The sequence below is a fragment of the Caballeronia catudaia genome, assembly GCF_001544755.2.
GTDB lineage: Bacteria > Pseudomonadota > Gammaproteobacteria > Burkholderiales > Burkholderiaceae > Caballeronia > Caballeronia catudaia.
Map to the genome: position 1 here is coordinate 115,343 of NZ_FCOF02000015.1, position 51,346 is coordinate 166,688.

A 51,346-nucleotide genomic window follows, 5' to 3' on the forward strand; every position below is an offset into this window, starting at 1 on the left:
GGTTGATCTTGCGATTCAGGATCGCGCCGTCCGGACCCGAACGCACCGCGACCTGCATGCCGGGGCGGATGCGGCCACGCGCGACACGGCCCACGCCGATACGGCCGACATACGAGTTGTAGTCGAGCGACGTGATCTGCAATTGCAGCGGACCGTCCGGATCGGCCGGGCGCACGGGAACGTGCTCCAGAATGGCTTCGAACAGCGGGCGCATCGTGCCTTCGCGCACGTCCGGATCGAGGCCGGCGAAACCGTTCAGACCCGATGCATACACGATCGGGAAATCGAGCTGCTCTTCAGTTGCGCCCAGCTTGTCGAAGAGATCGAAAGTCTGGTTGATCACCCAGTCGATGCGCGCGCCCGGACGGTCCACCTTGTTGACGACGACGATCGGCTTGAGGCCGAGCGCGAGGGCCTTCTTCGTGACGAAGCGCGTTTGCGGCATCGGGCCTTCGACGGCGTCGACGAGCAGCAGCACGGAATCGACCATCGACAGCACGCGTTCCACTTCGCCGCCGAAGTCCGCGTGTCCCGGTGTATCGACGATATTGATGTGCGTGCCTTCGTACTCGACGGCGCAGTTCTTCGCCAGGATCGTGATGCCGCGTTCCTTTTCGATGTCGTTCGAGTCCATGACCCGCTCGGCGACCTGTTGGTTTTCCCGGAACGTGCCCGACTGGCGGAGCAACTGGTCGACGAGCGTGGTCTTGCCGTGGTCGACGTGGGCAATGATGGCGATATTGCGGAGGGCGCGAGTCATAGAAAGATGTCTTGGTTGTGCGCCGTCGGAGCGAGTCTCGTCTGAGACTCCGTGGCTCGGCAAGCCCCTCTCGAAACCATCATGCAAGCATGACAAAAACGGGCCCGGCGCGGTGAGAACCGTAAATTATAGCACGCACGGATGACGTTTCCTTGCAATAGGACTCAACCCGTAAATCGGGCCAGCTTGGAGCGTGCCTGGCGGGCAAGAACGCGGGCCGATTGTTAAGCATATTCAGAAAAATTATTGCCGCGTCCGATACACTCCGCCTATAATGCTGCCTAGTCAACTATTGCACCCGCACCGTTATTTCAATGAGCGACGCCCCGAAATCCACGGCGATCGGCGATTACGTATTGGCCGAAAGCGTCGGCTATCTGATCGGCCGGGTACGCTCGACCATGTGGAACATGGTCACGCAACACACGTCCTCCGAGCTGGGCATCACGGGCACGCAGGCGAGCATCGTGTTCATGCTGGCAGTCGGCAAGTGCTGGACGGCCGCCGATATCGCCCGCGAATACGGCATCGACGCAAGCGCGGTCACGCGCCTGATCGACCGGTTGGAAAAGCGCGGACTGCTCTCGCGCGTGCGCAGCGAAGAAGATCGGCGCGTCGTGCGCCTCGAGCTCACCCATGAGGGCCAGGCGACTGCCGAAAGGATTCCCGCCATTTTCGCCCGCGTGCTCGATCATCTGCTGACGGGCTTCACGCCAGAGGAAGTGGGCTTCCTGAAAAGCATGATGAGACGAATTCTCGCGAACTCGTGCGACCCATCGGTGGCGTCGCTGGTTAGCAGCAACGATAAGCCGGGTATGTGATTGCGGCGTCAAGCAAATTGCCGGTCCAAAGCCTACAAAATCATTGCAACGTCCACTTTTAATTCTCATCTCGAGAGACGAGATATGAAATTCCTCTCCCTGTCCGTGCAACGCTCGCCGAGCCGTGCGAAAAGCGCCGCGGCCGCGGTCATCGCGGCGTTCGTGATGGCGGGCTGCGCGAACTATTCGGGCATTTCGAGCGACAAGCAGATCGCGTCGACGGACAATTTCGAGTCCACGCAAAGCGTGCCCGCGCAAGGCGGTCAGTGGCCGACGCTCGACTGGGCCAGGCAGTTCGGCGACCCGCAACTGCCGCAACTGATCGACGAAGCGCTCGCGGACAATCCGAGCATCGCGCAGGCGCAGGCGCGCATCGCGAAGGCGTCGTCGTATATCGAGAGTTCGCGCTCCGCGCTCTATCCCAAAGTCACCGGTTCGTATTCGTGGACGCGCGAGCTGTATTCCGCCAACGCCCTCTTCCCGCCGCCCTATGGCGGCACCTGGTACAGCGAGAACAACGCGCTCGTGAGCGCGTCGTGGGAACTCGATCTCTGGGGCAAGAACCGTTCGCGCCTGAACATGGCGGTATCGCAGCAAAAGGCCGCCGAGGCCGACATGCAGCAAGCGCGCGTCACGCTCGCGGCATCGGTGGCGCGCACCTATAACCAGCTCGCGCTGCTCTACGCGCTGCGCGATGTCGCGTCGCGCGAGATCGCGAACCGGCAGGACGTGGGACGCATCACGAACGGGCGCGTCGCGGCCGGCCTCGACACCACCGTCGAGCGCCAGACGGCGGCAGGCAATGTCGCGACGAGCCAGACCAATCTGTCGGAGCTCGACGGCCAGATCGAAACCGTCCGCTACCAGCTCGCGGCGCTGCTCGGCAAGGGCCCGGACCGCGGCCTGCAGATCGGCAAGCCCGTGATCGATCCGAAAGTCAACGTGACGCTCCCCGACAACGTGCCTGCCGACCTCGTCGCGCGCCGCCCCGATATCGTCGCCGCGCGCTGGCAGGTCGAGGCCGCGACGCACAACATCAAGGAAGCGAAGGCCGAGTTCTTCCCGGACATCAACCTCGCCGCCGCCTTCGGCTTCGATGCCTTCGGCTGGAGCCGCTTCCTGCAAGCGAGCAGCCGGCAGATGCAGATCGGGCCGGCGGTGCACCTGCCGATCTTCGATGCCGGTGCGTTGCGCGCACAGTTGAAGGGCCGTTACGCCGATTTCGAGGGCGATGTCGCGAACTACAACCAGACGCTCATCAGCGCGCTGAACGACGTCGCAACCAACATTTCCGCGATCCGCTCGCTGGACAGGCAGACGGCGGACGCCCAGCGCGCACTCACGGCGGCGACGAGCGCATACCAGCTCGCGGTGATTCGCTACAAGGCCGGCCTCTCGCCGCAGTTGCAGGTGCTCAACGCCGACGAAAACCGTCTCGCCAACGAGCAGACCGTGACAAATCTGCGCTTGAGGCGCACCGATCTGCAGATAGCGCTAATCAAAGCGCTGGGCGGCGGCTTCGACGCCACGAGCGCGAATCTCGCGATCGACGGCAGCGGACAGAGCCAGGCGGCGAATCCCACGCCGTCGCAGTGAGCCGCACACAAGAACACGCATCAAGACCAATACGGAATATTCGGAGTCTTTCATGAGCGACCCTCAACAAACCGCAGCCGCCGCGCCTGCGCCGAAGCAGAGCAATGGCAAACGCCGCCGGCTGATGACGCTGATCGTGCTCGTCATCCTCATCGCCGGCATCGCATACGGGCTGTACTACTTCCTCATCGCGCGCTTTCACGAATCCACCGACGATGCCTACGTGAACGGCAACGTCGTTCAGATCACGCCGCAGGTCGTCGGCACGGTGATTTCCGTGAACGCGGACGACACGCAGACGGTGAAGATCGGCGATCCGCTCGTCACGCTGGATCCGGCCGATTCGAAGGTCGCGCTCGACTCCGCCGAGGCGAATCTCGCGCAGGCCGTGCGCCAGGTCCGCACGTTCTTCGTGAACAACAACCAGTACGAAGCGCAGATCGCATTGCGCCGCTCGGACTTGTCGCGTGCGCAGGACGATCTGAAGCGCCGCATGCAGGTCGCGCAGACGGGCGCCGTATCGCAGGAAGAAATCTCGCATGCGCGTGACGCGGTGCGCGGCGCGCAGGCCGCGCTCGACGCCGCCGAGCAGGAACTCGCGTCGAACCGCTCGCTCACCGCCAACACGACGATCGCCGATCACCCGAACGTGCTCGCCGCGGCCGCGAAGGTGCGCGACTCGTACATCAACTATGCGCGCAACACGCTGCCGGCGCCGGTGACGGGCTATGTCGCGAAGCGCTCGGTGCAGGTCGGCCAGCGCGTGTCGCCGGGCAATCCGTTGATGGCGATCGTGCCGCTCAACGCCGTTTGGGTCGACGCGAACTTCAAGGAAGTGCAGTTGAAGCACATGCGCATCGGCCAGCCGGTCGAGCTCACGGCCGACCTGTACGGCTCGGGCGTCGTGTTCCACGGCAAGGTGATCGGCTTCTCCGCCGGCACGGGCTCCGCGTTCTCGCTCCTGCCCGCGCAGAACGCGACGGGCAACTGGATCAAGGTCGTGCAGCGCCTGCCGGTGCGTATCGAGCTCGATCCGAAGGAACTGCAGGCGCATCCGCTGCGCATCGGGCTTTCGATGAACGTCGACGTGACGATCAAGAATGAGGAAGGCGGACAGCTCGGCAACGCGCAGAACACGGTCTATCAGACCAATGTGTTCGACAACTACGGCGCGCAGGCCGATCAGGAAATCGCGCGCATCATTCAGCAGAACGCAGGCACGGGCGCGGGAACGGCGGCGCAGAGCACGTCGTCGGCCACGCGCGGCAAGACGGCGAAGTCCGCATCGGCCGTCAAGCTGATGTAAGCGGATTCGCCCCATGTCTGCGCAAAACGTCGTTCATCCGCCGCTTTCGGGCGGCAAACTCGTCATCGGGACGATCGCCGTGTCGCTCGCGGTGTTCATGAACGTGCTCGACACGTCGATCGCGAACGTCTCGATTCCGTCGATCTCGGGCGATCTCGGCGTGTCGTCCGATCAGGGCACGTGGGTCATCACGTCGTTCGCCGTTGCCAACGCGATCTCGGTGCCGCTCACCGGCTGGCTCACGCAACGCATCGGGCAAGTGAAGCTGTTTCTCGGCTCGATCATCCTGTTCGTGATTGCGTCGTGGCTCTGCGGTCTCGCGCCGACGCTGCCGTTCCTGCTCGCCGCGCGCGTGCTTCAGGGCGCGGTCGCCGGCCCGATGATTCCGCTGTCGCAGACGCTGCTGCTCGCGAGCTATCCGCGCGAAAAGGCGCCGATGGCTTTATCGATGTGGTCGATGACCACGCTGATTGCGCCCGTCGCCGGTCCGGTTCTGGGCGGCTGGATCTCCGACAACATTTCGTGGCCGTGGATCTTCTACGTGAACATCCCGGTGGGCTTCGCGGCGGCAATCGCCACGTTCGCGATCTTCCGCGACCGCGACTCGGCGATCCGCAAGGCTCCGATCGACACCGTGGGTCTCGGGCTGCTCGTGGTCTGGGTCGGCTCGCTGCAGATCATGCTCGACAAGGGCAAGGACCTCGACTGGTTCAACTCGACGACGATCGTCGTGCTCGCGCTGATCGCGGTGATCTCGTTCGCATTCTTCATCGTGTGGGAGCTGACGGCGGAGCATCCGGTCGTCGACCTTTCGCTCTTCGAGCTGCGCAATTTCACTGGCGGGACGATCGCGCTGTCGATCGGCTACGGGCTGTACTTCGGCAATCTCGTGCTGCTGCCACTGTGGCTGCAGACCGATATCGGCTATACGGCGACGAACGCCGGTCTCGTGATGGCGCCGGTCGGCCTCTTCGCGATCCTGCTTTCGCCGATCACCGGCAAGTTCCTGCCGCGCACCGATCCGCGCTATATCGCGACGGCCGCGTTCCTCGTTTTCGCGCTGTGCTTCTGGATGCGCTCGCGCTATACGACCGGCGTGGATACGTGGGCGCTCACGGTGCCGACGCTGATTCAGGGCATCGGCATGGCGGGCTTCTTCATTCCGCTCGTGTCGATCACGCTGTCGGGCTTGCCGGGGCATCGCATTCCGGCGGCGTCGGGGCTGTCGAACTTCGTGCGGATCATGTGCGGCGGCATCGGCACGTCGATTTTCTCGACGGCTTGGGAGCATCGGTCGATCGTGCATCACGCGCAATTGATCGAAGGCGCGAATGCCTACAACCCGGTGTTTGCGAATTCGATGCAGCAAATGGGCGCACTCGGCTTCTCTCAGGAGCAGGCTCGAGGCTTGTTCAACAGCATGGCCACGCAGCAGGCCGCGCAACTCGGCGTGAACGACATGTTCTATATTTCGGCGGGGATTCTCGTCGCGCTGATCGCGCTGATCTGGATCACGCGGCCCGAGCGTTCAGGCGGCGATTCGGCGGCGGCGGCATCGGCGGCGCACTGATCCCGGCCGCGCTCGATGGTGACGAAGGCCCGGATTTCAATCCGGGCCTCTCTCATTGTGCTGTGACAATCAGACGTTCCGGCGCGAGCACGCCCTCGCCTGCTTTGGCGACGCCCAGCAACCGGCGGCCTTCCTGCGCATAGACGCGCACGCGACCGTCTTCGAGACGCGTTTTCACGACATCCGCGAGCCGCAGACGCTGGCCGTGCAGAAAGCGTTGGGCCGCTTCGTCGTTCAGTTCGACGGCTGGAAATGTCGACAGAAGCGCGTCGACCGGTTGCAGACGCGCGTCGCGTTCGCTGTCGCTCAGGCTCGCCAGCGCGTCCAGCGTGACCGCGTGCTCGAGCGTCAACGCGCCGACACCCGTGCGGCGCAACGCTGTCAAATGCGCGCCGCATCCGAGCGCTTCGCCGATATCTTCCGCGAGCGTGCGCACATACGTGCCCTTGCTGCACGTCACGCGAAACGTCACGAGCGGCAACGCGCACGCGACCAGTCGCAATGCGTGGATCGTCACCGGCCGCCCTTCGCGTTCCACCGTTTGCCCCGCGCGCGCGTATTCGTAGAGCGGCTTGCCGTCGCGTTTCAGCGCGGAGTACATCGGCGGGATTTGAACGATGTTGCCGGGAAATTTCGTCATCGCATCGGCAACCGCGGCTTCATCGCACGTCACGTCGCGCGTGTCGAGCGCCTCGCCTTCGGCGTCGCCGGTCGTCGTGCGGATGCCGAGTCGCATCGTCGCTTCATACGTCTTGTCGGCTTCGAGCAAATCCTGCGAGAACTTGGTCGCTTCGCCGAAGCACAGCGGCAACAAGCCCGTCGCGAGCGGGTCGAGCGTGCCGGTGTGGCCCGCCTTCTTCGCGAGATAAAGCCGCTTCGCCTTGATCAAGGCATCGTTGCTCGACCAGCCCAGCGGCTTGTCTAGCAGCAACACGCCGTCGAGCGCGCGACGTGGAATCTTCGGGCCGCCTTTCACTTACGCGCCTTCTTCGTCATCTTTGGCGCGCGTCGCATTGGCTTCGTCGATCAGGCGCGACATCTCGACGGCCTTCTCGATCGTCTGGTCGTAGTGGAAATGCAGCGTCGGCACCGTGTGGATGTGCAGGCGCTTGAACAGCAGATTGTGCAAATGACCCGCCGCGTGATTCAGCCCTTCCTGCGTCTGCTTCGGGTCGCCGGTGAGCGTGGTGAAATAAACCTTCGCGTGCGCATAATCGGGCGTCAGTTCGACGCTTTGAATCGTCACGAGGCCGATGCGCGGATCTTTCACCTCACGCATCAGCTCCGAGAGATCGCGCTGGATCTGATCCGCAATCTGCACGTTGCGGTTCGCGGATGTCTTTCTTTTTGCCATGATTTCGTTCCGTTTTCTGAGCCGCCGCCGCTTCAAATGAAAAGGGCGGAGCGAGCCGCCAGGCTCACCCCGCCCTTTTATCAGCGGCTAGCGCATTACAGCGTGCGCGCCACTTCCGTCACTTCGAAGACTTCGAACTGATCGCCTTCGACGATGTCGCTGAAGTTCTTGATCGACATACCGCACTCGAAGCCCTGACGCACTTCCTTGACGTCGTCCTTGAAGCGCTTGAGCGAATCGAGCTCGCCGGTATGGATCACGACGTTGTTGCGGATCACGCGCACCGACGAAGAACGCTTGACGAAGCCGTCCGTGACCATACAACCCGCGATCAGGCCGACCTTCGGCACGCGGATCACCTGGCGCACCTCGACCATGCCCGTCACCGTCTCGCGCTTCTCCGGCGCAAGCATGCCGGACATCGCCGCCTTCACCTCATCCACTGCGTCATAGATGATGTTGTAGTAGCGGATGTCGATGCCGTTCGACTCGGCCACCTTGCGCGCCTGTGCATCCGCACGCGTGTTGAAGCCGATAATGACCGCCTTCGACGCCGTCGCCAGGTTGACGTCCGATTCGCTGATCGCGCCGACCGCGCTGTGCACGATCTGCACGCGCACTTCGTTGGTCGAGAGCTTTTGCAGCGATTGAACCAGCGCTTCCTGCGAGCCCTGCACGTCCGCCTTGACGATGAGCGGCAGGTTCTGCACTTCGCCTTCGCCCATTTGCTCGAGCATGTTTTCGAGCTTCGCGGCCTGCTGCTTCGCGAGCTTGACGTCGCGGAACTTGCCCTGACGGAACAACGCGATCTCGCGCGCCTTGCGCTCGTCCGGCAGCACGATGACTTCCTCGCCCGCGGCCGGCACTTCCGACAGACCCTGGATTTCCACCGGGATCGACGGACCCGCCGACTTGGTCGACTTGCCGGTTTCGTCGAGCATGGCGCGCACGCGGCCATAAGCGCTGCCCGCCAGCACGACATCGCCGCGGTTCAGCGTGCCCGACTGCACCAGAATGGTCGCGACCGGGCCCTTGCCCTTGTCGAGCTTGGCTTCGATGACGAGACCCTTCGCAGCCGCTTCGACCGGCGCGGTCAGTTCCATCACTTCGGCTTGCAGCGACACGTTTTCCAGCAGATCGTCGATGCCCTTGCCGGTTTTCGCCGACACTTCGAGGAACGGCGAATCGCCGCCGTACTCTTCCGGCACCACGCCTTCCGCGACGAGTTCCTGCTTCACGCGGTCGGGGTTGGCGTCCGGCTTGTCGATCTTGTTGATCGCAACGACGATCGGCACGCCGCCCGCCTTCGCGTGAGCAATCGCTTCCTTCGTCTGGGGCATCACGCCGTCATCGGCTGCAACGACCAGAATGACGATGTCGGTTGCCTTCGCACCGCGCGCACGCATCGCCGTAAAGGCTTCGTGACCCGGGGTGTCGAGGAAGGTGATGACGCCGCGCGGCGTTTCGACGTGGTAAGCGCCGATATGCTGCGTGATGCCGCCCGCTTCGCCCGCCGCCACTTTCGCGCGACGAATGTAGTCGAGCAGCGAGGTCTTGCCGTGGTCGACGTGACCCATCACCGTAACGACCGGCGGACGCGGCAGCTTTTCGGCCGTGTCTTCCGTCGCTTCGCCTTCGATCAGCAGCGCTTCCGGATCGTCCAGCTTTGCCGCGACCGCGCGATGGCCCAGTTCTTCGACGACGATCATCGCCGTTTCCTGATCCAGCACCTGATTGATCGTGACCATCTGGCCGAGCTTCATCATCACCTTGATGACTTCCGAAGCCTTCACCGACATCTTGTGCGCGAGGTCCGCCACCGAAATGGTTTCCGGCACGTGGATTTCACGGATGATCGGCTCGGTCGGCGCCTGGAACGACGTCTGTTCCTGATGCTTGCCGCGTCCCTTCGGACCGCCGCGCCAGCCGCGATCGACGCCGCCGCTGCTGTCGCCGCGCGTCTTGATGCCGCGGCGCTTTGATGCGTCGTCCTGCGACCAGCCGCCCTTGCCGCCAGCCTTTTTCTTGTCGGCTGCGCCTGCGGGCGCCGTCGTCGACGGTGCTGCGGTGCCGCCGGCTGCCGGCTTCTTCGCGGCAGCGGGACGTGCAGCCTGCGCGCCTTCCGGCTTTGCGGGCTTGTGCAGCGTGCCCTTCGCTTCGGCGGCCTTCGCCGCTTCCGCCGGCTTCGCGGCGGGCGCGGGTTCCGGCGCCTTCACCTGCGCCTTGCGCGGCGTGTTCATCATTTCGCGGATCGCGCGCGCTTCGGCCTCGGCCGCTGCACGGCGCTTCGCGATGGCTTCCTGTTCGAGACGCGCCTTTTCGGCCGCGGCCTTCGCGACTTCTTCCGCCTTCTTGGCGGCTTCGCGCTGCGCGGCTCGCTCGCTCGCGGCCTTTTCTTCCGCTGCCTTCTCGGCGGCCAGGCGTTGCGCTTCCTCGGCTTGCTTGTCCGCCTGCTTGTCGGCCTGCTTGTCCGCCGGCTTCGCTTCCGCCGCCGGCTGGACGCGCGTCTCGTGACGCGCGGCCTGCGCCGCACGCGAGATTTCCGCTGCCTGAGCCGCCGCCGCCGCACGGCGCGCCGCCTCTTCTTCCTGCTTGCGACGCTCGGCTTCCGCCGCTTCCTCGCGGGCGCGGCGCTCGGCTTCCTCGAGTTCGAGCTTCGCCTGACGCTCCTTCAGCTCGCGCTCTTCACGCTCGAGCTGCTCGGCAGCGTGACGCGCTTCTTCCTCGCGGCGCTGGAGTTCGGCCTCGTCGACTTCCGGCTCTTCGATGTGATTCGCCGCAGCCGCTTCGGGCTGCTCGACGCCGGTTTCGTCGCGCTTCACGAAAACACGCTTTTTGCGCACCTCGACCTGAATGGTGCGAGCTTTACCCGTTGCGTCGGATTGCTTGATTTCCGACGTATGCCGGCGGGTCAAAGTGATCTTGCGCTTGTCGGCGTCGGTGGAACCGTGCGACTTGCGCAAATGATCGAGCAGACGCGCCTTGTCCGTCTCGGACAGGTCGTCATTCGCGCTCGCTTTCTGGACGCCAGCCGCCTGCAACTGCTCGAGCAGGACGCCCGCAGGCATTTTGAGTTCCGCGGCAAATTGGGCTACGTTGTTACTCGCCATTCATTCCTCTTGATGCAAGGACATACCCTTGCGGTTAGATCGGGGTCACGCGGCCAGACAGGCCGCCAAATTTCAGTGCGCCATGGTCATTTCTCACTGGAACCAGTGTTCACGTGCTTTCATGATCAACGCCTTAGCGGCATCCTCTTCCATACCGGTCATGTCGACCAGTTCATCTACAGCCAGCTCCGCGAGGTCGTCGCGGGTCTGAATCTGGTGCTCCGCGAGCTTGGCCAGCAGCTCGGTGTCCATGCCGTCGAGACTCTTCAGATCGAGCGCGACGCCTTCGACTTTCTCTTCGTTGGCGATGGCCATCGTGAGCAGCGCGTCACGCGAGCGATTGCGCAGCTCGTGCACGGTGTCTTCGTCGAAGGCTTCGATTTCGAGCATTTCGTTGAGCGGCACGTAGGCGATTTCTTCGAGGCTCGTGAAGCCTTCGTCGATCAGGATGTCGGCGACTTCCTCATCCACGTCCAGACGCGCCATGAACAGCTCGCGCAACTTGCCGCGCTCTTCGTTCTGCTTCAACGCCGATTCGTCCGGCGTCATGATATTGATTTGCCAGCCCGTGAGCTCGCTGGCGAGCCTGACGTTCTGGCCGGCGCGGCCGATGGCGACCGCGAGTTCGTTTTCGTCCACGACGACGTCCATCGCGTGCTTTTCTTCATCGACGACGATCGACTGGACGGCTGCCGGCGCGAGGGCGCCGATCACGAACTGCGCGGGATCTTCCGACCATAGCACGATGTCGACGTTCTCGCCACCGAGCTCGTTGCGCACGGCCTGCACGCGCGAACCGCGGATACCGACGCAAGTGCCGATCGGGTCGATGCGCTTGTCGTAGGCGATCACCCCGATTTTCGCACGCACGCCGGGGTCGCGCGCGGCTGCCTTGATCTCCAGCAGGCCTTGCTCGATTTCCGGCACTTCGAGCTCGAACAGCTTCATCAGGAACTCGGGCGCGGTGCGCGACAGCTCGATCTGCGGGCCGCGCGCGGTGCGGTCGACCTTCGCGATGTACGCGCGCACGCGGTCGCCCACGCGCAGGTTTTCCTTCGGAATCAACTGGTCGCGGCGCAGCAGCGCTTCCACGCGTCCCGATTCGACGATGAAGTTGCCTTTGTCCAGGCGCTTCACCGAGCCGGTCATGATCTTTTCGCCGCGCTCGAGGAAGTCGTTCAGGATCTGCTCGCGCTCGGCGTCGCGCACCTTCTGCAGGATGACCTGCTTCGCCGCCTGTGCACCGATACGGCCGAATTCGATCGACGGAATCGGCTCTTCGATGAATTCGTCGATTTCTACGTCAGGCTTTTGCTCTTTCGCTTCGAACAGCAGGATTTCCTGGTCGGGCTCCTGCAGGCCGGCCTCGTCCGGCACCACGCGCCAGCGACGGAAGGTTTCATGCTCGCCGCTCTCACGGTCGATCGCGACGCGAATATCCACGTCTTCCTCGAAGAGCTTCTTCGTGGCGGAAGCAAGCGCAGCTTCGAGGGCTGCGTACACGACGTCCTTGTTGACGTTCTTTTCGCGTGCCAGCGCATCCGCCAGCATCAGTACTTCGCGACTCATTGTTTGCGGCTCCTAAAGTCAACCTTGGGGACGAGACGTGCCTTGTCGAGGTCCGCGAGCGTGAAATCCAGCATGGCGGCGCCGTCCTTCCCTTCAAATTCCAATTCGATCTTGTCGCCTTCGGGGGCGTGCAGGATGCCGCGGAACGATTTGCGTCCGTCCAGCGGCTTTTTCAATGTAATGGCGACCTCGCTGCCCGCGAAGCGCTCGAAATCCGCGAGCTTCTTGAGCGGGCGGTCGAGCCCCGGCGACGATACCTCGAGCCGGTCGTAGTCGATGTTCTCGACTTCGAGCAAGTATTGGAGCTGGCGCGTGACCTTCTCGCAGTCTTCGATGGCGATACCGGCCGGCTGGTCGATATAGACACGCAACATGCCGCCTCCCGAACGCTCGAGATCGACAAGCTCGTAGCCCAGGCCCGAGACCGTGGTTTCTATCAATTCCGTCAGTTGCACAGTAACTCCAAGGTGTTCGCGCGCTCCACGCCGAAACACCTGCGGGCGAGCGCCTTCATGCGGGCGCGCACCCCCGCTCCCGAGATGCCGAACCGAATAGCCAAAAAAAAATGGGCGCAACGCCCATCTTCTTCAACCGAGGTCGCACCCGGGCAGCGAAAAAAACTACGTGCCCAGCGACTTCATGATTTTAGCCATTTTTCAGGATAAACGCAAACGCAAAGCGCGCTTTCGGCCCTATTGAGGCCCGTTTCGCGCCGATTCCGCTTCGGCGATCCCAAAAAGCGAAGCGCCGCACATCGCCCGAAACCGCTGCACGGCGCCTCTTTTTCACTTCTTTGCGATTCCCGCGCTCAGCGGCCACGCGAGCGATTGCGCGGGCCGCGGCCGGCGCGCGCCTTCGCTTGTCCCGCGCCCTGCTGGGCACCGCCTTGCCGAGTGCCGCGCTGCGCGTTGCCGCCAGTCGCGCGCTTGCCCGCGCCGCCCACGCCCTGCGGTGCGCCTTGCGGGCGCGCGCCGCGCGGAGCCGGACGGGCGCCACTCGCACGATTGCCGTTCGGCTCGTTGCCGACACGATTGCCGTTCGGTTCGCGTCCGCCGCGGCGGCCCATGCCGCCGGCATTGCCCGCGCCCGCGTTGCCGCCGAATCCGCCCGTGCCGCCAAGGCCGAACCCGCCGGATGCAGCACCGCCCGGCTGACCGCGCCGCCCGCCGCGTCCCGGCGTCTGCTGCTGCGTCATGCGCGAATGCGAGCTCAGCACCGGCTCGCGCGTGATGAAGCCCATCGACGTCTGCATCGGATCGGGTTGCACGCGCGGCGCAGAACTGCGTCCGCCCTTCTCGGCCGTCGGCACCTTCAGCCCGACCGACGCCAGCAGGCTGCGCACCTGATTGTCCTCGAGCTCTTCCCAGCGGCCGCGCTTCAGCCCGCGCGGCAGCGCGATAGGACCGTGGCGCGTACGGATCAGGCGGCTGACCATGAGGCCCGCCGCTTCGAACATGCGGCGCACTTCGCGATTGCGGCCTTCCGCCAGCGCGACGTGATACCAGTGATTCGTGCCCTCGCCGCCGCCGTCCTGGATTCGCAGGAAATTCGCTGGACCGTCGTCGAGCTCGACGCCCTTCAGCAGCTTTTGCTTCATCGCTTCCGACAACTGGCCGACCACGCGCACCGCGTACTCACGCTCGACGCTGTAGCGCGGATGCATGAAGCGGTTCGCCAGGTCGCCCGACGTCGTGAGCAGCAGCAGGCCTTCGGTGTTGAAGTCGAGTCGACCGACCGCGAGCCACTTGGCCGTTTTCATCGACGGCAGCTTGTCGAACACGGAAGGACGGCCTTCCGGGTCGGCGTGGCTGACGATTTCGCCCGTCGGCTTGTGATACAGCAGGATGCGCGGCGGCTTGCTCGCGAGCTTGCGTTTGAGCGGCTTCCCGTTGATGCGCACCTGATCGGTCGGCATGATGCGCTGGCCGATGTGCGCGGGCTCGCCATTCACCGACACGCGCCCGGCGATGATCAGTTCTTCCATGTCGCGGCGCGAGCCCATGCCCGCATCGGCGAGCACCTTGTGCAGCTTCGGCGCGTCTTCGTCCGGTTCCAGCACGCGCTTTTGCTGAGGCGCGTTGCGGCCGCGTCGCAACATCGGTGCGCGCACGCCGCCCGAGCCGTTGTCGGCATCGAAGGCCGGCGAGGTCACGTAGGCGAACACGTCGTCGACGGCAGCAGCGGCCGCGCTCTCGACCGTCGCGGGCCCCGCGTCGTTGCGCTTGCCGCGCTTTTGCTGCGGCGGGTTCTTGCGCTGGCCGCCTTCGCGCGGTGCGGATGCGGGCGCCTGCGCAAGCGCTTCGCCCGCAACATCGACGCTGGCTTCGGCGGCCTCGGCGCGCGCATTCTTGCGGCCACGCGGATTCGCTCCTTCGCTTTTGCGCGGCTTGCCGTTCGGATCCCTGCGCGGCGTACGCACCTGCGCGGCGACGACGCCATCGGGCGGCGTCTCGTTCACCGCGCCCGGCGTGTCCGGCGCGTCCTCGGCGCCCTTGGTCTTCGCGACAGCGCGTCGCCGTGCGATCAGGCTGCGCGGCCCGCGGCGCAGTCCGCGACGCGGACGGTCATCGCCCTCGCCGCCGCCTTCCTCGGTGCTGTCGGTACGCGTGCGTTCGCCGGCATCGGCCGACTCAGGTGCGTCCGCGGCGTGCACGGGGCGCGCGGATTCAGGCGAATCGCTGTCGTGGGAATGTATCAAAACAACCTCAAATGTCGAATCGCGCGCCCGTCGCGGGCGCGTCTAAAAATCCGCTGATTGCACCGGCTGGTCGTCTCGAAATGATCTTTTTGGAGAGCCGGGTTGCGAAATCAGGGGCCATGCAAACCGAGTCAGGCGCGGCGCGCCTTCGGTTCTTCGGAGTCGTCGTCCAGTTCGTCGTCGTTCGATGGACTCGTGTCTTCCTGCTCTTGACGCGGCATCGACATGGGCGCGGCGTGCGCTTCATGCCTTTCGTGAGCCTCATGAGCTTCATGAGCTTCATGCGCGACGCCCGACGGCTGCGCGTGAATCCCGGCCGGCAATGCGACGCGCTCATCCTGCGCGCCCGCATGTTCCGTTCCGAGTCTTTCCTGCTGTTCTTCTGTCTCTTCTTGCCCGATGGCAGCACTCGCCGCGCGCTCATCGCTGCCGGACGTTCCGGCTTCGGCCGATGCTGCCGCTTCAATCGCGTTGACCTGCGCGGTCGCATCGCGTTCCCCGTCGACCGGCGCTTCCTGCGGCTGGCTCGCTGCCGGCTGCGCATCGCCCGCCACGCTGTCGGGGAATTCGATCGAATGCTGCGCGAGCAGCGATGCTTCCAGTTGCGCCGACGGATTGTCCAGCGCGGGCAGCTCGTCGAGCGCGGTCAGGCCGAGGTCGTCGAGAAACTGCTTGGTCGTCGCGTAGAGCGCCGGGCGACCCGGCACGTCGCGATGACCGATCACCTCGATCCAGCCACGGTCTTCCAGTTGCTTCACGACCTGCGTGTTCACCGTCACGCCGCGGATCTCTTCGATATCGCCTCGCGTCACCGGCTGCCGATACGCAATGATCGCGAGCGTTTCGAGCACGGCCCGCGAATACTTGGGCGGCTTCTCCGGGTGCAGCCGGTCGAGATAGATCCGCATTGCGGGCTTGCTCTGAAAGCGCCAGCCCGAGGCGAGCGCCACCAGTTCCACGCCGCGGCCCGACCAGTCGGCCTTGAGCGCTTCGAGCAGCGCGCGAACGGTATCCGCCGAAATGTCGTCGGCGAAGAGCTTGCGCAATTCATTCAGCCTCAGCGGTTCCTGCGCGCAGATCAAAGCAGTCTCGAGGACGATCTTCGCCTCTTGGGTATTCATGCAGCTTGAGTCAACCCTGTATGGTCAATGATTCAATTCAAATCGAGCTTGCGCAGGACCGAACGCTACCAAAATGGTGCGAACGATAAAGCTGGACGCAGAGTTTCAAGACGCGCTCGCCCGATTGTAATCGGTCATATTGATTGGGAGCACGCACCGGGGAGAGGCGGTATCGGGCGATCGGTGAGCGAACGCCGGGCCATCCCAGCCGGACGAGGTGGCGCTTTCATAGGCGAAAGCGCGTGACTGAGCGCCATATTACGCAAAAACAACCGGTGCGTAAAGGTGATCGATTCATCCGCGCCCGGCTCACTCGACGCCTTTCCTGCCGCTCAGGCAACGCCGCGCGCCGCCAGGAAGCGCTGCAGACGCTCGACGCCCGCATCGAGCCGCGCGGGATCGCAGGCATAGCACCAGCGCACGAAACCTTCGCCCTCCGGACCGAACGCGCTGCCCGGCGCGAGCCCGAGGCCGGCTTCGCGCACGAGCGACTTGCACAGTTCGAGACTGTCTTGCGCGCCCGGCAGCGCAAAAAACAGATACATCGCACCGTCGGGCACGCGCACGTCGACGCCCTCGATCGATTGCAAGGCTTTCACCAGATGATCGCGGCTCGCGCGCAGATCGGCGACGAGCGCCTGCGTGAAGCGCTCGCCCTCTTCGACCGCGACGACACCCGCCTGCTGCACGAACGACGGCGCGCACGACGTGTTGTATTCCACGAGCTTGCCGAGATCGTCCATCAACTGCGTCGGCGCGACGATCCAGCCGAGCCGCCAGCCGGTCATCAGCCACGCCTTCGAGAACGAATTTACGGCGATCACGCGCTCGTCGCGCGCCGCGAGATCGAGAAACGATGGCGCCGGCTGGCCGGGCGCGCCATCGCCGTAATAAAGGCGCTCGTAGACTTCGTCCGCGACGATCCAGATGCCGAGACGCCGGCAATGCTCCAGCACGATGCGCTGCTGGTCGCGCGTCATCGTCCAGCCGGTCGGGTTGTTCGGCGAATTGATCATCAGCATGCGCGTGCCCGGCGTGAGCGCGGCGAGCAGGCGCTCGAGATCGAGCGTCCAGCCGTTCGAGCCGTAGCTCAACGCAACCGTGTCGACGCTCGCGCCCAGAATCTTCGGGATCTCGACGAGGTTCGGCCACAGCGGCGTCACCGCCACGACGCGGTCTCCCGCGCCGACGACGAGTTGCGCCGCCAGCATCAGCGCATTCACGCCCGCGCTGGTCACGGCGATGTGCTCGCGCGTCGTCGCGCCGTGCAGCGCGCTCACATAACGGCTGAGCGAATCGCGCAGCGGCGCGATGCCGAGGTTGTGCGTATAGAAGGTGGCGCCGTCGGCGAGCGCGCGGCTCGCGGCATCGCGAACGAACTGCGGCGTCACGCGATCCGACTCGCCGAACCAGAACGGCAGCACGTCGGCAACGCCGAAGCCCGCGTTCGCCACCTCGCGGATCTGCGACGGTCGCAACGCGCGCACGGCATCACGCGCATTTGGCGCGCCGAATCCGTGCGCGCCGCTGACCACCGCTCCCTCTGATTCACTCATCCCCGGCCCCGTCGACTTGTCTAAAAAAAGGAAGTCTAACGCGCGCGCCGCCTTTTCGAGATGCGAAGCCGCATCATCCGAGGTCTTCCGCACGCCTCGGCAGCGATGCGATCAGCGACCACACCGATTCCGCCGCGGGCGACAGTGAACGATCGCGCCGCCGCACGAGTTCGACGGTGCGCTCGGCGCGCGGCTCGAGCGGCAGCGCGACGAGCGACGAGTCCGCCGGAAGCGGCAGCGCGAGCCACGGCAACACGCTCACGCCGACGCCCGCCTCGACGAGCCCGAACACCGTCGCCGAATGCCCGAGCTCTTGAACCACCTGAGCTTCGACGCCGTGCTCCTGCATGACGGCGTCGATGATCGGCCGGCTGCCCGACGCACGATCGAGCATCACGAGGCGCTCGCCGGCGAGCGCCTCCCACGGCACGACGGACTCGCGGCCGAGCGGATGATCGCGCCGCGCGACGAGGCAGAAGGAATCGGTCATCACGGCTTCGCCATGCAATTCATCCGATGAAAACGGGCCGATCACCACACCGAAATCGACTTCGCCGGATTTCACCTTGCGCAGGACATCCGACTGCACGTCATCGCGCAGGCTCAGGGCGATCAGCGGGAACTGCTTCAGACAGGACGCGATGACGCGCGGCATCAGCCGGCACGCGACGGTCGGACTTGCCGCGACGATCACGCGGCCGCGCCGCTGCTGGCTCAGATCGCGCACTTCGCGCAGCGCTTCGTCGAGGTCGGCCAGAAGGCGCGATACGGTGCCGACGAGATTCGCGCCCACGTCGGTCAGTTGAACCTCACGCGTTGTCCGGTCGATCAGCTTGAGACCGATTTCTCCTTCGAGCTCGCGCACGCAACGGCTGACCGCCGACTGCGTGAGGCCGATCTCGTCGCCCGCGCGGCTGAAACTGCGCAGCCTCGATACTTCCGTGAAGACGCGCAGTTGCCGCAGCGTCACATTAAACGGCGCGTTCATTCCGATTCTCATCAACCGCGGTATTTTATGCACATTGTATCGGGCATTGATCGGACTTGAGGCGCGAACGTACGTTTCGCTGCAGTGCAGCAGATTGCGCAAACGCACGTCAGATGGGCCTATTGCACTTGATTGGTGATTGTCCCGATTTCTTAATCAGTCTGTTTCGGGTCTGATACGGGCCATGCTGGCATCGCGTCAGCCTACTGCCATGCGGGTTTCCCGGATTTCGCGACATGCATGGCACGGTTCTCGCATTTCCTTGCGCACAGAAGTCGGAGTCAACGCGGTCACATCGAAACATCGTCCGCCGCTACCGCTCCGGCCTTCCCTGGTATTCGTTCAACGGATTCCGACCAGAGTGCGCGGCGCGGGGCAGCGCACCGGGGTTAGCTTCGCTGAGGTGAGATATGGTGCTGTTCGACGATTTGAGAGATAACGAGTGGGCGCTGGTTGAGGCACTGTTCTGTGCCGAGCCGGCGCGTAGTGAACGGCGCGGGCGTCCGCGCGTCGAGGCGCGAGCCGTGGTCAACGCGGTCTTGTGGGTATTGTCGACGGGCGAAGGCTGGTCGAAGCTGCCGGGACGATATCCATCGCCGCCGACCTGCCGTCGCCGCTTCGACGAATGGCAGGCGGACGGCACGCTGGCCGAGATCGTGAAGCGCCTTTCCGGCAACGGCCGGGAGGTGTCGCTGCGCGGACGTATCGGATCGAGCGCCGCGAAGCCGCCCGCGCCGCCGAGCCGCGACCGCTTGCGTGGCGCGTTCTGGACCAACCCGGAATCGTGGCGCGCGCCGGCCAAGATGGCCTGAGCGACTTCAATTGCACCGAAGCCGGCGATCGCCGGTTTCGTTCGGCATTCCCCCTCTCGCGCGAGTCGCAGCTTGCGCGATTCTCAGTTTCTTCCTAATGTGATGGGCCCGATTTCGCGTAACACGGCGAAGCACGGCGCGTCGCGGACGAAACAACTCTTTACTATTCCTTACAGCGCGGTCGTGGATCGAAGCTTAGCTTGGTGATGATCGAACAAGCCTCACGAAGGCTTCGAGGATTTCGCCATGAAGGCTTCGATACTGCTCGTCAGTGGCGCGTTCGCCGCGCTCACGAGCACCGCGGCGATGAGCCAGGCCCAGCCGCCGCCTCCGGCATCCGATTTTCATGTGAGTACGAAGGCGTCGATGGGCGCATCGCACAATGCCGGCCGTAATCGTGATGCGGCGCCGCCTGCCCCGCGTGGCGATCTGCGCGGCGACATTGCGAGCAACGTGCGCGCACGTCCGGATTCGGAGCGCGACGCGCGCTCCCGGCATCATTGAGCGCGCTGGCACGATTGCGTACATTACACGGAACCACTGCGGCGCATGTCAGTCACACCCTATGCCATGAGCACAGCATGGCAACAGTGAGATCCGGTCTGCCCGTGTCCTTCGCGATACGGGCTTTTTTTTTGATTTGCAGCTATGCAGGCCGTCTGTCGGCATCTTTCGTCCGACGACGACGCTCCCTCGACTTGAACGTCGACCATCAACCGGACCCGGCAGTGTCAGACTCGCGCCTCCAGCACCGCTTCCTGACCGCCAAAGGTGTAGCGCTCCGCACGGCGCAAGTCCCAGTCGGTGGAGCGCTCGTCGCGGGAGAGTCGCGAGAATTCCTGCTTGCCACGTTCGGTGACCACCGCGATATCGACCGGTGCATGAAATCCGGGCGCGGGCGCCACGGTACGTTGCCGGGCGAGCTCGAGCAGTCCGAGCGCGCGCAAGAGGTCGAAGACATTGGGGCGTTTCGCCCAGGGAACCTGACGATACTGCGCTCGGCGAAGTGCTTCGAGTACAACTTCGTTGGAATACGTGGTCATCTCGTTCTTTCTTCCTGTGCAGCCATGACGACGCTCGTGACGGTCGCAAGACGGTCCGCGACGTCGACTAAACGCGACGCGCCGAATTTCGTCTGCGAGGCGAACTCATGGCCTGCAGTCGAATGTTTGGCCGCCGCTTGCGTTAGGTGCTGCTTTCTATTACAAGCCCCCGTTGACAGCGCGCTGATCACGCGCTTTGCTGCGACACCCCGCCGATGCGTTCCGAAGCACGCGATGACGGAACGAATTGCCCTAAAACCAATACGTTACCCCAATCAAATTGGTTTCATTCACTTTATTGCTGCTTTTTTTTGCACTATTTGCGCTGTGGCGACGACGCCGCGCACAGATTGCCATCGTCTTTGTGGCGCTCGCATGGGCCTTCGGCTCGGGCTGGTTGACGAACCCTCTGCTCGATCTCGCCCAGCGCGGTTATCGTCATACGGACGTGCCGGCGTTCGCGCCGAAGACGACGATCGTGCTGATGGGCGCCGGCACCGCGCGCCATGCCTCGGGGCTCGTTCCGAAGTCCGATGCGATGCCGCGCATCGCCGCCGTGGCGACGCTTTATCGGCAGTGCCGTGAAACCGGCGCATCGTGCAAGGTGATCCTGAGCGGCGGCGATCCGCAGAATCACGGGCAGGCTGAAGCCGACAATTACGCACCTTACGTGCTCGCACTGGGTGTCGCGTCGGGCGATCTCGTACGCGAGAATCGTAGCCTCAATACTTACCAAAACGCGCGCAACGTCGCCGATATTGTGGGCCCTTCACATGACAACCGTTTGATCGTCGTGACATCCGCGTATCACATGCGGCGCTCGCTGCGTGCATTCGAGGCATTCGGTTATACGCCCGTGCCATACGTGTCGGACGTGCGCCACAACAGCGTCACACTCTTGCCGCGCAGACGAGGCTTTGCGAACAGCGAGCTCGCGATGCACGAGCTCGTCGGACTTGCGCGCTTCGATGTGTATCGCTGGCTGCACCTCTATTGAAGCAGCCTCGGTCGAAGAAGCGCAATGCTAAGCACTCTGAAGTAACCCGAAGCATTGAGCATGATCACGAATGGCTGTGGTTTCAGATGAACGCACGACACACCGCTGCCCGATTCCGGGCTTATGATTGAGAGTGTCTGATCGTCACGCGCGGAAATCGCGCTGACGGCTCGCGCAACAGCGGGAGCGATTCTTGCTCAGGCTGCATGCGTCGTTCCACCGGATCGGACGGGCGATTCCCGGGTTCAACTGCTATTAGGAGGTAACAATGAAGAAAGTGTCCCTGGCTGTTCTTTTGTCCTTGAGCGCGGTCGCATCGGGCGCCTACGCCCAGAGCGATCAGGGCGTGACGATGAGCACCGATCCCTCCAAGATCGCCGACATCGAATCGCGCGCGCAAACCCTGCAAACGCAACAGGACAACGCGCAAAGCATGCCCACGCAGACGCCTTCTCACAAATCGATGCATCACAAGAAGCCGCATAGCAAGCCGATGTCCGGTTCGAGCCAATAAGCCGACATTCGCTGTTACTGCTGTTCGTGCTCAGGCACGGGGTCATTCACGCCGCCTTGGAGTCGACGCATCGGCTTCAAGGCGGCGCGAGCATTTTCTGAAGGCGGGGAGCGCTCTCGACGTCATGCGCGCGTTGCGCGATGCGTCACCCAATCGCCGCTTTCGATGCGCGGCAAGCCGCAAACGGCCGCCGCGGCAACCGGATAAATCAGGCAGTCGATCCGGTCTTTCCTCCCCTCGATCTCCACCTCGACATGCAGGCGATGCGCGCGGAATAACCCTTCCACGCCCGGATACACGTCTTCGATCTCATCGAGGACGGGCACGAGCGCGTCTTCTATCCGATAGACGTCGCCGCGGATCGGCACACCCTCCTCGTCGATCACGAGTCCCGGATAGGTACCGAAGTCGAAGAGCCGCCCCCGAACATGCGCGGCGCCGATCCAGTCGGGCGTAGCTATGGCGTGCCGCTCGGCCGCGTGGCGGATATCGTTGACCTCTCCCGCTCGCAGCGTGCCGTAGACAAAAACGTATTGCATCGAAAAACGCGCTCCTGTTGACCAAAAGTGCATGAAGGGCATTATGCGCTGCGCTAAATTCCTGGCGCCATGTCGCCGCGCGCCTAGGCTCGCGCTTTCGGCTACCATCGGCGCGTGGTGACGCATCAAACCCATCGACCCGAATGAATATGTCTACCTTTGTCGAATCGAGATCGTCGAGCGAGGAAGTCGAGCATCTCGACATTCCTATCGAGCATTCGCCGACGTTCGATCACCCGATTCGCGTGCGGTCGCGGCCGGTGCCGTACGGCGTGCGGATCGCGCTGCATACGCATCCGTGGGCGCAGGTCGCCTATACGTCGCGTGGCGTGCTGCGTGTTGCGACCGTCGATTCGACGTGGATGGTGCCGCCCTCGCGCGCAATCTGGGTGCCGCCCAATGTCACGCACGAGGTCGTGATCGTCGAGGACGCCTATCTCCGCACGCTTTACGTCGATGCGAGCGTCGTACCGGCAGGCCTTGGCGCGTGCCGGGTCGTCGAAGTGTCGCCGCTCCTGCGCGAGGTGATCGCCGCGCTCGACGAAGAATCGATCTCCCGACATCGCGAACGGCTGCTGGGCACGCTCGCACTCGATGAAATCATCCGCTCGCAACCGCTGCCGCTATCCGTGCCGATGCCCAATGAGAAGCGCCTGCGCGCGTTGTGCAACGCGGTGCTCGCCGATCCGTCGCATTCCGATCTGGAGCGATGGTCCTCGGAAGCCGGCGCGAGTACGCGAACTATCGCACGGCTCTTTCGGCGTGAACTGGGCGTGAGTTTTTCGCAATGGCGCCAGCAGGCGGTGCTGGCGCGCGCCATTCCCTTGCTGAGCCAAGGCCGTCCGCTCGCGCAAGTAGCGCACGAACTGGGATATCAGAGCCAAAGCGCCTTCTCCGCGATGTTCCGCCGCGCGTTCGGCGAAAGCCCGCGTGCATTCTTTGCACGCGACAGCGGCGACAACCGCGACGGACGTGATGCCGATGGCGCATAGCGCGCGCGATGCGCTTCCCTCAGACGCGCCGGACCATGTGACGGATCGCGCCGAGCTGAGCGAGACGCGGCCCGGCCGGCCGGTAGCCGAGACGCATGTAGAGACGCGCCGCCGGATTATCGACGAACACGCGCAACTGACATTCGGCCAGCCCGCGGGCCCTTGCCCAGCGATGCGCGGTATTGAGCAGGAACGTGCCCGCCCCGCGTCCGCGAAAACCTTGCGCGATCTGCACGTCGCGAATATGCAGCGAATTGTCTTCCTCGGTGACGCGCATCACGCCGATCGGCATGCCGTCGGCCTCGAGGATGAAATTTTCGGATTCGCGCCAGCTGCAGAGAAAGAGATCGCCGCGCCAGACGAGATTGTGACGCCGGTAGTAACCGACCATATTGTCGTGCGTGAGCGCTTCGGCGAAGGCGAAGTCCGCCATGGCCGCCTGGCGCAATTGATAGAGCGAGAGATCTTCGGTCGGGTCGAGCATCGCACGGGCACGAGAACAAGTGCCTAAACACTAAGGCAGCGCGCGCGGGCTGGCAATGGCCTTTGTGACCGCATGTGGATGGGATGTGTACGAAAGGAAGTTCGTCCGGCGATAGGACAATGAGTCGAAAATGGACGGGACAAAAAAAATCCAGCCCGAAGGCTGGATTTTTCACAACATTGTGGCGGAGCGGACGGGACTCGAACCCGCGACCCCCGGCGTGACAGGCCGGTATTCTAACCAACTGAACTACCGCTCCACTTCTTTTCACCGGTCCGCAATGTCGTTTGCGAACCTTGCAGTGCTTTAACTAGCAGCCGCCGATGTTCTGGCGTCCCCTAGGGGATTCGAACCCCTGTACTCACCGTGAAAGGGTGATGTCCTAGGCCTCTAGACGAAGGGGACTTCAACTTCAATCCAACCTGCAACCCAGCCGCGGCGAAAAAAAACCGGCTCTCAGTAGCCGGAGTGTTCCTGCTCGCACTTCCAGTTGCAAGTGTTGGCGGAGCGGACGGGGCTCGAACCCGCGACCCCCGGCGTGACAGGCCGGTATTCTAACCAACTGAACTACCGCTCCACTTCTTTTCACCGGTCCGCAATGTCGTTTGCGAACCTTGCAGCGCTTTTACTAGCAGCCGCCGATGTTTTGGCGTCCCCTAGGGGATTCGAACCCCTGTACTCACCGTGAAAGGGTGATGTCCTAGGCCTCTAGACGAAGGGGACAGAAACTTGTGTATCTGTCTTTAGTGCGAATTCATCGATCTCGCTAACTTACTTGCCGCTGATCAACGAAGACCGAAATTCTATACAACTTTGTGGTGCTTGTGAAGTATGTTTTGCGCCTTCCGAAACTTCCGGAGAACAACTTCGCGCTACTTCATCTGTTCTTTGGTGGAGGTAAGCGGGATCGAACCGCTGACCTCTTGCATGCCATGCAAGCGCTCTCCCAGCTGAGCTATACCCCCTTGCAGAACAGAAACGAGATTGTATAGGGCGTTTTTGCAGTTGTAAATACTGTCTGACGACTGAAGCGAAATTTTCTTGGCTCGCTTCCCGCGATCGCGCGCAATCGGATGACGCGCGGCCTCTTTCGATAGCGATCCGGCGCGTCATCCGTTTCCGCGAAATCAGCTCGCGGCCTTCTCCAGGCGCCGCAACACGGTATCGCGGCCGAACAGCATCAGCACCGCGTCGATCGACGGCGTATGTGTCGTGCCCGCGACCAGCAGGCGTACCGGCATCGCGAGTTGAGGCATCTTGAGCTTGTGCGCGGCAAGCGTCGACTTGAGCGCTGCCGCGATGGCCTCCTTGGTCCATTCCACGCTCGCGAGCGCCGTACGCAACTCCGCGATGGCCGGGCGCACGGCATCGGTGACATGCTGCGCGAACGCGTCCGGAGCGACGACGGGCTCGCGATAGAACATCGCGGCGTTATCGGCGATTTCCTTCACCGTCGATGCGCGATCCTTCAGCAGCCCGATCACCTGATCGAGCGGCGCGCCGCCATCGATCGCTGCGGCGTCGATGCCCGCCTGCGCGAGGAAAGGCTTCGTCAGCGCCGCGAGCCGTCCGTTGTCCGCTTCCTTGATGTAATGCGCGTTCAGCCAGTTGAGCTTGTCGTGGTCGTACTGCGCCGGCGACTTGCCGAGATGCTCGAGATCGAACCATTCGACGAACTGCTCGCGCGAGAAAATCTCCGCGTCGCCATGCGACCAGCCGAGCCGCGCGAGATAGTTCACCACCGCTTCGGGCAGAAAGCCGTTGTCGCGATACCCCGTCACGCTCATCGCGCCGTGACGCTTGCTCATCTTCTCGCCCTGCTCGTTCAGCACCGTCGGCAAATGCGCGTAGACCGGCACCTCCCCGCCCAGCGCGCGCAGGATGTTGATCTGGCGCGGCGTGTTGTTCACGTGGTCGTCGCCGCGAATGACGTGCGTGATCTTCATGTCGAGATCGTCGACGACCACGCAGAAGTTATAAGTCGGCGTGCCGTCGGGACGGGCGATCACGAGATCGTCGAGTTCTTCGTTCGATATTTCGATACGGCCTTTCACCGCGTCGTCCCACGCGACCGCGCCCGTCAGCGGATTGCGAAAGCGCACGACGGGCGCAACGCCTTCCGGAACCGGCGGCAGCACCTTGCCCGGCTCGGGGCGCCACGTGCCGTCGTAGCGCGGCTTCTCGCCCGCGGCGCGCTGACGCTCGCGCAAAGCGTCCAGTTCTTCCGTCGACATGTAGCAGTGGTAGGCGAGACCCTTCTCCATCATCTGCGCGACGACCTCGCGATAACGGTCCATGCGCTGCATCTGATAGAACGGGCCTTCGTCGAAATCGAGGCCGAGCCACGCCATGCCTTCGAGAATCGCATCCACCGATGCATCGGTGGAACGCTCGAGATCGGTATCCTCGATGCGCAGCACGAAAGTGCCCTTCATCTTGCGCGCGAACGCCCACGGATAGAGCGCGGAGCGGATGTTGCCGAGATGGATGAAGCCGGTCGGGCTCGGTGCGAAGCGTGTACGGACTTGGGTGGTCATTGCTGTTTGCTCGATGGAGGGCGGCGCGCGCTCACTTGCTGGAATCGCGCTCGAAGTCCGCTCAAAATGAGACGAAATTATACTCGCCACCCGCTTTGTGTCGGCCGGGGCGCCTTTTGTTTTATGATGTGCGCGCTTTTCCCGATCTCCCGGAACGCCCGCCTGCAAAGCCCGCACGGACAGGCCGACCGGGGTCCGCTGCATCGCCGGAGCACATCTTGAGTTCATCGTCACCCCGTCTTTCGCGCCGCGCCTTTTCGCTCGCGGCCGCATCGTCCGTTCTCGCCGCCTGCACGACCACGCGCGGAGGCGTCTCGGGCGACACCGCATCCGGCACGCCGGCCGCGCCGCCAAAGAGCGAACCGCAGCGTCCGCCGCGCATCGGGCTCGCGCTCGGCGGCGGCGCCGCGCGCGGCTTCGCGCATATCGGCGTGATCAAGGCGCTGGAGGCGCGCAACGTGCAAGTCGATCTGGTCGCGGGCACGAGCGCGGGCTCGGTCATCGCGGCGCTGTACGCGTCGGGGATGAACGGCATCGCTATCAACAAGCTCGCTTTGACGATGGATGAAGCATCGATCAGCGACTGGGCAATGCCCTTTCGCGCGCGCGGGATTCTGCAGGGCGTGGCGCTTCAGAACTACCTGAACAAGACGCTCGACAACCGTCCGATCGAGAAGATGGCGAAGCCGCTCGGCATCGTCGCCACCGATCTGAAAAGCGGCCAGCCGATTCTCTTTCAGCGCGGCAACACGGGCGTCGCGGTGCGGGCGTCGTGCAGCGTGCCGTCGATCTTCGAGCCGGTGAAGATCGGCGGCCGCGAATATGTCGACGGCGGTCTCGTGAGTCCGGTGCCGGCGGCGTTCGCGCACAAGATGGGCGCCGACTTCGTGATCGCGGTCGATATCTCGGCGCGCCCGGAAAGCGGGCTCACGTCCAGTTCGTTCGATGTGCTGATGCAGACGTTCACGATCATGGGTCAGACCATCAAGGCCTACGAGCTCGACAAATACGCGAACGCGGTGATCCGCCCGAATCTCGCCGCAATGAGCAGCAGCGATTTCAGTCAGCGCAACGCATCGATTCTTGCGGGCGAGGAAGCGGTCGCGAAGATGTGGCCGACGCTGCAACGTCAACTGGCGGAAAGCGGCGCACGGGTCTGATCCTTTTGCTGCTTCGAATAACGACGAGGCCACGCAGGATTGCGTGGCCTCGATCGTTTCTAGCGCAGCGACTTCACCTTGTCGGCGGTCACGTCGGCGGGCTGCCCGCCCCACCTCGAGCGCAGGTAGTTCGCAAGCTGCGCGATCTGTTCATCGCTGTAGGTGCCCGCGAAACCCGGCATGTGCTGCATGTTCTCGATACCCGGAAAACGCTGCGCCTCGATGCCGTCGAGCATCGACACGATCAGGTTGCGCGGATCTGCCTGGCGCAAGGTCGAGTTGCCGTCCATCGCCACCGCGACGTGCGGCTTGCCCTGACCATCGAAGCCATGACAGCCGGCGCAGGAATCGAGATAAAGGCTGCGGCCCGCCGCGAGTTGCACGGGATCGTCGACCTTCACGGCGACGAGCGGCGCGGGTTTGGGCGGCGCGTCGCCGAGCAGATACGTCGCGAGCGCGCGCGAGTCGTCTTCGCCCAGATGCTGCGTGCTCAGGTACACCACGGGATGCATCTCGCCGAACGCGGAGCCCTGCCTGGCGAAGCCCGTTGCGAAGAACGCCCGGAGGTCCGCGCCCGTCCAGCCGCGCGCGGCCAGCGCGGCGGGCGTGATGTCCGGCGCGCCGATGCGGCCGAGTTCGCCGCCCTGCAAGGTCTTCGCGCCCTGCAACTGACCGAACGCGCCGCGTGGCGTATGGCATTCCGCGCAATGCCCCAGCGCGTTGGCGAGATAGCGCCCGCGCGTCCAGTCCGCGGATTGCCCCGACGATGCATCCGGCAGCGCGTCCTTCAGGAACAGCATGTCCCAGAAACGCACGGCGAAGCGCACGTTGTACGGAAACTTCAGATCGGCCGCGACGTTCGGCGCCGCCACGGCTTTTTGCGCCATCAGATAGGTGTAGATCGCGTCGCTGTCCTCGCGCGACATCTGCCGGTACGAGGTATAGGGCATCGCCGGATACAGCTTGTGCTTCGGCGTCACGCCATCGTGCAGCGCGCCGTAGAAATCGTCGGCGCTCCACGTGCCGATGCCGTGCTTCGGATCAGGCGTGATGTTGGTGCCATAGAACGTGCCGAACTGCGATTCGAGTCTCACGCCGCCCGCGAACTGCGCTCCGTTCTGCGCGGTATGGCACGCGGCGCAATCGGCGGCCTGCGCGAGGGAGCGGCCACGCGCGAGTTGTTCGGGCGAGTTTTTCGGCGGTGTCGCGGCGTCGTTCTGACCGCCGCAACCGGCGAGCGCGAAGGAGGCGGCGGCGAGCGGCGCAAGGAAGCGCTTGAGGATCGATCTCGTCATACCGCGTCCTTCACGAGTCCGGGCGTGGCAAGCACGAGATCCTTCACCGCTTCGTAGTAGCGCACGTAGCCGGTGCAGCGGCAGATGTGCTCGTTGAGCGCGTCCATGATCGTCGCCTCGATCCGGTCCTTCGTGATCGGATCGCGCTTCAGCTTTTCGATCAGCACCGTCGTCGCGTTGACGAAGCCCGGCGTGCAATAGCCGCACTGGAAGCTGAAGTGCTCCAGAAATTTCTGCTGCACCGGCGACATTTCGACGACCTCGCCCTGCTCGTTGCGCTTCGCATGTCCTTCGACGGTGCGCACAGTCTTGCCGTCGAAGACATGTGCGCCGTTGATGCACGTGCGCACTTCCTCGCTCGTGCCGTCGGGTTTGTCGACGATCACGACGCATGCGTGGCAGATGCCCTGCCCGCAGCCGAGACGCGAACCGGTGAGGCCGAGATATTCGTGCAGAAAATCGATCATCGGCAGACCGGCGGGCACCTGCATCGGCCCGATCTTCGCGCCGTTGATCGTCATCGAGAGCGCGCGCGATTCGATGCCCGCGGCGGATTGGGTGGCCGTCATGCGAGCACCTCCTGAATGTTTTTCGGCGTCACCGGCAGATCTGTGAAGCGATGTCCGATCGCATGCGCGATCGCGTTGACGATGGCCCCGACGACGGGAATCATCACCACTTCGGCGATGCCCTTCGGCGGATCGGTTTCGGTGAGCGGCGGCAGGACTTCGCTGGTCTGCGCCCACACCGCGACGTCGCTCGCGAGCGGCAGGTGATAGCGGTTGAAGTTCCACGTCCCGTTGCCCGGGCCGTCTTCGTAGAGCGGCAGATACTCATGCAACGCGTGACCGATGCCCATCGCGATGCCGCCCTGCACCTGACCCGACACGAGCGCGGGCGAAATCTGATTCCCGCATTCGAAGATCGAGTGATGCGAAAGCAGTTCGACCTTGCCGCTCGCTTCGTCGATGGCGAGCTCGACGAGCGTGCCCAACGCGCTGTAGTACGTGACTGCCGCGTTGTTGCGGCTCACCGGCGCGATGAACACCTTTTTGCGATCGAGCACCGTGTAGCCGTTCGGCGTGACCCTGCCGTTCTTGCCCGCGTCCAGTCGCACCGAAAGACCGTCGATGGGCAGACGTTCCGCGCTGCCGGCGATATCGAACAGCGCCTCGCTCCACTGCCAGCGGTTGAACGTGTGCACCGTCGCGCCGGTGACGAGTCCGAGCTCGTGCGCTTTCTTCGCGAGCTGTTCGAAGGGCAACGGCGCCATGCCGCCGGCGGAGAGCGTGCCGTCGATCCAGCGTGCATCCTCGATGCGCACGACGAACGACGTCGCCTGGCCACCGCCGATCCCTTGCCCCCAGATCGCCATCGCGGCCGGCCAGAGGCCCTGGCGGAACACGACGCGCGCCGCTTCACGCGTGGCGTGCGTGTAGTAGTAAGCCGAGTTCGTCGCGCTGGCGGGCGATGCGTAGGCCGGCGACCAGCGCGGATTCGCGCTCAGACAATCCTGCTCGGCCTGCGACATGATGTACGGATCGCCGCTCGATACGACCGGCAGATCGGACCAGTCGGTGATCGCCATGTGGACGTCGACGGCCGGCTTGCCCAGCCACTTCGCGACCGCGAGCGCCTGCGACGTCGATGAACCCGTGCCGATTTCCGCACCCGAATGGAACAGCGAGATACGGCCGTCCGCCCCGAATTCGACCCTGGCGAACGCGCTCTCCGCGCCCGTGCCGAAATCCTTCTGCGTGCACGAGAAACCCACGCCATGACGCTTGCCTGGGTGCGCGGCCTCGTATTCGGCCTTGCGCTTGGCACGCTCCGTCCACAAGGGATGAGTCTGCGCTTTCTTCAGCACTTCCTCGGCGCGCAGCACGCCGGCGGGAATCGCGCCTTGCGTGTTCTTCATGCCGGTGCGGAACACGTTCTTCAGACGCAATTCGATAGGATCGATATCGAGCTGCTCCGCGATATCGTCGATCATCATTTCGGTGGCGGCCATGCTTTGCAGCGTGCCGTAGCCGCGCGCCGAGCCCGCGTCGACCGCGCGCGAGGCCGTGGCGACCGCGGTCAGATCGCTCTGCGGGATGTAGTAGATCGATTGCGCCGCAGTGGCGCCGACCATCGCGACCGAGGGCGAGAAGTTGCAGCGGCCGCCGCCGTTCGCTTCGAAATCGCCCTTGAATGCGCGAATCAGGCCGGTCTTCTTATCGATCGCCATGCGATAGCGCATGTCGAACGCGTGACGCTTGATCGATGTCTGGAACTGCTCGAAGCGGTCGTTGGCGAGCCGCACCGGGCGGCCATCGCCGTACATCGCCGCGACGAGGCCGTAGAACGGCATGTTGTAGTGGTCCTTCGAACCGTAGCCGACCGTATAGCACGGATGCAGGAACAGCTTCTTCACCGGGAAGTGCGACTTCGACGTCATTTCGATGACGCTCTGCGTCACTTCGGTCGGGCCCTGCGTCGGGATGACCATGTGCAGCGATTGCGTCGCCGCGTCGTACCAGCAGTTCGCGTTGTCCGGCTCGAGCGCGGCGGTATCGACGGATTGCGTGCGATAGCGGCGATCGACGACGAGCCAGTCTTCCGATGGCCGTTCGAGCGCATTCGCGATCTGCTCTGCGTGGAACGCGCCCTGCTCGTCGAGCTTGCCGTGCTCGTTGGCATCGGCCCAGACCGGCTCGCGCTTTTTCATCATGTGCGGGAAGAGCGGCGTGTCCTTCAGGCTCGAGAACGTGTCGTCGTCGTAAGGCGTCTTGCCGCCGACGCGCACGAAGCGGAACGCAGCCCACGGATCGCGTTCTAGCGGTCCGGTCGTCGCGCCGTAGCGGATCACGCCGTCGCGGAACTGGAGCTTTTCCTTCGCAAAGCGAAAGCGCGCGAAGTCGTGGTACATCAGCATTGCGACGGCCTGCCCGAGATACGCGGGCGTCTTGCCCGTGGGCAGGAGCATGTCGTCGCCGTAGAAGGCAGGGAACGCGAGCCGGTCGCGCGCGAGGATATCGGCGGTGACGACGCCATCCGGCGCGAGTCCGGCCGCGTCGAGCACGGACAGATCGAAGCCTTCGTAGATGCGGTCCGCGAGCGTCGTGCGCAGAATCAGCGCGTGCGACTGCTCCCTGGGCCAATGCGGCATGTCGGATGCGCGGATGTCGCGCGCGAACACCTTGGCGCCCGTCACCTTCGAGATGCCGTCGATGCGGAATCGCGCGTCGCCGTTCTTCGCATCCCACTGAACGGGCGTCAGTATCTTCTCTTCGAACAACGCGGCGAACGCACGGCTGCCGAGCGGCGCGACGAACACCGACACGCCAGCGAGCGCGCCCGCTTTCAGAAAGCCGCGCCGGGACAGGCCGGGTCTCCCCATGAATTTCTCCTCAAGTGATCGCCCGAAGGCCGCCTGCGCGCGACTCGGCCTCACGTCGCCCGAACGCGAACGCGAGATTGATTTGCAATGCAAAATAGTGTTGCGGGTGCCGGGTCGGCTATCGCGCAACGAATGGATGCCTGGCACTTCGTTGCCAAGATGCAGCGGGCGCGATTCTAAGTGCGGGACACTTCGACAACAACGCTCAGGGCGTCAAGTTTCGTCAAACTGAAAACGATGACAGAGGCGCCAAAATGCAAAACGGCGGCTTCTTGCGAAGCCGCCGTTTCTGAGCAGGCGCTGCAAATCCGCGATCGACGGATCAATAATCCGCGTCCTCGATCCAGGCCGCCTGGATCGCCTCGAGAATCTTCTCGTTGGACTTTTCCGGATCGTCGTCGAATCCGTCGAGCTCCGTCACCCAGCGATGCAGGTCGGTGAAACGCACATATTGGGGATCGATATCCTGATGCGCGTCGGTGAGTGCCATCGCGATATCTTGAGTATCCGTCCACTTCATGGCGATTGCTCCTGTCAGTGATTTTCTTTGGCGTGATTGATGGAGTACCGCGGGATCTCGACCACCAGATCCTCGTCGGCAGGCACCATTGCCTGACATGATAACCGCGATGTCGGTTCGAGACCCCACGCTTTGTCGAGCAGATCGTCCTCGTCCTCTTCGGACGGCTCGAGCGCGTTGAAGCCTTCCCGGATGATGACGTGACACGTCGTGCACGCGCACGATTTCTCGCAGGCGTGCTCGATCTCGATGCCGTGGTCCAGCAGGTTGTCGCAGATGCTCTTGCCGAGATCGGCGTCGATCACCGCACCGTCCGGGCACAGCTCCACGTGAGGCAGCACAACGATTTGAGGCATGTTTCGTGATTCTCGAATGAGGTGATTTAGACGTCGTCGAGCTTGCGGCCCGCGAGGGCGCGGCGAATGCTCTTGTTCATGCGGCGCGCGGCGAATTCATCGGTGCCGGTGGCGAGCGTCTTGGTGGCGTCTTCGATCTTTTCGACCGAATCGCCGTTCGCGATCGCCGCGAGTTCGGCCACGAGCGTCTGGATCTGCGCGCGCTCTTCGTCGTCGAGCAACTCGCCATCGGTTTCGAGGGCGGCGTGCGTCGCCTCGATGAGACGCTGCGCTTCCACCTGCGCTTCGCGCAATGCACGCGCGCGCATGTCGGTTTCCGCCGTCTTGAAGCTTTCTTCGAGCATGCGCGCGACTTCGTCGTCCGCGAGTCCGTACGACGGCTTCACGACCACCGACGCCTCGACGCCCGAGATCTGCTCGCGCGCGAACACGGAAAGCAGCCCGTCCGCGTCGACCTGATAGGTCACACGGATGCGCGCCGCACCCGCCGCCATCGGCGGAATGCCGCGCAATTCGAAGCGTGCCAGCGAGCGGCAGTCGGAGACCAGCTCGCGCTCGCCCTGGACGATGTGAATCGCCATCGCGGTCTGGCCGTCCTTGAACGTCGTGAAGTCCTGCGCGCGCGCGGTCGGGATCGTCGAATTGCGCGGGATGATCTTTTCGGTGAGGCCGCCCATCGTCTCGACGCCGAGCGACAGCGGAATCACGTCGAGCAACAGCCAGTCGTCGCCTTCGCCGCGACGGTTGCCGGCGAGCAGATCGGCCTGGATCGCGGCGCCGAGCGCGACGACCTGATCAGGATCGAGATTGACGAGCGGCGGCTGACCGAAAAAGCCCTCGACCGCGCGGCGGATCACCGGCATGCGCGTAGCTCCGCCGACCAGCACGACGCCTTTGATATCTTTCGGCGCAACCTTCGCGTCGCGCAGCGCCTTCTTCGTCGGCGTGAGCGTGCGCGTGACCAGCGCTTCGGTCAGCTCGGCGAATTGCGCTTCGGTCACGGCGACGTCGATCTCGACGCCCGTCGCGAGCGTGGCCTGCACGCGCGTTTCGGGCGCGGAGGACAACGCTTCCTTCGCGGTGCGCACCCGATCGAGCATGAGACGCACGTCTTCCGGCGCCTCGATCACGACGCCCGCCTGCTTCACGACATGGCGATACAGCGCGTGATCAAAGTCGTCGCCGCCGAGCGCGGAATCGCCGCCCGCCGCGAGCACTTCGAAGACGCCCTTCGTGAGCTTCAGGATCGACAGATCGAAGGTGCCGCCGCCCAGATCGTAGACGGCGTACAGACCTTCGGCGCCGTTATCGAGGCCGTAGGCGATCGCCGCCGCGGTCGGTTCGTTCAGGAGCCGCAGCACGTTCAGGCCGGCGAGCTGCGCCGCATCTTTCGTTGCCTGGCGCTGCGCCTCGTCGAAATACGCGGGCACCGTGATCACCGCGCCGACGAGATCCTCGCCGAGCGTGTCTTCCGCGCGATAACGCAGCGTCGCGAGAATCTCCGCGGACACCTCGACAGGACTCTTCACGCCGTCGATGGTGCGGATCTGCACCATGCCGGGCGCGTCGATGAAATCGTATGGCGCGTTCTCCGCGCCCTCGACTTCGCTCTTGCCGCGGCCCATGAAGCGCTTCACCGAAACGATCGTGTTGCGCGGGTCTGTGGCCGCTTCTTCCTTCGCGGTCCGGCCGATGCGCCGTCCACCCTTCTCAAGATAGCGCACGACCGACGGCAGCAGCACGTGGCCGTCCTCGTCGGGCAGCGCTTCGGGCACGCTGTTGCGCACGGCCGCGACGAGCGAATTCGTCGTGCCGAGATCGATGCCGACCGCCACGCGCCTTTGGTGCGGCGCCGGCGCCATGCCGGGTTCTGAGATTTGCAGTAAAGCCATCGTTGGTCTTATGGGGTTGGGTGCGGCCGACGCGTCTTTAAGCGTGTTCGAGCCGCTCGATCTGCGCGCCGATCTCCGTCGCCACGCGTTCGATGAACATCAACTGACGCACTGCCTCGCTCGCAGCCTGATCCGACTTGCTGTCGATGAGCGCCTCGAGCTTCGTGAAGCGCACGCGCTCTTCGTCACGCAGTTCGTCGAGCAATGCCTCGAGCGCGCCGATGTTCTTCGCGCCCGCCGCATCTTCGATATTTTCGCGCCATTCCATTTGCTGCATGAGAAAGGCCGGCTCCATCGCGGTGTTGTTCTCCGCGTCGACATCGACGCCGCGCTGCTTCAGCATGTAGCGCGCGCGCTTGAGCGGATCGCGCAGCGTCTGATACGCCTCGTTTGCATGCGTCGCCCATTGCATCGCGAGACGCTTCTGGGCGTCACCGGCCGCGGCGAAGCGGTCCGGATGCACTTGCCCCTGCACCGTGCGATAGGCGTCGTCGAGTTTCTGCTGATCGACGGCGAAGGTCAGCGGCAGATGGAAGAGATCGAAGTGACTTTCGGTGAGCGAGGCCATGCTGTGTCTATGGTTTCAGTTTGCGCGAATGAAAAAGGCGGCACGCGCCGCCTCTTTTGCCGATACCGCCGGCGCTTTCCACGTCATACGCGGAACGATTCGCCGCAGCCGCACTCGTCCTTCGCGTTCGGATTGTTGAACTTGAAGCCCTCGTTCAGGCCTTCGCGGGCGAAGTCCAGCTCGGTGCCGTCGAGATACGGAAGACTCTTCGGATCGATGATGATCTTCACGCCCGCAGTCTCGAACACGGTGTCTTCAGGCGCGAGCTCGTCGACATATTCGAGCTTGTAGGCCAGACCCGAACAGCCCGTCGTGCGCACGCCCAGCCGCAGGCCGACGCCCTTGCCGCGCCGCGTCAGATACTTTTGCACGTGTTGCGCCGCTTTATCCGTCAACGTGATTGCCATAGTCTTCCGCTTCTCTTCGCGCTTCACTTCGTCGGGGCGCCGTGCGCGGCACCCTCGTCCACATTACGCTGCAGCCTGCTTGGCTTCAGCCGCCGACGCTTCCGGCGCGGCCGTGCCATGACGCTGCTTGTAATCGGCCACTGCGGCCTTGATCGCGTCTTCCGCGAGGATCGAGCAGTGGATCTTCACCGGCGGCAGCGCCAACTCCTCGGCGATCTGCGTGTTCTTGATCGTCAGCGCCTGATCCAGCGTCTTGCCCTTCACCCATTCGGTGACGAGCGAGCTCGATGCGATAGCGGAGCCGCAGCCGTAGGTCTTGAACTTCGCGTCTTCGATCACGCCGTCCGCGCCGACGCGGATCTGCAGCTTCATCACGTCGCCGCATGCGGGCGCGCCGACCATGCCGGTGCCGACGGTCTCGTCGTCTTTCGAGAACGAGCCGACGTTACGCGGGTTTTCGTAGTGGTCCAGAACCTTGTCGCTATAAGCCATGATTCAAACTCTCCTTTATTCGGTGTCGCGTGCGCCCTTCGGGTGCGCTCATGTTCCGCTCAGTGCGCGGCCCACTGGATGGTCGAAATGTCGATGCCGTCCTTGTGCATTTCCCAGAGCGGCGACAGATCGCGCAGTTTCGCGATCTTGCTCTTCAGCAGGTTGATCACATAGTCGACGTCCTGCTCGGTGGTGAAGCGGCCGACCGTGAAGCGGATCGAGCTGTGCGCCAGTTCGTCGTTACGGCCAAGCGCGCGCAGCACATACGACGGCTCGAGAGAAGCCGACGTGCACGCCGAACCCGACGACACCGCCACATCCTTCACCGCCATGATCAGCGACTCGCCTTCGACGAAATTGAAGCTGATATTGAGGTTGTGCGGCACACGGCGTTCCATGTCGCCGTTGACGTACACCTCTTCGATGTCCTGCAAGCCCTTCAGCAAGCGATCGCGCAGCATGCGGATGCGCTCGTTTTCGGTGGCCATTTCTTCACGCGCGATGCGGAACGCCTCGCCCATGCCGACGATCTGATGCGTCGCGAGCGTGCCCGAACGCATGCCGCGCTCGTGACCGCCGCCGTGCATCTGCGCTTCGATACGCACGCGCGGCTTGCGGCGCACGTACAGCGCGCCGATGCCCTTCGGGCCATACGTCTTGTGCGCCGAGAACGACATCAGGTCGACCTTCAGCTTTTGCAGATCGATTGTGATCTTGCCGGTGGCCTGCGCCGCATCGACGTGAAAAATGATGCCCTTCTCGCGCGTGATCTCGCCGATCGCCTCGATGTCCTGGATCACGCCGATCTCGTTGTTCACGCTCATCACGGAGACGAGAATCGTGTCCGGGCGGATCGCCGCCTTGAACTTTTCCAGATCGATGAGACCGTCATCCTTCACGTCGAGATACGTGACTTCGTAGCCTTCGCGCTCCAGCTCACGCGTGGTGTCGAGCACGGCCTTGTGCTCGGTCTTCACGGTGATGATGTGCTTGCCCTTGCTCTTGTAGAAGTGCGCCGCGCCCTTGATGGCGAGGTTGTCCGATTCCGTCGCACCCGAGGTCCAGATGATCTCGCGCGGATCGCAGTTGACGAGCGCCGCGACGTTCTCGCGCGCTTCCTCGACCGCACGCTCCGCATCCCAGCCGTACTGGTGGCTGCGCGAGGCCGGATTGCCGAACTGCTCGCGAAGATACGGGATCATCTTGTCCACCACGCGCGGATCGACGGGAGTCGTCGCGCTGTAGTCCATGTAAATGGGCAGGTGGGGAATATCGTTGTTCATCAGTCGCTCCGGGAAATCGGTCAAAGCTCTTTGGCTGGGACGCTTCTTGTTCGCGCGCACGGCTCGTGCCGGCGCGGCGTCGTGTGTCATCCGGCCAGGTTGAAAATGGAATTCGGACCCTTCGGCACGACCCGCGCGGCCTCTACGCCGGCCGAATCAGTGCGCCGGTCGCGCAGCACCGCCGATGAGCCTTCACGTGCGCGCTGCTGATCGACCAGATCCTTCAACGAGACGGAGTCGAGATACTCGACCATCTTCTGGTTGAGCGTCGCCCAGAGCTCGTGCGTCATGCAATGGCCGTCGTGCTGCTTGGTGCCTTCGCACGTGCCCTTGCCGCCGCATTGCGTGGCGTCGATCGGCTCGTCGACCGCGATGATGATGTCGGCCACCGTGACGTTCTCCGCGCGGCGCGCGAGGTTGTAGCCGCCGCCCGGTCCGCGGACCGATTCGACGATCTCATGCCGCCGCAGCTTGCCGAAGAGCTGTTCGAGGTAGGAAAGCGAGATGCGCTGGCGCTGACTGATGCCGGCCAGCGTCACCGGGCCCTGCTCCTGGCGCAACGCCAGGTCGATCATCGCCGTGACGGCGAAACGGCCTTTCGTGGTGAGTCTCATAATTGGGGGCTAACGCTAATACTCGATGATTTTCGTCAAGTATAAATATCCCACAGTTTTAGTCAAGTATCCGCGCCCGATAAGTAGCTTTTTAATTGAGTTTTTTCATGCCCGCAGGGACGGAATGCAGACACGCGATCAGGTGTTGCTCAGGCCGTCAGTTGCGCTCGCAGGGCCTTCAGCAAGCCTTCGCAGGCGTCCTCGCACTGATCGAGCACTTTTTCGAAGCCCTCATCGCCACCGAAATAGGGATCGACGACGACGCGGCCATCGTCGCGCGTGGCGAATTCCATCAGCAGACGAATCTTGTCGCGATGCTCCGGCGGGCAGACCGCCATCAGCGCGGTGGCGTTCGCGTCATCCATTACGATGAACAGATCGAAACGCGCGAAATCGGCGGCGGCGACCTGCCGTCCGCGAAGACTCGACAGATCGTAGCCGCGCTTTTTAGCCGCTTTCTGCGCGCGTTCGTCGGGCGGCTCGCCGATGTGCCAGTCGCCCGTTCCGGCGGAATCGATCAGGATACGATCGGCCAGCTTCGCGCGAGTGACGAGCTCGCGCATCACCGCTTCCGCGCTGGGCGAGCGGCAGATGTTGCCGAGACAAATGAAGCAGACCGCGATCGATTTCATCAGGCAGGAAGTGTCGTTATGCGCGGCGACAGGACGAGCGTCCAAAGCCGCCGCAATGCGTCCGGATTATACAAACTGACACACATTCCCGCCCGAACGCCCTTCACTCGCCGCGGTGAATGTCGTGCGTAACGAAACGCGATTCGCCGTTCGGCATATCGAGCCAGTCTCGATGCGCGAGCGTGCGGCGAATGTCAGTCAGGCCGCTTTCCCAGTGCTCGCGCATCGTCGAGAAGCCGAACTGGTAATCCTTGTAGTGGCCCTCGTATTCCTTGTGGCGATAGATCAGGTGAATGATGTTGTAGCGCTTCGAGCACGCGAGATCCGCCGCGAGCCGGCACCATTCGTCGCTCTTGCGAACGTCTTCGGGAACGAGGTCGAGCACGTGCTGCAAGACGTTCCGGTAGCGTTGCGCGCGCTGCATCTGGTCCGTGACGAGGCGCGTGCGGCTCGAAAACTGGACGTCCTTTATCCGCCCCATCACGTCGACGATGCTGTCAGGCACAGGCCCCCGCGCGCTCCACAGGTCGACCTGGAACGCGAGCGTGTCGCGGCGTGGCGTCGCCTGCGCGACTTCGTAGAGCGGCGTATTCGACATCAGACCGCCGTCCCAATAGAACTGACCGTCGATCTCGACCGCGGCGAAACCCGGCGGCAGCGCGCCCGACGCGATGAAATGCTCGGCGCGCAATTTCATATGCGTGTTGTCGAAATAGGCGAAGTTGCCCGTCGCGACATTCACCGCGCCGACGGACACCCGCGTCTCGCCGGAATTGATGCGATCGAAGTCGCACAAACGCTCGAGCGTCGCCTTGAGCGGCGTCGTATCGTAATAGCTCGCCGTTTGGGGTGAGCTCGACGAAATCGGCGATGGCGGCGGAAAGCGAGGGACGAAAAAGCCCTTCTGCCCTTCGACCAGCGCGCCGACTGCCTGCATCGCGGTGAACGCCTTGCGGATGTCGTCGGCGGAATCGAACAGCGCACGCTCGACGAACGCCGGCAGCGGAAAACCGAACGCGGGCTGGCAGATCGTCTCCCAGAATTCCAGCAGACGCGTCACGCGATGCTCCGGCGCATTACCCGCGATGATCGCCGTGTTGAGTGCGCCGATCGAGATGCCGGCGATCCAGTTCGGATGGATGTCCGCCTCGTGCAGCCCTTGATAGACGCCCGCCTGATAGGCGCCGAGCGCGCCGCCGCCCTGAAGCATCAGCGCGATCGTCTCGTAGGGCGGCACATGGATGCGTCCTTGCGCCCGTTCACTTTGCAGCGCTTCATTGTTGTCGAATTCAGCCATGCGTCCTCGCTTTCTTACTGCATGAACCAGCCGTGACTCACGACGAACGATTGCCCCGTCAGCGCGGCAGTCTCGAACGCGGACAGGAAGAGCACGGTCTGCGCGACATCCTCGACGGTCGTGAACACGCCGTCCACCGTACCGCCCAGCATGACGCGCTTGACGACTTCTTCCTCGCTGATCTTCAGTTCTTTCGCCTGCTCGGGAATCTGCTTGTCGACGAGCGGCGTGCGCACGAATCCCGGGCAGACGACGTGCGAGCGCACGTTGTGTTTCGCGCCTTCTTTCGCGAGCACGCGGGCGAGCCCGAGCAGACCATGCTTCGCGGTCACATAGGCCGATTTGAGCGGCGAGGCCTCGTGCGAATGCACCGAGCCCATGTAGATCACGACGCCGCCGCGATCGTCCTTATACATGTGCTTGAGCGCGGCTTTCGTGGTGAGGAACGCGCCGTCGACATGGATGGCCATCATCTTCTTCCAGTCGGCGTAGGCATAATTTTCGATGGGATTGACGATCTGGATGCCGGCGTTCGACACGAGAATATCCACCGAGCCGAACTCCGCGCCGACGCGATCGATGCCCTGATTCACCGCGTCTTCGTCGGTCACGTCCATCGCGATGCCGATGGCCTTGCCGCCCTTGCCGCGAATTTCCTCGGCAACCGCGTCCGCGCCCGCCTGATTCAGGTCGGCGATGGCGACCGCGGCGCCGGCATCCGCGAGCGTCAACGCGATCGCGCGGCCGATGCCGCTCGCCGCGCCAGTGACGACCGCGGTCTTGCCGTTCAGCTTACCGTTTGATGACATGCGAACCTCCTCTATCTGGTGGGACATCGGGTGAATAACAGCATTCATCGGCACGGCCATCAAGCTGGCCATTCGGCATAGGACACGTCTCGCCGGACATCGGAACGCCTAGGCCATTCGGCCGACTGTTCAAGATTGCCCGGAAGCGGCTATTGTGCATAAAGACACGGTGCGCCGCAGCAAGGGTTTGGCGCCGCGAAATCGCACGAATGGCGTCGGCTAAAATAGACACCCTTTCCTGCACGTTTTCATTCCAGCTTTTCACTGCCCTGCGCGGGCCTCTCCTCATGCTCAGTTATCGTCACGCCTTTCATGCGGGCAATCACGCCGATGTGCTGAAACACGCGATCGTCATTCAGATGCTTCGCCACCTCGGCCTGAAGGACAAATCGTATTGGTACATCGACACGCACGCCGGCGCCGGCGTCTACTCGCTCACGGAAGGTTTCGCGACGAAGAACGCGGAGTTCGAGACGGGCATCGGCAGGCTATGGGAGCGAGACGACCTGCCACCCCTGCTTGCCGACTATGTCGATGAAGTTAAGGCCCTGAACCCCGACGGCGATCTGCGGTTCTATCCCGGCTCACCGTATCTCGCCTGGCGTACGATGCGCGAGCAGGATCGCATGCGCCTTTTTGAACTGCACAGCACGGAAATCGACGTGCTGCGCCACAATTTTCGCGACGCCGGCCGCCGCGCGATGATCTACGACAGCGACGGCTTCGACGGCATCAAGGCGATCCTTCCGCCGCCGCCACGCCGGGCGCTCGTGCTGATCGACCCGTCGTATGAGGACAAGCGTGACTATGCGCGCACGCTCACGTGTGTCGAGGAAAGCCTCAAGCGTTTCGCGACGGGAACCTATGCGGTGTGGTATCCGATCGTCACGCGCATGGAATCGCAGCGCTTCGCGGATCAACTGAAAGCCATCCAGCCGGGCGACTGGCTGCACGCGGCGCTGATCGTGAAGAAACCACCGACGGACGGCTTCGGCCTGTTCGGCAGCGGGATGTTTGTCTTCAATCCGCCGTACACGATGCAGAAGGCGCTGAAGGCATCGCTGCCGTATCTCGTCGATGCGCTCGGCGAAGACGACACGGCGTCATTCAGGCTCGAGCATCAGGGATGAGGCGCGCGCGTACCTCGCGGGCGCCCCGGGGCTCCGGCCTGTGCGGGCACGACGGACTGCCCGCCGGGGTACTCCACATAAGGCGATACCACGATGGGCGGCTCCGCCTGCTGCTGCAGCCCGGGCAGCGTGGCCATCGGCACCATGCCGGGACCGCCGAGCGGTCCGCTCTGAAGAACGGTTCCGCTCACGCCGCTGTGAATGCCAGTTTCCGTATCGAGTACGAGCGGCTCGCCGCCCGGCTTGGCCAGCGCCAGTTGCGAACCGGACAAAGCCAGCGCGAGCGCGATGAAAACGCGCGCCGTTGGTGCAACGGAGTCGCGGCAGCGGGTATTCGTAGCGTCGTTGATGTGGCCTGGCATCTTGCGCTCTTTTATGTAGACGAAACCGCTTTACCTTACCCCGGTGGCAAGCTTTAGGCTAGGCGTTTCGGCTCAGAACGAGCGATGCAATCCGTCCTTTCTCAGGAGATACGATGAAATCAACAAGAATCGTGCTTGCCATCTTCACCGCCCTCTGTTGCGCAAGCGCGATCGCGCAGACCGCCACGCCTGCCAGCGACGCGATGCCCGGCATGAACATGGAACAGCACGCGCCAAAACCGACTGACGTCTCGTCCACCGCAGCATTCCAGGCAGCCGATCAGAAGATGATGTCAGGCATGTCCGGCGTCGAATACACGGGTGACGCCGACCGGGATTTCGTCGCGCACATGATTCCGCATCATCAGGGCGCGGTGGAAATGGCAAAAGTCGAGCTGAAGTACGGCAAGGACGCGAAGCTGCGCAAGTTGGCGAAGGATGTCATCGCCGCGCAGAACAAGGAAATCGCGTTTATGAAGCAATGGTTGGAGCAGCATCCACCCAAGCACTGACATGTGAACTCGCGTTGCACGAGCGTGTGAAACAGAAGAACAAAAGCCCCGCACTGCGGGGCTTTTCAACTTTCACGTCTGGCGCGCTCGGCGCCTGGAACGAACCGCTTACGCGTTATAGCCGTTGGTTTCGAGGGAACGGATGCGCTGTTCGAGCTGGACGATATCCGTCGACTGCGCGAGATACGCTTCGCGACGGCGTTGCTCTGCGACTTCAAACCAGATGCTCAGTTTTTCGATGATGAATGCAAACATGTTGTGCTCCAAGGTCTTCAAAAGATCCCTGGCGCTTCGGGTCAGGGATTACCCGTTAGGGAATACCCGGATTATAGAGGAGAAGATTCGCGATGAGGTAGTGAAATGCCTGAATAGTGTGCATTCGTTTTCGGAATGGTGCAGGCAGATTACTTGCTTTAAGTCGCTGTTTTTTCGGACTATTAGCCGCTTTTTGTGCTGGTGGCGTCTTCGCATGCACCAATTTCGGGCATCACTGCGCAAGCTTATCCAAGATTGGGCAATCCGGCCGAGCATCGCCGTGACAGTGCTTCGCCAGATGCGACAGCGTGTCGCGCATTTCCGTCAACTCGGCAATGCGCCGGTCCAGTTCCGCGACATGCTCCAGCGCGATCGACTTGACCTCGGCGCTCGCCCTCGACCGATCCTGCCAAAGCGCCAGCAACTTGCGGATATCCTCGACGAGAAAGCCGAGCCGGCGCGCCTGCCGCACGAAGCGCAGCGCGTGCACTTCCTGATCGCCATAAACGCGATATCCCGACGACGTCCGGCCGACCGGATTGAGCAATCCAACGCTCTCGTAGTAGCGGATCATCTTCGCCGTGACGCCCGAGGCGCGAGCCGCTTCACCGATGTTCATATCCTGCTCCAAAAAATGTCAGATCGACTCTACACCTTCCCATGATGGCAAGGTATACGATGTCGTTGATCGAAGTCTTCAAGAGGAAATTCCAATGACCGAATTCGAGGTTCAGGGCATGAGTTGCCAGCACTGCGTCGCGGCCGTGACGCGCGCGATCCAGGAAATCGATACGCAGGCGCAGGTTCGCGTCGATCTGGAGCGAGGCAGGGTCGCCGTCGAATCGGCGCAATCGAACGATGCGCTGAAGGAAGCCATCGACGAGGCCGGTTATACGGTGGTCGGCGTCGCGTCGGCATGAAATCAAGCGAGCGTTTTACCGTTGCGCTCATCGGTGCGTCGGGACTTCTGGGGCGCGCCATCGCCGGCGAACTGGCGAGCGCGCGCAACGCGAAGGACTGGCGCATCGTGCACACGGCGCGCAGCCGGGTCGACAACCGGAGCGTCAAGCTCGATCTGCTGGACTACGACGCGGTGCGCGCCTTTCTTCGCGACTTCGCACCCGATGCGATCGTCGTCACGGCGGCGGAGCGGCGTCCGGATATCTGCGAGAAGGATCCGGCGCGCGCGCGCGCGTTGAACGTCGATGCATTGCGCGTGATCGCGGCCGAAGCGCGTTCGCTCGGCGCGTGGGTGCTGTCGATCTCGACCGACTACGTGTTCGATGGCGCCGCCCCGCCCTATTTCCCCGACGCCACGCCCGCGCCGCTCAACGCGTACGGCCGAAGCAAGCTGGACGGCGAGCGCGCCCTGCTCGCGAGCGACCCCGCATCCTGCGTGTTGCGCCTGCCGTTGCTTTACGGGCCGTTCACCGACTGGAGCGAATCGGCGGTGACGAGTCTCACGCCCGCGATCGTCGAGTCCGCCAACCCGGCGAACCCGCCCGCTTCGATGGACGCCTGGGCGACGCGCTATCCGACTTTCACGCCCGATGTCGCCGTGGTGGTCCGCGGCATGCTCGAACAACATGCCAAAGGCGCGACGATTTCGGGCATCACGCAATGGTCCGGCGACGAACCGATGACGAAATTCGATATCGCCGAACGGATCGCGCGCGTGCTGAAAGTGGACGCGAAGCTCGTTGCGCAGCACACGCCGACAGACGCCACGCCGCGCCCGCGCGACTGTCATCTCGATTCCGGGCGGCTGGAAGCGCTTGGCATCGGCCGGCGCACGCCGTTCGACATCGCGATCACCGGGCTGCTCGCGAACTATCCGAACGTGCCGGATCAGTGAAAATCGCGGCTCGGCGCGGCGAGTCGGCCGAGCAGCGCGCTATGGTCTTCGAGCCGCTGCGCCACCAGATGGCGCACTTCGCCTTCCATTTGCCAGACGCCATGCACGCCGAGCAGCGACGCCCCTAGCAGCACCTTGCGCTGTTTCTCGACGAGTCCGGGCCAGACGATCACATTGATCGCGCCGGTTTCGTCTTCGATCGAGACGAAGATCGTGCCGTTCGCCGTGCCTGGCCGTTGCCGCACCGTCACGATGCCGCATGCCCGCACGAAGCGTCCGTTTTTGTGGTGAGCGAGTTCCTCGGCGGTCTTGAAGCGCATGCGCGCAAGTTTTGAGCGCAACAGCGCGAGCGGATGACGATTGAGCGTGAGCCCGAGACTCGCGTAGTCATCGACGATTTCGCGGCCTTCCGATGCTTCCGGCAGCAGGAGCGGCGCTTCGCTCGTCGGCGCATCGCGCAGCAATTCCGGCGCGCGCTGCTGTGCCGTGACCGCCCACCATGCCTGACGCCGATGCCCCGCAATGCTCGCGAGCGCATTGCCCGCCGCAAGCGCTTCGAGATCGCGGCGCGACAAGGCGGCGCGTCGCGTGAGATCGTCGACATCGGTGAATGGCGCTTGCGCGCGCGCGGTCATGATCCGCTCGGCGGCGGCTTGCTGCAGACCCTTGATGAGACTCATGCCGATGCGCACGCCCGGCCCGCTCGCGCCGTATCGACGTCCGTCCAGCACGATGCGCTTTTTGAGTCTGCGGGCCGCGCGCCGCACGGTCTTCCGAAACACGTGATCCGGCAGCGGCACACCATAGAACTGTTGACGCCGCCGCTCCTTGCCGTCATCGAACGCGATGCGCTCGCCGTTGCCCGCGCGCGCTTCCAGCACCGATTCCCAGTCGCTCAGGGAAACATCGGGCGCGAACACCGCCACACCGTGACGCCGCGCGTCCTGCACGAGTTGCGACGGCGAATAGAAACCGAGGGGCTGGCTGTTCAGGAGGCCAGCCAGAAACGCCGCGGGTTCGTAACGCTTGATCCATGCGCTGAAATAGACGAGCAGCGCGAAGCTCGCCGAATGACTCTCCGGAAAGCCGTATTCGCCGAATCCCTCGATCTGCTTGCACACGCGCGCGGCGAAATCGTGCTCATAACCGCGCGCGAGCATCTTCTTCATGAGATCGGCCTGATAAGCCTCCAGATAGCTGCCGCGACGCCAGGCGGCCATCGCGCGGCGCAACTGATCGGCCTGCTCCGCCGTGTAGCCCGCCGCGACCATCGCGAGCTTCATCACCTGCTCCTGAAAGATCGGCACGCCGAGCGTGCGGCCGAGCACCGGCCGCAACTCCTCTTTCGGATATTCCTCGTCTTCCAGACCCTGCTTGCGACGCAGATACGGATGCACCATGCCGCCCTGAATGGGGCCGGGCCGCACGATCGCCACTTCGATCACGAGGTCGTAATACTTTTTCGGCCGCAAGCGCGGCAGCATGCTCTGCTGCGCACGCGATTCGATCTGAAACACGCCAATGGTGTCCGCGCGGCAGCACATCTCATAGACCGCTGCATCCTCGCGGCGAATGTGCTGGATGCTGAAGCCCGGCACGCCGCGCCGCAGCGCGACGAATTCGAGCGCGCGCCGGATCGCCGAGAGCATGCCGAGCGCGAGTACATCCACCTTCAGAAGCTTCAGCTGATCGATGTCGTCCTTGTCCCACTGGATCACGCAGCGGTCTTTCATCGCGGCGTTTTCGATCGGCACGAGCCTGGATAAGCGCTCCCGCGCAATGACGAAACCGCCGACGTGCTGCGACAGATGCCGCGGAAAGCCGCGCAACTCGCGCGTCAGGCGAATGAGATGCTTCGTGACGTGCGAATCGTCGCTGAAGCCCGCTTCCCTGAGATAGCCCGCCACCGCCGACGGCCCGTCCCACCACTGCTGCGACTTGCCGATACGCTCGATCAGCGACGCATCCAGCCCGAGCGCACGGCCGACATCCTTCAGCGGGCTGCGCGTGTGATACGTGATGACCGAGGCCGCCAGCGACGCGCGATGCCGCCCGTACTTCCGATAGATGTACTGGATGACCTCTTCGCGCCGCTGATGTTCGAAATCGACGTCGATATCGGGCGGTTCGTTGCGCGCCTGCGAAATGAAGCGCTCGATCAGCAAGTCCATTCGAACCGGATCGAGCTCGGTGATGAAAAGGCAATAGCAGATGATCGAATTCGCCGCCGAGCCGCGGCCCTGACACAAAATCCCTTGACTGCGCGCAAACGCGACAATGTCGTAGACCGTCAGAAAGTACTTCTCGTATTCCAGATTTGCGACGAGCGCCAGCTCCTTTTCGATGAGACCAATGGTCTCGGCATCCATGCCGTTCGGCCAGCGCTTGAGCGCGCCCGCGATCACCTGTTTGCGCAAGTAGCTCGCGGGCGTTTCGCCGGGCGGCACCAGTTCCTCGGGATATTCGTACTTGAGCTCGTCGAGTTTGAAGGTGCAACGAGCGGCCACCTTCAGCGTTTCCCTGATCGCCTCTTTCGGATACAGCGCGCCGATACGCAGCCGCGTGCGCAGATGCCGTTCCGCGTTCGCTTCGAGCGCATAGCCGCATTCGGCGAGCGGCCGGTTCAGGCGAATCGCGGTCAGCGTGTCCTGCAAAGGCTTGCGCGAACGCGCGTGCATCAGCGCGCCGCTTGCCGCGACGAGCGGCAATCCGCTCGCTTCGGCGATCACGCGCGATGAAGCGAGACGTTCGTCGTCGCTGCCGTCCTGCCATAGCTCCAACGCAAGCCACGCGCGGCCCGCGGCGAAACCGGCCAGCCAGTGCGCGCGATCGAGCGTGTCGGCGAGCGTTGCGGAGCGCTGCGGCACGAGGATCAGCAGGCAATCGGGCAAGTGCTTCAGATGCGCGATATCGCCGCGCAGGTCTGCGGTATCCGATGAAGCGGCGGGATCGGTGAAATCTTCCGGACCGATCTTGTACGTGCCCTTGGGCGAACGCGAGCGCGCAAGCGAAATCAGCTCCGACAAATTGCCGTAGCCCGCGCGATTCATCGCTAGCGCGACGAGCGTGCAGAACGGCTCGCCGTTAGCATCGGTGAGATGCAATTCGCTGCCGACGATCAGCTTCAGATTCTGCTTCTTCGGCGGCGGCTCGCCGGCCTCCCGCGCCGCTTCGGCTGCGGCTTGCGCCTTCGCTTCGATGTCCTTGATCGCGGCATGCGCGCGCACGACACCCGCGAGCGAGCATTCGTCCGTGATCGCGAGCGCGGTATAGCCATGCTCTAGCGCGGCCGCAGCCAGTTCCTGCGCATGCGACGCGCCGCGCAGAAACGAGAAGTTGCTCAGGCAATGCAGCTCGGCATAGCCGGGCAACAGCGCCGACGCCGACATCGAGCCGGGAAAGGCATTGTCTTCATCCAGTCCGATCATGTCGCTCAAATCATCCATCGCGCATCACCCGAAAAAACCGTGGAGGAACCAGTAACCGCTGAGACGTTCGCGATAGAGCCAGAACATGCGGCCGCGATCGTCGGCTGCGACGTAGTAATCGCGCTGGACACCGTTGCCGTCCCACCATCCCGCCTCGATGCGCTCGGTGCGGCTGATCAGCTTCAACGGACGACGATAGAACGGCCGCTCGTTGCGCAGCATGAGCTTTTGCGGTGTTTCGAGGATCCAGGCCGGACGCGGTTGCTGAGGCACCGCGAGATCGGGAAGCTCGAGTCGTTCGCCGGGTTCGGCTTGCGCTTCCTGTTCTTGTTCCGGCTCTTGTTCGCGCTCAGGCTGTGCTTCGACGGTTTTCGGCGTCTTTTTGCCGCGTTTGGGCTTCGTTTCACGCGCAGGCTTGCAGGCTTCGACCGTCATCGCTGCTTCGGGCCTGTGATCGTCCCGCGCGACCAGTTGCACGACATTCTCCGCGCCGAGCCGCGCGCTCAGACGTTCGAGCAGTTGCGCCATCGAGTCGCTGTCGGCACCGGGCATCGGAAACAGGGTGTCGGGCGGCGGCGCATGCTCGCTGATCTTGTCGGCGAGAAGCTTCATTTCGATCACGGGAGCGACGAGCGTCGTCTGATTCAGCTTCTCGCGCAGCAGCCAGAGAATGTGCTCGGCTTCGCGCGTCGGCACGGCCCACGCGACTTTGAATGTCGACGTTTTCGGCGCGTGGCGGGCAGCCAGTTCGTGCTCGAGCAGCAGCGAAAATTCACTGACCGCCGCATGATGCGCGGCGAGCCAGCCGGCGAGTTGCAGCACGAGCCGACGAGCGGCGAACAGCAGCGCGTCGGCGCTTTCCACGCGCGCCTGCAATTCGAGCCGCGCTTCGAACGACGCCGGCGCGCAGAACGCCTCGCGCGGATCGGGTGCCTGCCCGTACGCTTGCGCGAGCCATTGCAGGACGCCTTGCCCGAACCGTCGCGCAACGCCCTTGCGCGGCAAACGGCGCAAATCGGCGAGCGTCGCGCAACCGATCTGCTCAAACACGTTGCCGTGCGAATGCGCCGACGGGACGAGCGATACGGGCAGCGCATCGAGCGTGTGTACGAGAGTCGTCTCTTTCACGATACGCACGCGACGCGCAACACGGCGCGTACGTGCGTGCGCCAGCAGCCACGCACCCCACGCCGTCGGCGCGCAACCCATGCGCGATGTGAAACCACATCCTTTCACCGTCGATGTCACCTTGGACAGCAACGCGCGCAGTCCCCCGAAGAGCCGCATGCTCGCGCCGACTTCGAGCAGCACGGTATTTGCATGAGCGAGCACGACCTTGGGTGTGAACGCGAGCAGCGCCAGCGCAACGGCTTCGAGTGCGTTTTGCTCTTCGCGAATGTCGACGGCGAGCAGCGTCAACTGCGGCGCCAGCGCGAACGCATGCGCGCGCGTGCTGCCAGGCCGCACGCCAAGCCGAAACGCGACGAGATCGGGCATCAGGATGCGAGCGTGATCGGCGAGCGCGAAGCATGGCTGATCAATGTCGTCATTCGCCGTCGAGTTCGCTCCAGGCGATGTCGGGTTCGCCGGCGCTGAGGGCATCGAAGGCGGCCTGACGGCTTCGAGCGATAAAAGCGGCAATGTCACCGCTATCCACAACATGTTTGACCTCTCGTGCTTTCCTGCCGACGTGCGCGCGGCGAATGTGTTCGGGCAGCGCGGGCAACTGCAGCGGCAAGTTCAACCGCAGCGGCTTTTCCAATAAAGGACCACGCCGCTTGATGATGTCGATTTCGAGCATGACGGCCTGCATCCATTCGCGGCGATTCATTGTCTGCGCGTTAGTGGGAAGTATTGGCTTGCAGACCATGCGCAATGGCGCGGCGGATGATTGCTTCGCCGCCTTGAGCGGGCGAAAGAGAAACGCCAGCGACTGCGCTTCCTGAGCCGCTACTTGCAGCCTTCGCACGGATTCGGGACGCGCTTGCGGCAGCCAGATCAACACGGCGCCGATCCCGTCCTGCTTCAATGATTGCTCCGCAGCCCAGAGCACCTGATCCTCGGGCGCCTTGACCCAGACCAGTTTTTCCACTGCGATGTTCATTGCCCGAAACGCAGCCAGATTGGGCTTCCACGGCGGTGCGATGAAGATGACCGAGCGGCCTTTGCTTGCCGTCAGTGTCCGAAGCATGCGAGCGAGTAGCCTGATTTCGCCTACGCCGCTCTCCTCGATCAGCAGTTCGGTAACTGAGCCGGGCATCCAGCCTGCGCCGGGCAAGGCGAGATCGAGCATCCGATAGCCGCTCGAGATGATGTTCGAGTCAGGATCATTGATCGGACTGCCCTGCCAAACCTGACGTTGCAGATGCGATGTCAGCCCGATATCGAGCAGTGAAAGTGCAGCACCCATGAGTTTTCCCCGTCCAGCGCAAATGCAAGGGCCTGCTCAGGGCTTGAGCATCCAACGGCCTATGGTTTTTTTACTGTATATTTATACAGTGTTTTGGCGCAACAGGGTAAACAGGCGGGCCAAGATATGTTGGCCGAAGACGCGCGGGGAGAGCTGAAAAATGGATGATGAAGGAGCGCGCTGGGCGTTTGTGCAAACCGCGCGCCCCAACGCAAAAACCCCACCTTTGCGGGGTGGGGTTTAGGCGTTAGGGCATGAGGAGCCTGACGATTACCTACTTTCACACGGGTATCCGCACTATCATCGGCGTGGAGTCGTTT

Annotated in this window: 48 protein-coding genes and 5 tRNA genes (1 of these 53 only partly in view); 14 read left to right on the forward strand and 39 right to left on the reverse strand. The window is 63.5% G+C overall.

The genetic code is table 11. The features are described 5' to 3' along the window. A protein-coding gene (gene typA / locus AWB75_RS18030; protein ID WP_061125446.1) for a translational GTPase TypA crosses the window boundary here: on the reverse strand, positions 1-760 show its 5' portion. 1,067 nt of this gene lie to the left of the window's left edge; the window shows 760 of its 1,827 coding nt (coding positions 1-760); it begins with the start codon at positions 758-760; its stop codon lies off the left edge, out of view. A gap of 314 nt (positions 761-1,074) precedes the next feature. Here typA and AWB75_RS18035 point away from each other — a divergent pair, with 314 nt between their 5' ends. The 4 genes from AWB75_RS18035 to AWB75_RS18050 all read left to right on the forward strand — a co-directional run bounded on the left by AWB75_RS18035 (position 1,075) and on the right by AWB75_RS18050 (position 6,053). Then, positions 1,075-1,581, forward strand: a complete 507-nt coding sequence (locus AWB75_RS18035; RefSeq protein ID WP_061125447.1) for a MarR family winged helix-turn-helix transcriptional regulator — start codon at positions 1,075-1,077, stop codon at positions 1,579-1,581. Positions 1,582-1,665: 84 nt separating this feature from the next. Next, a complete protein-coding gene (locus AWB75_RS18040) occupies positions 1,666-3,177 on the forward strand; it encodes an efflux transporter outer membrane subunit (RefSeq protein ID WP_061125448.1) in 1,512 nt (503 codons plus the stop codon). Between the two features lie 52 nt (positions 3,178-3,229). Then, complete coding sequence (locus tag AWB75_RS18045) at positions 3,230-4,483, forward strand: HlyD family secretion protein (protein WP_061125449.1); 1,254 nt, start codon at positions 3,230-3,232, stop codon at positions 4,481-4,483. A gap of 13 nt (positions 4,484-4,496) precedes the next feature. After that, positions 4,497-6,053: a DHA2 family efflux MFS transporter permease subunit gene (locus tag AWB75_RS18050; protein WP_061125450.1), complete on the forward strand. Its 1,557-nt coding sequence runs from the start codon at positions 4,497-4,499 to the stop codon at positions 6,051-6,053. Between the two features lie 52 nt (positions 6,054-6,105). On the opposite strand, the gene truB is transcribed toward AWB75_RS18050, so the two are convergent. The 9 genes from truB to AWB75_RS18095 form a co-directional block, all read right to left on the reverse strand. Continuing rightward, complete coding sequence (gene truB / locus AWB75_RS18055; RefSeq protein ID WP_061125451.1) at positions 6,106-7,029, reverse strand: tRNA pseudouridine(55) synthase TruB; 924 nt, start codon at positions 7,027-7,029, stop codon at positions 6,106-6,108. Further along, a complete protein-coding gene (rbfA, locus tag AWB75_RS18060; protein ID WP_061125452.1) occupies positions 7,030-7,407 on the reverse strand; it encodes a 30S ribosome-binding factor RbfA in 378 nt (125 codons plus the stop codon). Between the two features lie 95 nt (positions 7,408-7,502). Then, entirely contained in the window at positions 7,503-10,517 is a 3,015-nt protein-coding gene (gene infB / locus AWB75_RS18065; protein WP_061125453.1) for a translation initiation factor IF-2, read from the reverse strand. Between the two features lie 93 nt (positions 10,518-10,610). After that, the gene (gene nusA, locus AWB75_RS18070; protein ID WP_061125454.1) at positions 10,611-12,086 is read right to left on the reverse strand and encodes a transcription termination factor NusA; all 1,476 of its coding nucleotides are present in this window, start codon (positions 12,084-12,086) and stop codon (positions 10,611-10,613) included. Beyond that, positions 12,083-12,541, reverse strand: coding sequence for a ribosome maturation factor RimP (gene rimP, locus AWB75_RS18075; RefSeq protein WP_061125455.1), 459 nt, complete (start codon positions 12,539-12,541; stop codon positions 12,083-12,085). The genes nusA and rimP overlap by 4 nt, the downstream gene beginning before the upstream one ends. A gap of 353 nt (positions 12,542-12,894) precedes the next feature. Continuing rightward, positions 12,895-14,739 (reverse strand): 23S rRNA pseudouridine(2605) synthase RluB, encoded by a 1,845-nt coding sequence (gene rluB / locus AWB75_RS18080; RefSeq protein ID WP_061125456.1) that lies wholly within the window; start codon positions 14,737-14,739, stop codon positions 12,895-12,897. A gap of 176 nt (positions 14,740-14,915) precedes the next feature. Next, the gene (gene scpB, locus AWB75_RS18085; RefSeq protein WP_061125457.1) at positions 14,916-15,905 is read right to left on the reverse strand and encodes an SMC-Scp complex subunit ScpB; all 990 of its coding nucleotides are present in this window, start codon (positions 15,903-15,905) and stop codon (positions 14,916-14,918) included. A 332-nt stretch (positions 15,906-16,237) separates the two neighbouring features. After that, positions 16,238-17,461, reverse strand: coding sequence for a pyridoxal phosphate-dependent aminotransferase (locus AWB75_RS18090; RefSeq protein WP_061125499.1), 1,224 nt, complete (start codon positions 17,459-17,461; stop codon positions 16,238-16,240). Positions 17,462-17,534: 73 nt separating this feature from the next. After that, positions 17,535-18,449, reverse strand: a complete 915-nt coding sequence (locus AWB75_RS18095; protein WP_061125458.1) for a LysR family transcriptional regulator — start codon at positions 18,447-18,449, stop codon at positions 17,535-17,537. A 410-nt stretch (positions 18,450-18,859) separates the two neighbouring features. On the opposite strand from AWB75_RS18095, the gene AWB75_RS18100 reads away from it, so the two are divergent. Next, positions 18,860-19,261: a transposase gene (locus AWB75_RS18100; RefSeq protein WP_061125459.1), complete on the forward strand. Its 402-nt coding sequence runs from the start codon at positions 18,860-18,862 to the stop codon at positions 19,259-19,261. 246 nt (positions 19,262-19,507) lie between these two features. After that, complete coding sequence (locus AWB75_RS18105) at positions 19,508-19,765, forward strand: hypothetical protein (RefSeq protein ID WP_061125460.1); 258 nt, start codon at positions 19,508-19,510, stop codon at positions 19,763-19,765. Between the two features lie 227 nt (positions 19,766-19,992). Here the strand turns inward: AWB75_RS18105 and AWB75_RS18110 are convergent, their stop codons facing one another. Beyond that, on the reverse strand, positions 19,993-20,304 hold the full coding sequence (locus AWB75_RS18110; RefSeq protein WP_061125461.1) for a hypothetical protein: 312 nt from the start codon (positions 20,302-20,304) through the stop codon (positions 19,993-19,995). 397 nt (positions 20,305-20,701) lie between these two features. Here AWB75_RS18110 and AWB75_RS18115 point away from each other — a divergent pair, with 397 nt between their 5' ends. Continuing rightward, entirely contained in the window at positions 20,702-21,301 is a 600-nt protein-coding gene (locus AWB75_RS18115; protein WP_235012147.1) for a YdcF family protein, read from the forward strand. A 268-nt stretch (positions 21,302-21,569) separates the two neighbouring features. After that, positions 21,570-21,815, forward strand: coding sequence for a hypothetical protein (locus AWB75_RS18120; protein ID WP_061125463.1), 246 nt, complete (start codon positions 21,570-21,572; stop codon positions 21,813-21,815). Positions 21,816-21,937: 122 nt separating this feature from the next. Here the strand turns inward: AWB75_RS18120 and AWB75_RS18125 are convergent, their stop codons facing one another. Then, positions 21,938-22,354 carry a gamma-glutamylcyclotransferase family protein gene (locus tag AWB75_RS18125; protein ID WP_061125464.1) on the reverse strand — a complete coding sequence of 139 codons (417 nt, stop codon included), beginning with the start codon at positions 22,352-22,354 and terminating at the stop codon, positions 21,938-21,940. Between the two features lie 149 nt (positions 22,355-22,503). Between AWB75_RS18125 and AWB75_RS18130 the strand changes: the two genes are divergently transcribed. Then, positions 22,504-23,346, forward strand: a complete 843-nt coding sequence (locus AWB75_RS18130) for an AraC family transcriptional regulator (RefSeq protein WP_061125500.1) — start codon at positions 22,504-22,506, stop codon at positions 23,344-23,346. Positions 23,347-23,365: 19 nt separating this feature from the next. Here AWB75_RS18130 and AWB75_RS18135 read toward each other — a convergent pair whose 3' ends face one another. From AWB75_RS18135 to gltX, 7 genes are all read right to left on the reverse strand, one after another. Then, positions 23,366-23,830: a GNAT family N-acetyltransferase gene (locus AWB75_RS18135; protein ID WP_061125465.1), complete on the reverse strand. Its 465-nt coding sequence runs from the start codon at positions 23,828-23,830 to the stop codon at positions 23,366-23,368. Between the two features lie 182 nt (positions 23,831-24,012). Beyond that, positions 24,013-24,089, reverse strand: a tRNA-Asp gene (locus AWB75_RS18140). Between the two features lie 70 nt (positions 24,090-24,159). Beyond that, positions 24,160-24,235: transfer RNA gene (locus AWB75_RS18145), tRNA-Glu, on the reverse strand. Positions 24,236-24,330: 95 nt separating this feature from the next. Then, a tRNA-Asp gene (locus AWB75_RS18150) sits at positions 24,331-24,407 on the reverse strand. Positions 24,408-24,477: 70 nt separating this feature from the next. Continuing rightward, positions 24,478-24,553 (reverse strand) — tRNA-Glu (locus tag AWB75_RS18155). Between the two features lie 166 nt (positions 24,554-24,719). Beyond that, a tRNA-Ala gene (locus tag AWB75_RS18160) sits at positions 24,720-24,795 on the reverse strand. A 162-nt stretch (positions 24,796-24,957) separates the two neighbouring features. After that, the gene (gene gltX / locus AWB75_RS18165; protein WP_061125466.1) at positions 24,958-26,367 is read right to left on the reverse strand and encodes a glutamate--tRNA ligase; all 1,410 of its coding nucleotides are present in this window, start codon (positions 26,365-26,367) and stop codon (positions 24,958-24,960) included. A gap of 218 nt (positions 26,368-26,585) precedes the next feature. Here gltX and AWB75_RS18170 point away from each other — a divergent pair, with 218 nt between their 5' ends. After that, entirely contained in the window at positions 26,586-27,527 is a 942-nt protein-coding gene (locus AWB75_RS18170; RefSeq protein ID WP_061125467.1) for a patatin-like phospholipase family protein, read from the forward strand. 59 nt (positions 27,528-27,586) lie between these two features. Here AWB75_RS18170 and AWB75_RS18175 read toward each other — a convergent pair whose 3' ends face one another. The 14 genes from AWB75_RS18175 to AWB75_RS18240 all read right to left on the reverse strand — a co-directional run bounded on the left by AWB75_RS18175 (position 27,587) and on the right by AWB75_RS18240 (position 41,074). Beyond that, a complete protein-coding gene (locus AWB75_RS18175; protein WP_061125468.1) occupies positions 27,587-28,822 on the reverse strand; it encodes a c-type cytochrome in 1,236 nt (411 codons plus the stop codon). Beyond that, positions 28,819-29,391, reverse strand: a complete 573-nt coding sequence (locus tag AWB75_RS18180; RefSeq protein WP_061125469.1) for a (2Fe-2S)-binding protein — start codon at positions 29,389-29,391, stop codon at positions 28,819-28,821. Before AWB75_RS18180 ends, AWB75_RS18175 begins: the two co-directional genes overlap by 4 nt. Then, on the reverse strand, positions 29,388-32,204 hold the full coding sequence (locus AWB75_RS18185) for a xanthine dehydrogenase family protein molybdopterin-binding subunit (RefSeq protein ID WP_061125470.1): 2,817 nt from the start codon (positions 32,202-32,204) through the stop codon (positions 29,388-29,390). Before AWB75_RS18185 ends, AWB75_RS18180 begins: the two co-directional genes overlap by 4 nt. A gap of 322 nt (positions 32,205-32,526) precedes the next feature. Continuing rightward, positions 32,527-32,724 carry a Fe-S cluster assembly protein IscX gene (gene iscX / locus AWB75_RS18190; protein ID WP_061125471.1) on the reverse strand — a complete coding sequence of 66 codons (198 nt, stop codon included), beginning with the start codon at positions 32,722-32,724 and terminating at the stop codon, positions 32,527-32,529. 14 nt (positions 32,725-32,738) lie between these two features. Beyond that, on the reverse strand, positions 32,739-33,080 hold the full coding sequence (gene fdx / locus AWB75_RS18195; protein WP_061125472.1) for an ISC system 2Fe-2S type ferredoxin: 342 nt from the start codon (positions 33,078-33,080) through the stop codon (positions 32,739-32,741). Between the two features lie 26 nt (positions 33,081-33,106). Next, positions 33,107-34,972 (reverse strand): Fe-S protein assembly chaperone HscA, encoded by a 1,866-nt coding sequence (gene hscA / locus AWB75_RS18200; RefSeq protein WP_061125473.1) that lies wholly within the window; start codon positions 34,970-34,972, stop codon positions 33,107-33,109. Between the two features lie 37 nt (positions 34,973-35,009). Beyond that, the gene (gene hscB, locus AWB75_RS18205; protein WP_061125474.1) at positions 35,010-35,540 is read right to left on the reverse strand and encodes a Fe-S protein assembly co-chaperone HscB; all 531 of its coding nucleotides are present in this window, start codon (positions 35,538-35,540) and stop codon (positions 35,010-35,012) included. Positions 35,541-35,623: 83 nt separating this feature from the next. Continuing rightward, entirely contained in the window at positions 35,624-35,947 is a 324-nt protein-coding gene (gene iscA, locus AWB75_RS18210) for an iron-sulfur cluster assembly protein IscA (protein ID WP_061125475.1), read from the reverse strand. 63 nt (positions 35,948-36,010) lie between these two features. Continuing rightward, positions 36,011-36,439 (reverse strand): Fe-S cluster assembly scaffold IscU, encoded by a 429-nt coding sequence (iscU, locus tag AWB75_RS18215; RefSeq protein ID WP_061125476.1) that lies wholly within the window; start codon positions 36,437-36,439, stop codon positions 36,011-36,013. A gap of 59 nt (positions 36,440-36,498) precedes the next feature. After that, positions 36,499-37,722, reverse strand: coding sequence for an IscS subfamily cysteine desulfurase (locus AWB75_RS18220; RefSeq protein ID WP_061125501.1), 1,224 nt, complete (start codon positions 37,720-37,722; stop codon positions 36,499-36,501). An 86-nt stretch (positions 37,723-37,808) separates the two neighbouring features. After that, positions 37,809-38,336: a Fe-S cluster assembly transcriptional regulator IscR gene (iscR, locus tag AWB75_RS18225; RefSeq protein ID WP_061125477.1), complete on the reverse strand. Its 528-nt coding sequence runs from the start codon at positions 38,334-38,336 to the stop codon at positions 37,809-37,811. 149 nt (positions 38,337-38,485) lie between these two features. Next, positions 38,486-38,968, reverse strand: a complete 483-nt coding sequence (locus AWB75_RS18230; protein WP_061125478.1) for a low molecular weight protein-tyrosine-phosphatase — start codon at positions 38,966-38,968, stop codon at positions 38,486-38,488. 103 nt (positions 38,969-39,071) lie between these two features. Then, positions 39,072-40,265 carry a DUF3734 domain-containing protein gene (locus AWB75_RS18235; RefSeq protein ID WP_061125479.1) on the reverse strand — a complete coding sequence of 398 codons (1,194 nt, stop codon included), beginning with the start codon at positions 40,263-40,265 and terminating at the stop codon, positions 39,072-39,074. Positions 40,266-40,279: 14 nt separating this feature from the next. Next, on the reverse strand, positions 40,280-41,074 hold the full coding sequence (locus AWB75_RS18240; RefSeq protein WP_061125480.1) for a 3-hydroxybutyrate dehydrogenase: 795 nt from the start codon (positions 41,072-41,074) through the stop codon (positions 40,280-40,282). A 287-nt stretch (positions 41,075-41,361) separates the two neighbouring features. Between AWB75_RS18240 and AWB75_RS18245 the strand changes: the two genes are divergently transcribed. Next, entirely contained in the window at positions 41,362-42,204 is an 843-nt protein-coding gene (locus tag AWB75_RS18245) for a 23S rRNA (adenine(2030)-N(6))-methyltransferase RlmJ (protein WP_061125481.1), read from the forward strand. Here the strand turns inward: AWB75_RS18245 and AWB75_RS18250 are convergent. Then, entirely contained in the window at positions 42,195-42,566 is a 372-nt protein-coding gene (locus AWB75_RS18250) for a hypothetical protein (RefSeq protein WP_061125482.1), read from the reverse strand. The two genes, AWB75_RS18245 and AWB75_RS18250, sit on opposite strands and share 10 nt — an antisense overlap. Positions 42,567-42,679: 113 nt before the next feature. Here AWB75_RS18250 and copM point away from each other — a divergent pair, with 113 nt between their 5' ends. Beyond that, a complete protein-coding gene (copM, locus tag AWB75_RS18255) occupies positions 42,680-43,078 on the forward strand; it encodes a CopM family metallochaperone (protein ID WP_061125483.1) in 399 nt (132 codons plus the stop codon). Between the two features lie 108 nt (positions 43,079-43,186). On the opposite strand, the gene AWB75_RS18260 is transcribed toward copM, so the two are convergent. Continuing rightward, on the reverse strand, positions 43,187-43,333 hold the full coding sequence (locus AWB75_RS18260) for a DUF3563 family protein (RefSeq protein WP_087039318.1): 147 nt from the start codon (positions 43,331-43,333) through the stop codon (positions 43,187-43,189). 232 nt (positions 43,334-43,565) lie between these two features. Continuing rightward, a complete protein-coding gene (cueR, locus tag AWB75_RS18265) occupies positions 43,566-43,952 on the reverse strand; it encodes a Cu(I)-responsive transcriptional regulator (RefSeq protein WP_061125502.1) in 387 nt (128 codons plus the stop codon). 94 nt (positions 43,953-44,046) lie between these two features. On the opposite strand from cueR, the gene AWB75_RS18270 reads away from it, so the two are divergent. Then, positions 44,047-44,253 (forward strand): heavy-metal-associated domain-containing protein, encoded by a 207-nt coding sequence (locus AWB75_RS18270; protein ID WP_061125484.1) that lies wholly within the window; start codon positions 44,047-44,049, stop codon positions 44,251-44,253. After that, on the forward strand, positions 44,250-45,188 hold the full coding sequence (locus tag AWB75_RS18275) for a dTDP-4-dehydrorhamnose reductase family protein (RefSeq protein ID WP_061125485.1): 939 nt from the start codon (positions 44,250-44,252) through the stop codon (positions 45,186-45,188). The genes AWB75_RS18270 and AWB75_RS18275 overlap by 4 nt, the downstream gene beginning before the upstream one ends. On the opposite strand, the gene AWB75_RS18280 is transcribed toward AWB75_RS18275, so the two are convergent. The 3 genes from AWB75_RS18280 to imuA are packed head-to-tail and all read right to left on the reverse strand — an operon-like array spanning position 45,182 to position 51,026. Then, positions 45,182-48,634 carry an error-prone DNA polymerase gene (locus AWB75_RS18280; protein ID WP_407642150.1) on the reverse strand — a complete coding sequence of 1,151 codons (3,453 nt, stop codon included), beginning with the start codon at positions 48,632-48,634 and terminating at the stop codon, positions 45,182-45,184. The genes AWB75_RS18275 and AWB75_RS18280 overlap by 7 nt on opposite strands. 6 nt (positions 48,635-48,640) lie before the next feature. Next, positions 48,641-50,218, reverse strand: a complete 1,578-nt coding sequence (locus tag AWB75_RS18285; RefSeq protein ID WP_061125486.1) for a Y-family DNA polymerase — start codon at positions 50,216-50,218, stop codon at positions 48,641-48,643. After that, complete coding sequence (gene imuA, locus AWB75_RS18290) at positions 50,163-51,026, reverse strand: translesion DNA synthesis-associated protein ImuA (protein WP_061125487.1); 864 nt, start codon at positions 51,024-51,026, stop codon at positions 50,163-50,165. The genes AWB75_RS18285 and imuA overlap by 56 nt, the downstream gene beginning before the upstream one ends. Positions 51,027-51,346 lie beyond the last annotated feature (320 nt).

Excerpts from the sequence above, each read along its gene's own strand:
- hscA (WP_061125473.1), bottom strand. The coding sequence starts at position 34,972 with ATGGCTTTACTGCAAATCTCAGAACCCGGCATGGCGCCGGCGCCGCAC.
- AWB75_RS18235 (WP_061125479.1), bottom strand. The coding sequence starts at position 40,265 with ATGGCTGAATTCGACAACAATGAAGCGCTGCAAAGTGAACGGGCGCAA.
- AWB75_RS18185 (WP_061125470.1), bottom strand. The coding sequence starts at position 32,204 with ATGGGGAGACCCGGCCTGTCCCGGCGCGGCTTTCTGAAAGCGGGCGCG.
- iscA (WP_061125475.1), bottom strand. The coding sequence starts at position 35,947 with ATGGCAATCACGTTGACGGATAAAGCGGCGCAACACGTGCAAAAGTAT.
- AWB75_RS18090 (WP_061125499.1), bottom strand. The coding sequence starts at position 17,461 with ATGAGTGAATCAGAGGGAGCGGTGGTCAGCGGCGCGCACGGATTCGGC.
- gltX (WP_061125466.1), bottom strand. The coding sequence starts at position 26,367 with ATGACCACCCAAGTCCGTACACGCTTCGCACCGAGCCCGACCGGCTTC.
- AWB75_RS18050 (WP_061125450.1), top strand. The coding sequence starts at position 4,497 with ATGTCTGCGCAAAACGTCGTTCATCCGCCGCTTTCGGGCGGCAAACTC.
- AWB75_RS18260 (WP_087039318.1), bottom strand. The coding sequence starts at position 43,333 with ATGTTTGCATTCATCATCGAAAAACTGAGCATCTGGTTTGAAGTCGCA.
- AWB75_RS18280 (WP_407642150.1), bottom strand. The coding sequence starts at position 48,634 with ATGGATGATTTGAGCGACATGATCGGACTGGATGAAGACAATGCCTTT.
- iscU (WP_061125476.1), bottom strand. The coding sequence starts at position 36,439 with ATGGCTTATAGCGACAAGGTTCTGGACCACTACGAAAACCCGCGTAAC.
- infB (WP_061125453.1), bottom strand. The coding sequence starts at position 10,517 with ATGGCGAGTAACAACGTAGCCCAATTTGCCGCGGAACTCAAAATGCCT.
- AWB75_RS18245 (WP_061125481.1), top strand. The coding sequence starts at position 41,362 with ATGCTCAGTTATCGTCACGCCTTTCATGCGGGCAATCACGCCGATGTG.
- AWB75_RS18120 (WP_061125463.1), top strand. The coding sequence starts at position 21,570 with ATGAAGAAAGTGTCCCTGGCTGTTCTTTTGTCCTTGAGCGCGGTCGCA.
- AWB75_RS18230 (WP_061125478.1), bottom strand. The coding sequence starts at position 38,968 with ATGAAATCGATCGCGGTCTGCTTCATTTGTCTCGGCAACATCTGCCGC.
- AWB75_RS18105 (WP_061125460.1), top strand. The coding sequence starts at position 19,508 with ATGAAGGCTTCGATACTGCTCGTCAGTGGCGCGTTCGCCGCGCTCACG.
- fdx (WP_061125472.1), bottom strand. The coding sequence starts at position 33,080 with ATGCCTCAAATCGTTGTGCTGCCTCACGTGGAGCTGTGCCCGGACGGT.
- AWB75_RS18040 (WP_061125448.1), top strand. The coding sequence starts at position 1,666 with ATGAAATTCCTCTCCCTGTCCGTGCAACGCTCGCCGAGCCGTGCGAAA.
- AWB75_RS18180 (WP_061125469.1), bottom strand. The coding sequence starts at position 29,391 with ATGACGGCCACCCAATCCGCCGCGGGCATCGAATCGCGCGCGCTCTCG.
- scpB (WP_061125457.1), bottom strand. The coding sequence starts at position 15,905 with ATGAATACCCAAGAGGCGAAGATCGTCCTCGAGACTGCTTTGATCTGC.
- AWB75_RS18220 (WP_061125501.1), bottom strand. The coding sequence starts at position 37,722 with ATGAACAACGATATTCCCCACCTGCCCATTTACATGGACTACAGCGCG.
- AWB75_RS18100 (WP_061125459.1), top strand. The coding sequence starts at position 18,860 with ATGGTGCTGTTCGACGATTTGAGAGATAACGAGTGGGCGCTGGTTGAG.
- copM (WP_061125483.1), top strand. The coding sequence starts at position 42,680 with ATGAAATCAACAAGAATCGTGCTTGCCATCTTCACCGCCCTCTGTTGC.
- AWB75_RS18130 (WP_061125500.1), top strand. The coding sequence starts at position 22,504 with ATGTCTACCTTTGTCGAATCGAGATCGTCGAGCGAGGAAGTCGAGCAT.
- cueR (WP_061125502.1), bottom strand. The coding sequence starts at position 43,952 with ATGAACATCGGTGAAGCGGCTCGCGCCTCGGGCGTCACGGCGAAGATG.
- AWB75_RS18110 (WP_061125461.1), bottom strand. The coding sequence starts at position 20,304 with ATGACCACGTATTCCAACGAAGTTGTACTCGAAGCACTTCGCCGAGCG.
- AWB75_RS18270 (WP_061125484.1), top strand. The coding sequence starts at position 44,047 with ATGACCGAATTCGAGGTTCAGGGCATGAGTTGCCAGCACTGCGTCGCG.
- rbfA (WP_061125452.1), bottom strand. The coding sequence starts at position 7,407 with ATGGCAAAAAGAAAGACATCCGCGAACCGCAACGTGCAGATTGCGGAT.
- iscR (WP_061125477.1), bottom strand. The coding sequence starts at position 38,336 with ATGAGACTCACCACGAAAGGCCGTTTCGCCGTCACGGCGATGATCGAC.
- AWB75_RS18240 (WP_061125480.1), bottom strand. The coding sequence starts at position 41,074 with ATGTCATCAAACGGTAAGCTGAACGGCAAGACCGCGGTCGTCACTGGC.
- AWB75_RS18125 (WP_061125464.1), bottom strand. The coding sequence starts at position 22,354 with ATGCAATACGTTTTTGTCTACGGCACGCTGCGAGCGGGAGAGGTCAAC.
- AWB75_RS18095 (WP_061125458.1), bottom strand. The coding sequence starts at position 18,449 with ATGAACGCGCCGTTTAATGTGACGCTGCGGCAACTGCGCGTCTTCACG.
- hscB (WP_061125474.1), bottom strand. The coding sequence starts at position 35,540 with ATGGCCTCGCTCACCGAAAGTCACTTCGATCTCTTCCATCTGCCGCTG.
- AWB75_RS18045 (WP_061125449.1), top strand. The coding sequence starts at position 3,230 with ATGAGCGACCCTCAACAAACCGCAGCCGCCGCGCCTGCGCCGAAGCAG.
- iscX (WP_061125471.1), bottom strand. The coding sequence starts at position 32,724 with ATGAAGTGGACGGATACTCAAGATATCGCGATGGCACTCACCGACGCG.
- AWB75_RS18250 (WP_061125482.1), bottom strand. The coding sequence starts at position 42,566 with ATGCCAGGCCACATCAACGACGCTACGAATACCCGCTGCCGCGACTCC.
- AWB75_RS18135 (WP_061125465.1), bottom strand. The coding sequence starts at position 23,830 with ATGCTCGACCCGACCGAAGATCTCTCGCTCTATCAATTGCGCCAGGCG.
- imuA (WP_061125487.1), bottom strand. The coding sequence starts at position 51,026 with ATGGGTGCTGCACTTTCACTGCTCGATATCGGGCTGACATCGCATCTG.
- nusA (WP_061125454.1), bottom strand. The coding sequence starts at position 12,086 with ATGAGTCGCGAAGTACTGATGCTGGCGGATGCGCTGGCACGCGAAAAG.
- AWB75_RS18285 (WP_061125486.1), bottom strand. The coding sequence starts at position 50,218 with ATGCCCTCAGCGCCGGCGAACCCGACATCGCCTGGAGCGAACTCGACG.
- AWB75_RS18035 (WP_061125447.1), top strand. The coding sequence starts at position 1,075 with ATGAGCGACGCCCCGAAATCCACGGCGATCGGCGATTACGTATTGGCC.
- AWB75_RS18175 (WP_061125468.1), bottom strand. The coding sequence starts at position 28,822 with ATGACGAGATCGATCCTCAAGCGCTTCCTTGCGCCGCTCGCCGCCGCC.
- AWB75_RS18275 (WP_061125485.1), top strand. The coding sequence starts at position 44,250 with ATGAAATCAAGCGAGCGTTTTACCGTTGCGCTCATCGGTGCGTCGGGA.